Source organism: Streptomyces sp. NPDC001770 (assembly GCF_053596135.1).
Map to the genome: position 1 here is coordinate 54,226 of NZ_JBSFFN010000033.1, position 56,876 is coordinate 111,101.

Consider the following 56,876-nt stretch of genomic DNA (forward strand, 5'->3'; position numbering starts at 1 on the left):
TGCTGGGGCTGTGCGGCCTGCTGGGGCTGCTGCCCGTACGCCTGCTGGGGCTGCGCGGCCTGCTGGGGCTGCTGCCCGTACGCCTGCTGGGGCTGCGCGGCCTGCTGGGGCTGCTGCCCGTACGCCTGCTGGGGCTGCTGCTGTCCGGGCTGTCCCGGCTGCACGTACGCCTGCTGGGCCTGCTGGAACTGCTGCTGCTCGTACGGGCCCGGCGGGTACTGCGCGTGCGGCCGGGGGGCCTGCTGAGGCTGCCCGTAGCCCTGCGGCTGCTCCGGCTGCCCGTAGCCCTGCTGCTGGAACTGCTGCTGCGGAGGCTGCTGGAACTGCTGCGGCCGGGCGGCCTGCGGCTGCTGGAACTGCTGCTGCGGCTGGACCGTGGGCTGGTACTGGGTGTCCCAGGTCTGCCCCTGCCAGGTCTGCGCTGCGCCGGTGTCCTCGGCGGCACCGTAGGCGGGTGCCTGCCCCGGCGTCGGCTGCCCGTAGCCGCCGTGGTTCCGGCCGCCGTGAGCCTGCTCCCCGTGCGCCGGTGCGGCGGCGCCGGGGTACGGCTGGGCACCGGGATACGGCTCGTTCGGGTAGGCGTGCTCGGCGGGGTACGCCTCAGCGCCCCCGTAGGCGTACGGCTCCTGGCCCTGCGGCCGGGGGCCGCTCTGGTCCCTGTTCTGTGCGCTGCTCATCGTCTCCGGTTCACCCTCCTGCGAACGGCGGGAGCACCTCGACCGTGCCGCCCTCGGCAAGGCGTACCGTCTCATGCCGCCGCGTCCCGACCGGATCGCCGTCGACCAGGAACGAGCACCTCATCAGCACACGCACCAGCTCTCCGGGGTGACTTCTCCGCGCGGCGTCCAGCGCCTCGGCCAGTGTCGTCGCCGCGTACGGCTCCTCGGCCGTACCCGCGGCGGCCTTGGCCGCAGCCCAGTAGCGGATCGTGCCCGCCGCCATGGCGGCACCCCTTTCGTCGTCCGTCCGTCGTCCTGTCACACGCGCCACACACATCGCACGAGCCACATGCGTCACGCGGAACCACGCGCCCGGTCGTTCCGCGCGCGCTGTCCATGATGGGTCACGCGCCGACGGCCCAGTCGGCCATCCGGCCCAGCAGCGCCTCGTCCGCCGCGTTCTCGGCGTGTCCCATGCCCCGCTCCAGCCACAGCTCCGCGGCGCCCTCGGCCGCCGCACCGGCCAGCATCCGGGGGTGGTCCAGCGGGAAGTACGGGTCGCGGTCGCCGTGCACCACCAGCAACGGGGCGGGCGCGATCAGCGGGACCGCATCCACCGGGGAGAGCGGCACGGGGTCCCAGTCCCGGTCGTGGATGCGGGTGCCGAGGCCGTACCGGCCGACCAGCCGTCCGGTGGGGCGGGTGACCACCCAGTGCAGCCGGCGCATCGACGCGGTGCCCCGGTAGTACCAGCGGGCCGGGGAGCTGACGGAGATCACCGCGTCGACGTGTGCGGGGCCGGCGGATTTCGCCACCCCCCGAACGGCCCCCTCATTGCCTACGGATTCCTTCGTATACAGAGCGGCCTGCCGGAGCACCACGGAACCGCCCATGGAGAACCCGACCGTAACGATTCTGCGGTGTCCCAGGGACCTCGCCCAGGCCACCGCGGCGGCCAGATCGAGGACCTCGCGATCCCCCACGGTGGACTTTCCGCCGGACTTTCCATGGCCCCTGAAAGAGAAGGTCACCACCGCCGCACGCTGCAGGAACACCCTCGCGGCACGCCTGACCGCAGGCCGGTCGAGTGAGCCGGTGAAGCCGTGCGCGACCACGATCGCCGGCTGCTCCGCGACCCCTCCCGCGCCCCCTCCGAAACCTGCCGTACACGGCTCGTACACCGCCTCCACCGGGACCCCGTCATCGGTGAGCAATGTGGCGTACTGCGGGGTTCGCGTGATCAAGGGAACAGAAGAACTCACGAATCGACCCTCGGAGAGTGAACTCATGTGGGCTATTCTGCTGCGAAGAGGATCCGGGCAGAGAAGCCCCCGGATCCTTTTGTGCTTTCCGCGCGTTGTTACGGAGACGTTTCAACAAGCTCAGCGGTCCCAGGGCGCGGGACCGCACCCGTAAAACCTGTATGACGAATGGCGCAGGGCCTGGTCATACAGCAGTACGAAGAAGTGCCGCATACTCCCCCGGGTCCGACCCGGGAGTGCCCCTCTCGCAGGGAACGAGGAGGACCGACGTAATGGGCGAGCGAAACGTGCACCACGATCGACCGACGACCGAGGCAGGTGAGCGGCGATGAGTTCACTGCTGCTCCTGACGAATGCCCTTCAACCGTCGACGGAGGTGCTTCCCGCCCTCGGTCTGCTGCTCCACAGCGTGCGGGTGGCCCCCGCCGAGGGACCCGCTCTCGTCGACACCCCCGGTGCCGACGTCATCCTGGTCGACGGGCGGCGCGACCTCCCGCAGGTCCGCTCCCTCTGCCAGCTGCTCCGCTCCACCGGACCGGGCTGTCCGCTGATCCTCGTCGTCACCGAGGGCGGCCTCGCGGCCGTCACCGCCGACTGGGGCATCGACGACGTCCTGCTGGACACGGCGGGACCGGCCGAGGTCGAGGCCCGGCTCCGGCTCGCGACCGGACGCCAGCAGATCACCGCCGACGACTCCCCCATGGAGATCCGCAACGGTGACCTCTCCGTGGACGAGGCGACGTACAGCGCGAAGCTCAAGGGCCGGGTCCTCGACCTGACCTTCAAGGAGTTCGAGCTGCTCAAGTACCTCGCGCAGCACCCGGGCCGGGTCTTCACCCGCGCCCAGCTGCTCCAGGAGGTCTGGGGCTACGACTACTTCGGCGGTACGCGCACGGTCGACGTCCACGTACGGCGGCTGCGCGCCAAGCTCGGCCCCGAGCACGAGTCGCTCATCGGCACGGTCCGCAACGTCGGCTACCGCTTCGTCGCACCGGAGAAGGCCGACCGGTCCGGCGAGGGCCGGAAGCAGGCGTCCGCGAACGCGGCGCCGGGCAACACCGCGTCCGGGAACACGGCTCCGGGGAACGGCACACCGCCGGAGCGGACCGAGGCCGTCGAGGCGGCCGAAGAGCCCGTGGTGGAGCACGTCAAAGGGTGAGTGAGGTGTCCCGCGATCCCCGGTGGATGCGCGGGACACCCCTTGGTTCCATCCGCGTAGACTGCCGCGCGTGGCCAAGGTGACGCGGGACGATGTGGCAAGACTGGCGGGTACGTCGACCGCGGTCGTCAGCTACGTCATCAACAACGGACCCAGGCCGGTCGCCCCGGCCACGCGCGAGCGGGTACTCGCCGCCATCAAGGAGCTGGGCTACCGGCCCGACCGGGTTGCCCAGGCGATGGCGTCGAGGCGGACCGACCTCATAGGGATGATCGTGCCGGACGCCCGGCAGGCGTTCTTCGCGGAGATGGCGCACGCCGTCGAACAGGCCGCCGCCGAGCGCGGAAAGATGGTCCTCGTCGGCAACTCCGACTACCGCGACGAGCGCGAGGTCCACTACCTCCGGGCGTTCCTCGGCATGCGGGTCTCCGGGCTGATCCTGGTCAGCCAGGGCCCCAGCGAGCGGGCCGCCGCCGAGATAGAGGCGTGGGACGCCCGGGTGGTGCTGCTGCACGAGCGCCCCGAAGCCATAGACGACGTCGCGGTGGTCACCGACGACGTCGGCGGCGCCCAGCTCGCGACGCGCCACCTGCTGGAGCACGGTTACGCCTACGTCGCCTGCCTCGGCGGCATGGAGTCCACCCCGTCCGTCGGCGACCCGGTCGCCGATCACGTCGAGGGCTGGCGCCGGGCGATGCACGAGTCCGGCCGCTCCACCGAAGGCCGCCTCTTCCAGGCCCCGTACAACCGCTACGACGCCTACCAGGTGGCCCTCGGCCTGCTCGCCGGCCCCGACCGGCCGCCAGCCATCTTCTGCTCCACGGACGACCAGGCCATCGGCGTGCTGCGGGCCGCCCGCGAACTGCGCATCGACGTGCCCGGTGAGCTGGCGGTCGCCGGCTTCGACGACGTCAAGGAAGCCGGGCTCACCGACCCGCCGCTGACCACGGTCTTCTCGGACCGCCCGGCGATGGCGCGGGCCGCCGTCGACCTGGTCCTCGACGACTCGCTGCGCGTCTCCGGCTCGCGGCGGGAGCGGCTGAAGCAGTTCCCGTCCGCGCTGGTGGTCCGCAGGTCCTGCGGCTGCGGGGAACCCTCGGTACTGCGGCCGTAACCGCCGGGCGGGCAAGGGGCCGCACGCCCGCTTATCCGGCCCCTACGAGGTTCTGCCCGGCTTCTCAGCGGCTGCTCAGGCTCTTCTCATGTTGCCCGGACACGCTTTCCTCATGACTGAGAGCCACCGCCCGAGCGGCGAGTACCCGACGTATCCCACGTACGGCACCAACTCGTACGGCACCGAGTCGCACCCCGCCGGAGCCCCCGCCGAAGCCCCCGCCGGGGCCCCCGCGGGGTCCCCCACCGCCCCCGTCGGCAGCGGCGCGTACCCGCCTCCCCCGGCGTACGGGCCCGCGCAGCCGATCGCCATGGACCCGGGGACCACCGTGTGGCCGGGCGGTGCGGCGGGCGGTGCGGGCGGCGGCAGCGGTGCCGGGTTCTCGGACTTCCCCGAGTACGCGGGCTACCCCGCTCCCGCGCCGCTCCCGGAGAAGCCCGCGCGGAAGGTGAAGCGGCCCTACGCCCTGCTCGCGGCGGTCGCCATCGCGGCGGCGGCGATCGGCGGCGGCACCGCCACCCTGGTCGGCGAGCTCTCCGACGGCGGCTCCGGCACCACCAGCGCGAGCAGCGCCGTCAGCGGCACCACCGTCTCGGCCGGCAGCGCGGGCACCGTCGCCGGGGTCGCGGCGGCGGTCTCCCCCGCGATCGTCGAGATCGGCGCCACCTCCACGGCGGGCGACTCCACCGGCTCCGGCGTGGTCGTCACCTCGGACGGCGAGATCGTCACCAACAACCACGTGATCACCGGCGCCTCCGAGATCAAGGTGACCCTCTCCACCGGCAAGACCTACACCGCGGACGTGGTCGGTACCGACCCGGACAAGGACCTCGCCCTCATCAAGCTGGAGAACGCGAGCGGCCTGAAGACGGCCACCCTCGGCAACTCCTCCGACGTCGCGGTCGGCGACCAGGTCGTGGCGATCGGCTCCCCCGAGGGCCTGACCGGCACCGTCACCAGCGGCATCATCTCCGCGCTGGACCGGGACGTCACGGTAGCGAAGGAGGAGAGCGACTCCGGTTCCTCCGACTCCAGCGGCTCCAGCGGCTCGGACGGTTTCGGCGGCTTCGGCAGCCAGGGCCAGGGCGGCAGCGGCGAGCAGCAGTGGCCGTTCGAGTTCGGCGGCCAGCAGTTCAACGGCGACACCGGCTCCTCCACCACCACCTACAAGGCGCTCCAGACCGACGCCTCGCTCAACCCGGGCAACTCCGGCGGCGCGCTGATCAACATGAACGGCGAGATCATCGGAATCAACTCCGCGATGTACTCCCCCACCTCGTCCAGCAGCTCCAGCAGCTCCAGCGCGGGCAGCGTCGGCCTCGGCTTCGCGATCCCGGTCAACACGGTCAAGGCCGACCTGGAGTCCCTGCGCTCCGGCGACGGTTCCTGACGGAACACGGACCCGGCGAGCACCCCGGCGTATCCCCGCCGGCGTGTCCCGGTCCGGCCCGCCCGGCGTGCGAGGCTGAGACCATCCACACCTGCGAAGAGCAGCCGCGACCCGCGTGACTGCGCCTGCCGAGAAGAGGACGCCGAGCGATGAGCCCCGCCGAAGACGATCCGCAGCGCATCCTGATCGTCGACGACGAACCCGCCGTGCGCGAGGCGCTCCAGCGCAGCCTCGCGTTCGAGGGGTACGCCACCGAGGTCGCGGTCGACGGCTACGACGCCCTCACCAAGGCCGAGGCGTACCACCCCGACCTCATCGTGCTGGACATCCAGATGCCCCGGATGGACGGCCTCACCGCCGCACGCCGCATCCGGTCCACCGGGACCACCACACCCATCCTCATGCTCACCGCCCGCGACACCGTGGGCGACAGGGTCACCGGCCTCGACGCGGGCGCCGACGACTACCTGGTCAAGCCCTTCGAGCTGGACGAACTCTTCGCCCGCATCCGCGCCCTGCTGCGCCGCAGCTCCTACGCGGCGGCGGCGAGCACGGACATCGCCGACGACGACGTGCTCTCCTTCGCCGACCTGCGCATGGACCTCGCCACCCGCGAGGTCACCCGGGGCAACCGCCCCGTCGAGCTGACCCGTACCGAGTTCACCCTGCTGGAGATGTTCCTCGCGCACCCGCGCCAGGTCCTCACCCGCGAACAGATCCTCAAGGCCGTCTGGGGCTTCGACTTCGAACCCAGCTCCAACTCCCTGGACGTGTACGTGATGTACCTGCGCCGCAAGACCGAGGCCGGCGGCGAACCCCGCCTCGTGCACACCGTGCGCGGGGTGGGGTACGCCCTGCGTGCCGGGGGTGAGGGGTGAGGCGCATGCTGAACCGGCTCCGCACCCTGCCGCTCCGGTCCCGCCTCGCCCTGCTGGTGGCCCTCGCGGTGGCCGTCGCGGTGGCGGCGGTCGCGGTGGCCTGCTGGTTCGTGACCAAGCAGCAGCTGGAACAGCGCATGGACGACTCGCTGCGCAGCTCCCGGCTGGGGACCGGCTCCGCCAACGTCCTGCTCACCTACTGCAACTCCGGCAGGCAGGGGCAGATGCCCCCCTTCGTGCCCGGGGTCACCGTCCAGCTCATCAACTCCGACGGCACCGCGTGCTCCGCCGGTGACTCCGCCAAGATCCCGGTGACCGACGCCGACACCGCGGTCGCCGAGGGCCGGGAGCGGTACGCCCTCCACACCGAGACCGCCGAGAGCGGCGAACGCATGCGGGTCTACACCTACCGGCTGCTCACCGACCCTCCCACCGACACCGCGGTCACCATCGGCCGCCCGATGAGCGAGGTCGACGACCCGCTCTCCGCACTCGTCTGGCTGCTGCTCATCGTCTCCGGGATCGGCGTCGTCGCCGCCGGGGCGGCCGGCATGTGGGTCGCGCGCTCGGGGCTGCGCCCGGTGGACGAACTGACCCTGGCCGTCGAGCACGTCGCCCGGACCGAGGACCTGACCGTCCGCATCCCGGTGGAGGGCGAGGACGAGATCGCCCGGCTGTCGCGCTCCTTCAACTCGATGACCAGCTCGCTCGCGACCTCCCGCGACCGCCAGTCGCAGCTGATCGCCGACGCCGGTCACGAGCTGCGCACCCCGCTGACCTCGCTCCGTACCAACATCGAGCTGCTGGCCCGCAGCGAGGAGACCGGCCGGGCCATCCCGCCCGACGACCGCAAGGCCCTGCTGGCCTCGGTCACCGCCCAGATGACGGAGCTGGCCGCGCTCATCGGCGACCTCCAGGAACTCGCCCGCCCGGACGCCGCCCAGCCCGGCCCGCTGGAGGTGGTGGGCCTGCACGACATCACCCGTACCGCCCTGCAACGCGCCCGGCTGCGCGGCCCGGAGCTGACCATCACCGCCGAGCTCGCCCCCTGGTACGTCCGCGGCGAACCGGCCGCCCTCCAGCGGGCGATCGTCAACGTCCTCGACAACGCGGTGAAGTTCAGCCCAGCCCGGGGATCCATCGAAGTCACCTTGAACCGGGGCGAGTTGAAAGTACGCGATCACGGCCCCGGCATTCCCGCAGACGACCTTCCGCACGTCTTCGAACGCTTCTGGCGCTCCCCCTCCGCCCGTCAGCTCCCCGGCTCCGGGCTCGGGCTGTCGATCGTCGCCCGCTCGGTCCAGCAGTCCGGCGGCGAGGTCGCACTGCGCCCGGCCGGGGACGGCAACGGCACGGAGGCGGTCATCCGGCTGCCGGGGGCGCCCACGCCGCCGCCGGAGATCGTCTGAGGGGGCGGGGGGCGGCCCTGGGTGTCCGAGCTCGCCGCTCGGACACCCACGCGTACGCGGTCTCCCGGCGGATCGGCGCACCGCCATCGACCAGCCTGCACATCAGCCGAGACGCCAGTCGGGAAGCTCCAGGGGCGGGAGTTGCGGAGGACCGGCGAGGCGGGCGGGTGCGGGGCGCGTGGTGACCTGGCCGGAAGCGGAGTCGCCGCCCTGCCCTCTCCTGCGCGGCGTGCCCTGCTGCGGGTGCGCGGAGAATCCCGTGCTGGTTCCGGCGGACTGGTGTTCCTCGGACTTCGCGTCGTCCTTCTTCGCGATGTATCTGCTGGTGACGATGATGCCGACGTAGGACAGGCCCTGCATGATGGCGCCCAGCGCGGACTGGACCGTCTTCCGGTAGCCCTCGAGGGTTTGGCTATGGCCATAGGTGACCGAGCCGGCCAGGTTCAGGGCGCCGAAGACGATTTTGACGTAACTGGGGACGTGGCCGGGTTCGTTGTGGATCCGGTAGCACGCCTTGACGATTTCGCTCAGTCCCACCGCCCCGTTCAAGGCGACGCCGGCCGCGTAGATCTTGCCGCCCTCCGCGGTGACGAGCGCGTTGCCGATTCCCTGGACGATGAGCGGAGCGGCCTCGGGCAGTACTTCCGCCAGGAGTTTGAGGGCGGACACCAGGGCCCCGGACTCCCGCCCGTCGCTCCGCGCCACACCGCCTTCCTCCACATCGCCCGTGGGTACCCGCTGGACCGACGGCCCGGCGTGTACGGACGCGGGTGCGGGCCGTTCGCCGAACGTGCCGTCACCGCCGACGCGTTCCCCCGTGCCCGTCGTAGGCGCGGGCACCTGCGCCAGGAGGTGGGCGTACGATTCCGCCTCGTTCTCGTGCCGGTCGCCCTGGGCGGAAACGCGGAGACCGGCGCCGTTGTCGGTGCCGGCGACCTGGCCGCGCTGCTGCTGCCAGGTGTGGGTGAGCTCGTGCAGCAGGGTGTGTTCGTCCATGCCCTGCTCGCCGGCGACGATGTGCCGGCCCGAGGTGTAGGCGCGAGCCCCGAGTTCCGCCGCCGAGCGGTGTGCCTCGGGGCCGTCGTGGACCCGTACGTCGCTGAGGTCCGTACCCAGACCCTGTTCGGCCTTGGCGCGGACGCGCGGATCGACGGGGGTGCCGGGGGTCCGGAGCACGTCGAGCACCGACGACCGTTGCACCGGTGTGCCGTGGTGGCATCCGGCGCCGTGCTCGTGGTCCTGTCCCAGTGCCTTGGTCACGGCGGCGTTTCCGGCCAGGCGCTGGAGGTTCAGCACCGCTGCGGCTGTCGCGGTGGCGGGTACCGAGCCCGGGCCGGTGCGGTGGTTCTGCGGGCGTAGCAGTGGGTTCCGATCGGACTTCTCCGACGGTGTCTCGTACGAGCGCACCAGGGTCCCTGCCCCTCATCTGGTCACGGGCGACGGCGCGTTCGGCCGTCGCTGTCCCGGGAGGGGAGGCGACAGGCCCGCGCCGGCACCGGCCGGTCCGTGTGGACGAGCAGGGGTGAGCGTGGCGAGCAGGACGACCGCGCGGCACGACGCGTCGTGGGGTTCACGCACCACACCGTCCCGTGTGGGGTGCCACGCCGCGGCCACCGCCGGTTGCACACCGCCGGCCCGCTCCCGGATCTTCTCCGGATCGACGCTAGGAAGATCCAACTCCGGTGTCGTGCGGCCTTGATGCACCTCTGACGGGTTGCACCGCAACGTTGACGCGTCTCTGACTCTCCGGGGTACGGTGCGTCTGTCCCCCGGCCCACGACGCCGCCCTACCGGACGGCGAGGCGGGCCAGCAGGTGGGCGTCGAGGAAGCCCCGTTCGGAGGCCGGGTCGTGGAGCAGCCGGGCGACCGTGACGAACCCGGCTCCGGTCACCAGCTCCGCGAGCCGGTCCACCGGCCAGCTGTAGGCGGGCGTGACCTTGTGATCGAAGCGGACCGGTTCCGTCCCCTCGGTCCCGAAGAACGAGACCAGGAGCAGGCCCCCCGGCTCCAGTACGCGCGCCTGCTCGGCGAGGAGCGCGGGCAGCTCCCCAGGCGGGGTGTGGATCATCGAGTAGTGGGCCAGCACGCCGCCGAGCGCCCCGTCCTCGACCGGCAGCGCCTCCATGCGCGCCTCCTCGAACCGCAGCCCCGGACGGTCCCGCCGGGCGCGTTCGACCATCCCCGGGGAGAGGTCGAACCCGAGCGCCTCCAGGCCGAGTTCGGCCAGCATGGCCGTCAGGTGCCCGGGCCCGCAGCCGACGTCGGCGACCCGTACGTTCCCCGTACCGCGCACCAGTTCGGCGAAGGTGCGGATCATGTTCCGGGCGAACGGCCGCGTCTCCAGCCGGTCGGCGAACTGTGAGGCGTACCGCTCGGCGAATCCGTCGTAGGCCGCCCTGGTCTCGTCCTGGTGCTCCGGGTGTTCTGCGTGCTCCGGGTGCTCCGCGTGCTCCGGGTGTTCCTGGTGATCCGCCACGGCAGAGGAAGCTACACCCGTACGCCTCCGAACACTTCCGTGCGGCCGGGTGCGTCTGCGCCGCCGTCGGAGACCGCCCCACACGCCCGGTGGACCCGTCCGGCGATCACCGTACGCAGGTGGTATTCACTACTCCTCATGAGCGACATCGAGCGTACGGCGAGCCGCACCGCGGTCCTGGTGTGCCAGGGCCGGGCGGCGGCGGACGGCAGGCTCGCGGTGGGCCGGTTCGCCGACCCGGTGGCGGTACGGATGCTGCGCCCCGCCGAGCGGGCCCCCGTGGACGAGGTGCGGGCGGGCGCTCCCGCCGCGGCCCAGGACTGGAAATCCCGTGGCGCGTACGAGAGCGTGCGGGCCTGCGCGGAGATCATGGTGCCGCGTACGGTCACCATCGACGATGCCTTGCGCGCCCACCCGAACCCCCAGCTGGTGGTGCTCGGTGCCGGGCTGGACACGCGCGCGTGGCGGCTCACGGAGCTCGCGGACACGGACGTGTGGGAGGTCGATCACCCCGCATCCCAGCGGGACAAGCAGGATCGCCTGGCCGCCCCGGGCCCTGCGGCTGGTACGGGCCCCCCGGCCGACGCGGCCCCTGCCGCCGACCCGGGCCACCGGGCCGACGTGGGCCCCCTGCCCACCACGGCGCGATCCGTACGCTTCGCCCCCGTCGACTTCGCCACCGACGATCTCGACGGCGCGCTCCGGGCCGCCGGTCACGACGCGTCCGTGCCGACGACCTGGCTGTGGGAGGGGGTCGTCCCGTACCTGACACGCACCGAGGTACGCACCACCGTGCGCGCGGTCGCCGACCGCTCGGCACCGGGGAGCGCCCTGGTCCTCAACTACCAAGGACCGTCGCTGAAGGCGTCCGTGGGCCGGCTGGTCGCGCGCGCACTGAGCAGCTCCGTCACGGCGAAGGAGCCGTGGCGCTCGCTGTGGAAGCCGCAGCAGATGGCCGCCCTCCTCGCCGGGAACGGGCTGCGGGTCGTCTCCGACGAAGACCTGCTGGCCATCTCGGAGCGCCTGGAACCCGGTGCGCGGGGCCGCGCGTCGCTGCGTTCCGGCCGCGTCGCCGTGGCCGTCACCGGACACCGGTGATCCCCCTCCGGCCCGGCGCGGCGGTCCGCCCGGCCCCAGGGGCGGAAGTCTCTCCCGCCGACCGGGTTCGGTAGCGTGATCACCATGCCGCACGGAGTGACCGTACGGCGCTTGATCGCCCCACCGGAGAGTTCCGGCGGGCAGGAATGAGTGGCAATGAGCCTGGAGAAGCCCGAGATCGACTTCCCGATCGGCGACGCTCCCACCGAGCTGCAGATCGAGGACATCACCGTGGGGGACGGCCCCGAGGCGAAGGCCGGCGCCGTGGTGGAGGTCCACTACGTGGGGGTCACCTTCGAGACCGGGGAAGAGTTCGACGCCTCCTGGAACCGTGGGCAGACGTTCCGGTTCCCCCTGGGCGGTGGCCGGGTCATCAAGGGCTGGGACCAGGGCGTCGAGGGGATGAAGGTCGGCGGCCGGCGCAAGCTCACCATCCCCGCGCACCTCGCCTACGGCAACCAGTCGCCCTCCCCGCTGATCCCCGCGGGGTCGACGCTCATCTTCGTCGTGGACCTGATCGGCGTCTGAGACGGACGTGCTGCCCGGCCTCGCCGACCGGATCAGGTCTGTTCCAATCGGATCGGTTCCGATCCGATTGAATTGGGTCGGAACCGATCGGACCGATCTGCACGGAACCGAGGCCGGGCAGCACCTCGACGCACGGGCCCTGCCCCAGCCCCACGTGACCCACGTGACCGGCTACGGCCCGTCCGGCCCAGGAGCCCCCGGCAGGGGTGCGCCGATGACCCGTGGTGCGCTGGTGACCAGTGGTGCGCAGATGGTCCAGGCCCTCGTCGAGTCTGGCCACCAACTCCCCGGCGAGAGCCGGAACATGGCGCGCGGCCCACTGCCCGGTGAGCGCGAGGAAGCCGCGCAGCCCCTCCCGCACGGCACGGAGGAGAGCCGGAAGCTCGCCCACCGCGATCTCGACGGGCTGCCCGGGAGACACCTCCTGGGCGTCCGCGCCGACCTGCCACAGCCGTACGACCCCGTCGGCGTGCTCAAGTCGTGGTGAAGGGTCGTGGCCGAGCCATACGGTCTCCCCGTCCGCGACGTCGGCCCACTCGCGCCAGTCCTCCAGGCCGCAGCAGCATCCGGGCCGGACGGTGACACCGGTCCGGGTGTCGTGGATGCGCAGCCCTCCCGGTGCGATGACCTTGTCCGTCTCCAGCAGGCCCCGAATCGCCTCGCCGGCACCGGTCGAGGGGACGTCGTCGTCATCCGCCCGCGCGTTGTGCTCGGCCGGCGCGGCCAGCGCGCTGCCGACTTCGAGCGAGGACATTCGACCCGTCAGGGCCATGAACCCGCAGGAAGGCAGGTCGGCCACCGGCCAGAGGGAGAAATCGGTGGTGTTCGAGGTTTCCAGGACTGCTTGCGCGATCAACACCGCGCCATTCTCTTCGCGTACGCTCCGGCCTGCCGGGATTTTCTCCCGGGCCCAGCGCCGAGGCACCGCAGGCCCCCCTGGTGCTCCGACCTCACGCGCGCACGCTCCGAGCGGGGCGGCCGGACACCGAGCGGGCAGCGGGCTTCCCCACACTCCGCGGTCACGGTGTCCTAGGAGAACCGCTCTCAGGAGTCGAACACGGCCGCGACGCCCTCGATCTCGACGAGCTGGTCCTTGTATCCGAGCACGGTGACACCCATCAAGGTGCTGGGAACGTCGTGGTCGGCGAACGTGTCCCGGACGACCTGCCAGGCAGCCACCAGGTCCTCCTGCCTGGTCGACGCCACGAGGACCCGGGTGCTGATGACGTCCTGGAGCGCCGCACCCGAGGCGGTGAGAGCGGCCCGCATGTTCTCCATGGCCTTCGCCGCCTGGCCCGCGTAGTCCCCGACCGCTGCGGTGGAGCCGTCGTCGTTCAGCGGACACGCCCCGGCGAGGAAGATCAGGCGCGCCTCGGCGGGCGCCGTGGCCGCGTAGGCGTACTCGACGTCGGACAAGGAGGCGGAGCGGATCAGAGTGACGGCACGAGCCATGGGGTTCGGGTCCTTTCCCGGCGGATGGTGAGCGCGGACATCCTGCCAACGACCGGCCGGCTCCGCCTTCCCTTTTCTCGCCGCACCACGGCGAGGCGACGGTCCGTGGCGGAACCCTCCGAGATTCGGCGGCGGCGGTGACGGAGACCGACGTTGTCGGTCAACCCGAGCACTGCGTCCAGCCCCCCGCAGCGGACACCGGGGGGCCCACCTCCTCGCGGACCAGCCGGTCCGCCTCGCCCCAGGGGCTTCACGTCGTGTTGTACGAAAATCGAAAGCGGCCCCCACCTGCGCCGGTGAGGGCCGCCCGAAGCGCGTACCGCGCAGAGACCTGAGGCGCTCACGTCAGGTCGTCGAACTCGCCTTGCTTCACGCCGCCCCGAAGCTCGGAGCCCCGCGGCGCGTCCTCGCCGGACACGAACCCGCAGCCGTCGCGCGGCTCTTGGCCGAGCACCCGGCGGCGGCCGCCGACCCGGAGGCCACCACCGCGTTCCTCGCCGCGCTCTGCGGACACTGGCACCTGAACGCCCGCAGGCCCGCACCCCCGGGCGCACCCGGGCTCCGTCCGTACCAGCACCGCGCGGCGGCGGCCGGCCTCGCGGTGCTCCTGCGCCGCCTGCGGCAGTGACCCGAACCCGGCCGACCCGGCCGAAGGCCTTCCGTACGGATCAGGCCGGAGCTGGATCGTCGGTCAGCGCGGCCGCGGTCAGGGTGAGGTGCTGGGTCAGGACTGCGGCTGCGGTATCGGCGTCGCGGGCCAGCGCCGCCTCCTCCAGCGCGCGGTGTTCCTTGACGCCGTCCCGGCCGGGGTTGCGGTGCGCCGACCACCGGCGTGCCAGCTCACTCGCGGTCCACAACCGGTCGAAGGTCTCCAGCAGCGCGCGGTTGCCACACCCTTCCAGCAGCGTGCGGTGGAAGATCCTGTGCGCCTCGGCCCAAGCGGCGGTGTAGTGCTCGCCCTCCTCCGGCGCGTACGCCGGAGTGCGGACCAGACGATGGTGGGCCGCCCGCACACGGGCCTCCCATTCGACGTCGCCCCGCTCGACGGACATGCGCAGCACGACCGGCTCGATGGTCCGGCGGGCTTCCGCGATCTCCTGCCAGCGGCGGTCCGAGAAGGACGGCACCGCGAAACCACGGTTGGGCAGCCGGTCGGCGAGCCCGTCGCCGACCACCCGTACGAGCGCCTCCCGCACCACGGCCAGGCTCACGCCCTGCTCCTTGGCAAGGTCCTGCGGCTTCAGGGGAGAGCCGGGGGCGTGGTCCCCGCGCATGATCGCGTCCCGCAGGTGTGCGTAGACCTGCTCGGAGAGCATCTGCTTCCCCGGCGAGGTCGAGGCGTGTGCCGTCTGACTCATGGGCCCATCCTAGATGACCGACCAGACGATCCACGGAATAATCGATTATGCGTGTTACTGTCGATTCGGAAGGGGGTGAGGGCACCTCGTCCGGAGATGAACGACCCGCCGCCTCTGCCCACGCCCCTCCTCGTCCTGCCGTCCTCGGCTTTCCCTGGGCGGTCACGCCCTCGGACGCGCGGCGCCGACCGCCGCCGCCTGATCACCCGCCCGACCGCCCTGCCCCTGGAGGCATCACCGCCATGCACCTCGACACCTTTCCCGGCTCCGCCCGTACCGGCGACGGCCCGATGGACCTGAACGCCGTGCGACTCGTCAGCCAAGCCGTCAGCGCCGCCCACCTGTTCATCTATCTCGCTCCCGAGAGCGCCGAGGAGGCGGCCGCGCTCGGGGTGACCGACCGGGGGCCGAGCTATCTGGCCTTCCGGTCGGCCGCGATGGGCGCGGTGCCGTGGCAGGTCACGCTCGCCGCCTTCTACAACTTCAGCCCGCGGGCCGTGCGGGCCATGGCTGGCGTGTGGGACGCCGCACCGCCCGAGCGGTGGCAGGCCGCCCGCTTCGTCGCCGCCGGGCGCGCGATGCGGCGCGCCGGCGTACGGATCACGGGCGAACACCTCGCCGAGGCACGCTCGCTCATCGACCCGGTCGTCGCCGGAGCCGACTACGCCGGCAAGGTGCTGGCCGCCGCGAACGCCTCGGTCCCGCTTCCTTCCGATCCCCTGGTCGCCCTGTGGCAGCAGATCGCCGTGGTGCGCGAGTGGCGCGGCGACGCCCATCTCGTCGTACTCGCCGACAACGGCCTCGGGCCGTGCGACTGCCTCGTCCTGCACACCGCGACCGGCCGCCTCCCGACCCCGATCGTGCGAGAGACCCGTCGGTGGACCGACGAGGAGTGGAGCGCGGCCACGGCGCGCCTCGCCGCGCGCGGCTGGCTCGACTCCCACGCCACGCTCACCGACGCCGGCCGCGCGGCGCGCGAGCGCATCGAAGAGGAAACGGACGAGTACTGCGCCGCGCTGTGGGCGCCGATCGGCAACGCGGGCACCCGCCGCCTCACCTCGCTCATCGCGCCGATCAGCGACGCGTTCGCCGGCGCGGGGGCGATCCAGGCGTCGCGGACGACGTGATGATGACGTGATGGGCACGTAACGGCCTCTGCCCGAGCGGCCCTCAGCAGTACCCCGGGCCGAAGCCACCCGCCCTCGCCCCTCGGCCTCTTCCTGTCGCCCGTCCGCGCCCAGCCTCCAGGTGCTCGTCCGCGCCCAGCCACTCCGCGAGGGTGCTGTACAGGAGTTCGACCTGGGCGCGGTCGAGGATCACGGTCACCCGGCCCACCGCGCTCTCGTCGGAACGCCCGCCCCGACCCCGGGGACTGCGGCCGCTTCCGGCTGACCGGCCCCGGCTCATGCCGAGCGGCGGCCCACCGCACCCACCTGCCTGCGGCGAAGGGCCTCGGCCCCTCGAAGTATCCGCGCGGGGCCGCGGGCTCAGGAGTTCAGCACCTTCGCCTTCTCGGTGGCGAACTCCTGGTCCGTCAGCAGCCCCTGCGACTTGAGGTCCGCCAGCGCGGTGAGCTGTGACACCCGGTCGGGTGCCGCCGGTGCCGCGGGGGCGGCCGGAGCGGCGTACGCCTGCGGCGGGGCCTGCTGTGCGTACCGTTCGTCGGCGCGCGGCTGCATGTGGTTGGAGACCGACCTCGCGGTACCGGTGATCACAGCCGTGCGGGCCATCGTGCCGAGGAGGCCCGGTCGTCCCATGCGTCGAGGCATGATCGTTCCTTCTTCCGTGTCGTCACTCGTCGAGGGCGGCGATGGCGCGTTCGACGTTCTCGCGGGGAATGCGTTCCAGGAAGACCATCTCGCCGTGCGAGCCGCGCAGAGCGGCCGCCAGGCGGGAGGCCCAGGCGTTCTCCCACGCCACGACGAGAGCCGAGGAACCGGGCCCGAGATCCCCGGCCACGCCCTGCAGGTCCTCGTCGCTCAGGAGGTCGAATCGACCGTCGACGGTCCGTCCGAAGGCCCTGGCGACCTCGGCGTCCTCGATCTCGACGATGTCGACCGTCCCTTCCGGACTCCTTCGGACGAAGGCCAGGTCCAGCAGTCGGACGGTGCCGGAGTCGTGGAGATCGCGGAGTGCGGGGGCGATGTCACCGTTGAACCGGTCGCCTTCGAAGACGACGACAGCCACGTCCACAGGACCGACGCTGTCGGCTTTCAGGCTGGTGGGCATGTGCATCAACCTCTCGGAGGGTGCGATGAGCCGCGCTTGCGAGTCTAGGGAGTGCCGGCGGAACCGCATCCCGGCGCGGGAGCCCGCCGCCTTCCGCGCCGGGATGCGCGGAACCCTGCGCCTCGGCGACCGGAACGTGCCCGTCTGACCACTGCGCGGGCAGGCACGTCGACCGGCGCGAGGCCGAGCACGCGAGGGACGGCAGGCCGGTTCCGGACGGCAGCAGCGCAAGCGAAAGGGGCGGTGAGCCGTTTCGGCCCACCGCCCCCGGAACTGCGGAACCACTACTGCACGATCGTGATCCGGTCCGTCACCGGCGGGGCCAGCGGCGCGGAGGCCGTGGAGTGGGCCGCCAGGTAGGCGTTGAAGACGTCCAGGTCGGAGGGGCCGACCAGCTTGTTCGTACCGAGGGCGAGGGCCGGGAAGCCGTCGCCGCCGCCCGCGAGGAACTCGTTCATCGCGACGCGGTAGGTCTTCGCCGGGTCGATCGCCTCACCGTTCAGCTTGATGCTGCTCGCCGAGACGCGGGCGGCGCCGGTCTTCGTCAGGTCCAGGGTGTAGGTGAGGCCCCTGGAGACCTGGAGGATCTTCGGGCTGGCCTCGTTGAGGCCGCTGACCTGCTGCTGGAGCGTGGCGATCAGGTTGGCGCCGGACAGGTCGACGACGTTCATCATGTTGGTGAACGGCTGCACGGTGAAGGACTCGCCGTACGTCACCACCCCGTCGCCCTCGCCGGAGGAGCCCGCGTAGACGAGGTCGGCGCGGATGCCACCGGGGTTCATGAACGCGACCTGCGCGCCGCCCTGGCCGGCCGGGGACAGGCCCTCCAGCTGCGCGTCGGCGATCAGGTCGCCGAGCGGCTTCTCCAGGGCGGTGGAGCCGCGTCCGTTGATGTCGGCGCTGATGAAGCCCTGCGGGCGACTCGCGATCGGGGCGGCCAGCGCGTTCCAGCGGGCGATGAGCGCGGTCATGTCCGAGGCCTTGGCCTGGTCACGGCTGACGACGTGGTTCGCCGACTTCACCGACGTGCGCACGATGTCGTTGGTACGGCGGTCGTAGGTGAGGGTGGTGTCCGTGTAGAGCTTGCCGAAGGACGCGGCCGAGGTGACCATGCGCGGCTTGCCCGCCGGGTCCGGGATGGTGCAGACGTACGCGGTGTGGGTGTGGCCGGTCACCAGCGCGTCGACCTTGGGGGAGATGCCCTTGGCGATGTCCACGATCGGTCCGGAGACACCGGCGCCGGCGCCCGGGCTGTCGCAGTCGTAGTTGTACGCCCCGGAGGCCGGGGCCCCGCCCTCGTGGATCAGCGCGACGATCGACTTGACGCCCTGGCGGTCCAGCTCCTTGGCGTACTTGTTGACCGTCTCGATCTCGTCGTGGAACTTCAGGCCCTTGACGCCGTTGGCCGTGACGATGTTGGGCGTGCCCTCCAGGGTCACCCCGATGAAGCCGATCTTGACGCCGTTCTTCTTCCACACCCAGTACGGCTTGAGGACCGGCTTGCCGGTCTTCTCGCTGGTGACGTTGGCCGAGAGGTACGGGAAGTCCGCGCCCTGGAACTTCTTGCCCTTCTCGTAGCAGCCGTCGACCGGGTGGCAGCCGCCGTTCTGGAGGCGGGTCAGCTCGCCGACGCCCTCGTCGAACTCGTGGTTGCCGACGGTCGTGACGTCCAGGTCCAGGCCGTTGAGCGCCTCGATGGTGGGCTCGTCGTGGAAGAGGCCGGAGAGCAGCGGGCTCGCGCCCACCATGTCGCCGCCGGCCGCCGTGACGGAGTACGGGTGCCCCTTGCGCGCGGTGCGCAGCGAGGAGGCGAGGTACTCGACGCCACCGGCCGCCACCGACTTCACGGTGCCGTCGGCCTGCGTCTCGGAGACGGTGCCGGACGAACCGCTCGGCGGCTCCAGGTTGCCGTGCAGGTCGTTGAAGGAGAGCAGCTGCACGTCGACCGTCTTGTCGGCAGGCCGGCCGTGGCCGGAGCTCTTGCCGTGGCCGTGGTCGTCGCCACGGCCGTGGGCGCCGGCCGGCATCACGGCGAGCGCGCTCACCGTGGCCACGCCGGCCGCCAGGGCGAGCAGCCGCCGGGCTGCGCGGTTCTTCTTCACAGTCGCTGACATCGGTCCCCTTGTGAGTGTTCAGCGTGAGGTACGTGGTGTTGACATGTCTGTGTCTTTCGTGCCGCAGCCTAAGGTCAACGCGCGTAGCGCGACAGGCTTTCGGAGTTACGAGCTGGTTGCTTTCCCCTCAGAACCTGCACCTGTCGGCCAAATCGCCCAACCAAGGGCTGTCCCGCGATTTCTGGTGGATCAGCGCACGGCATCGGATGCGGTGCGCCGCAAGGCGGAGGGACGCCCGAATACTGGATGTATCCGGGTGTTTCGACGACGCGGCGAGGTGCCGTAGCCGTCGTCGTGCGCCCGCGAGGAACTGCGGGACAGCCCTTGGGCCTCCGGCGGATCAACGCCGGAACCCGCCCGGACACCGCCCGGGTCCCGCCTGCCGCGCGCCCCCGCCCGCCACTTCCCGTGGAGGGCCCACCGCGCCCGTACCGCCACCACCCGCCCGTACCGACGACGCGCGGGCCCTCCGCCGTACGCTCGACAGCATGACGACTGACGTACCCCTCCCCGCTCCCGGCCGCGAGATCCAGACGCTGGACGTGCTCGCACCCGTCCAGGCCGACGCCGTACTCGACCTGCTCGCCGAGGCCGCCCGGACCGACGGCCGGCAGGCGGTCTCCGAACAGGGACGGCTCTACCTCCGGGGCGGCCACCGCACCGGCGTACGCCACCTGCTGCTGACCAGCGGCGGCGTCCTGGCCGGGTACGCGCAACTCGAGGACACCGATCCCGTGGAGGCCCCCGCCGCCGAGCTCGTCGTCCTCCCCGAACAGCGCGGCCACGGCCACGGGCGGGCGCTGGGCGCCGCCCTCCTCGCCGCCAGCGGCAAGCGGCTGCGGGTGTGGGCGCACGGCGGCGGCCCGGCCGCCCGCCACCTCTCCCAGGTCCTCGGGCTCAGCCTCTTCCGCGAGCTGCGCCAGCTCCGCCGCCCGCTGGTCCCGCTCGACATCGCGGAACCGGTGCTGCCCGAGGGCGTCACCGTCCGCACCTTCGTCCCCGGCCAGGACGACGCCGCCTGGCTCGCCGTGAACAGCGCCGCATTCGCCCACCACCCGGAACAGGGCGGCCTCACCCAACGGGACCTGGACGACCGCAAGGCCGAGCCCTGGTTCGACCCGAAGGGCTTCTTCCTCGCCGAGCGCGACGGCGAGCTCATCGGCTTCCACTGGACGAAGGTGCACGCCGAGGAGCACCTCGGCGAGGTGTACGTGGTCGGCATCCGGCCGGACGCCCAGGGCGGCGGCCTCGGCAAGGCGCTCACCGCGATCGGCCTGCGCCACCTCGCCGCCGAGGGGCTGCCCGACGCGATGCTCTACGTGGACGCGGACAACGTGGCGGCCGTGACGGTGTACGAGCGAATGGGCTTCACCACGCACGAGGTCGACCTGATGTACCGCACGGAGTCGTAGCGCACCCGCTCGCGGTCGACGCTTCGTCACGCTTCTTACGTGAAAGTCGAATTGGTCCCACGTCACCTGAACTGACCAAGGGGCGGCGTCACTTGACGCCGCCCCTTCTTTGATCCACCCTTTCACTACTCAACTAGTGAAAGGGTGTTGACCGCATGGCAGAGTCCGCAGCGGTCGAGTTCCGCATCGACCGGCGCAGCGGCGTCTCCACCTATCTGCAGATCGTCCAGCAGACCAAGCAGGCGCTCCGCCTGGGAGTCCTGCGGCCGGGCGACCGGCTGCCCACCGCCCGCGAGGTCGTCGAAGCCACCGCGATCAACCCGAACACGGTGCTCAAGGCCTACCGCGAGCTGGAACGCGAAGGACTGGTCGAGGGCCGGCGCGGCCTCGGCACCTTCGTACGCCGCACCCTGGGCGGCGCCGCCCACGAGGACGCCCACACACCGCTGCGCGCCGAACTCGCCGACTGGATCGGCCGGGCGCGCACCGCCGGACTGGAACGGGACGACATGACCGCGCTCTTCGGCACTCTTCTGGACAGCGCGTTGGGGCTGACCGGCGCATCCGAGCCGGCCGGCGCATTCGAGGGGGAAACGAACGCATGACCACCGCCGCGATCGAGGCCGACGGCCTCGGCACGACGTACCGGCGCGGGAAGGACGCGTGGGCCCTGCGCCACTGCTCCTTCCGGCTGCCCGCCGGGCGGATATCCGCCCTCGTCGGCCCCAACGGAGCCGGCAAGTCCACCCTGCTCGCCCTCGCCGCCGGGGTGCTCCGGTCCGCCGAGGGGACTCTGCGGGTGCTCGGCACCTCGCCCGCCGAGGCCCGCACCCGCATCGGGTACGTGGCCCAGGAGAAGCCGCTCTACGGGCAGCTGACCGTGGCCGAGACGCTGCTGACGGGCGCCGGACTCAACCCCGGCAGCTGGGACGCGGAGACCGCCGAGCGGTTCGCCGGGGATCTGCCGCGCACCGCCCGGGTCCGTACCCTCTCCGGCGGTTCGCGCACCCGGCTCGCCCTGGCGCTCGCCCTCGGCAAGCGGCCCGAACTGCTGCTGCTGGACGAGCCGATGGCCGACCTCGACCCGCTCGTACGCCACCGGCTGATGGGCCTGCTGATGGCGGAGGCCGCCGACCGCGGCACCACCATCGTCATGTCCTCGCACATCCTCAGCGAGCTGGAGGGCGCCTGCGACCACCTCCTCCTCGTCGACGGGGGCCGGGTCCGGCTCGCCGGGGACACCGAGGAGATCCTCGCCGCGCACGCCGTACTCACCGGACAGGCCGCCGACCTCGCCCCGCACACGGTCGTCGAGTCCCGCACCACGGGCCGTCAGCTCACGGCGCTGGTACGCCCCGAGGGCCCGGTGGACCGGGACGCCTGGCTGGTGACCGCCCCCTCCCTGGAGGACCTGCTGCTCGCCCACCTCCGGTCCCCCGACGCCCCGGCGCTGGCCCTCACCGGTTCCGGCCACGACGGCACCCACCACGAAGACCCCCGGACGGTGAACGCGTCATGAGCACCCTCGCCCCGCCCCGCCCGGCGGCCACCCGCACCACCACCACCGCCACCGCCGGTCTGCGCGGACCCGCCCGGCTCGTCGTCCGCCAGCACCGGCGCACGTTCCAGCTGCTGATCCTCGTCGTCGTGGCGGCCGTCATGGGGCTGGTCGCCGTCGCCCTGTGGGTGGGCCACGACGCCGGGATCTTCGCCGCCACGGGCTGCCAGGTGCGCGACACCACCCCGACCCTCACCTGTGCGCAGTCCGTCCGCGACTACATGGACAGCCAGTTCCTCCTCAGCCACCTCCAGGGCTACGCCGCCACCCTGCTGATCGCGCTGCCCGCCGTGTACGGGGCGTTCATGGCGGGCCCGGCGATCGGGCGCGAACTGGAGAGCGGGACCTACCGGCTCGCCTGGACGCAGTCCGTCACGCCCGCCCGCTGGCTCACCGCGAAGCTGGCCGTCCCCACCGCCCTGGCCGTGGCATGCACGCTCGTGCTGACGGCCACCTGCACCTGGCTCTCCACCCGGCCCGAGGAGAGCGCCTACCTCTGGTACCAGCGCCAGGTGTACGTCGCCACCGGCACGGTCCCCGTCGCCTACGCGCTCTTCGGGCTGGCCGTCGGCACCCTCGCCGGCCTGCTGCTGCGCCGCACCCTCACGTCCATGGCCCTGGCCGTGGCGGTCCAGGGCAGCGCGGTCTGGGGGCTGAACACCGCACGCGACCACCTGTGGCCCGTCATGACGGAGAACCTGGCGCTGAACGGTACGTCCCGCTTCCTGTCCGAAGGACAGCCCTCCCTCGTCGACTGGGGGTACCGCACGGCCTCCGGTGCGCGGTACCCCGCCGACACCTGCGTCAACGCCGGTCTCACCGGCACTCGGGACGACCGCCTCTCCTGCCTGGACCGGCTCGGCATCACCGGTACCTACGCGGACTACCACCCGGAGTCCCACTACTGGCCGCTCCAGCTCGTCGAGACCGGCATCCTGCTCGCCGTCACGGCCCTGGCCGTGTTCGCCGCCTACCGGCTGCTGCGCCGCCTGCACGCCTGACCCGGGTCCCGCACCCACACCACCGCGCCGTCCGGACTCCACGAGGGGTGAGCCCGGGCGGCGCGGTGGTACACGATCGCCCGCCGTCCGGCACCGCCCCCGGCAACCGGACAACACAGGCGATACCCGCCCCCGGTACCCGCAAAGGGGGCGCGTACGGCCAGGTGAGCGCCCCCACGATGCCCCACCCCGCGTCCACACCGCTTCCTGCATGTCATGTCACCGTTACCGTCCATTCAGACTCGCTTGCGACTCTCTCGGAATGCAGCCAGCTGTACCCGCCCCCCGCAACGGAAAGCCCCAGCGCCCTCCCGGAGCTTCCGCGATCTTTCCCCGCTCCGACGCGCCCATTGGGCCATTCAGCGGGAAGAATGGGTCCATGAGCCAGCAGCCCAGCGCCGACGTCCCGGTCCAGCCCGCCTCGTCGACTCCTCCGGCCCAGCCGTCGGTGGGGTCCCTCGCCGCTCATCGCCCGCCCGTGGTCTCCAAGGGCACCCGCAGCTTCTCCACCGCCGCAGACCTGGACCCCGACCTCGACGCCGACGCCGACTCCTACGAGCCGCGCCGCGACGGCGGCAGCCTCCCCGGAGACCGCTTCCTCGACCGGGAACGCAGCTGGCTCGCATTCAACGAACGCGTTCTCGAACTGGCCGAGGACCCCGCGACCCCCCTCCTCGAACGGGCTAACTTCCTCGCCATCTTCGCGTCGAACCTGGACGAGTTCTTCATGGTCCGGGTCGCCGGGCTCAAGCGCCGCATCGCGACCGGCGTCGCCACCCGCTCCGCGTCCGGGCTCCAGCCCCGCGAGGTCCTGGAACAGATCTGGACCCGCTCCCGCGAACTCATGGCCCGGCACGCCGCCTGCTACCAGCAGGACATCGCCCCCGCCCTCTCCGACGAGGGCATCCAGCTGATCCGCTGGCCCGACCTGACGGAGAAGGAGCAGGCCCGCCTCTTCACCTTCTTCCGCCAGCGCGTCTTCCCGGTCCTCACCCCCCTCGCGGTGGACCCGGCGCACCCCTTCCCGTACATCTCCGGCCTCTCGCTCAACCTCGCCGTCGTCGTACGCAACCCGGTCAGCGGCCACCGCCACTTCGCCCGGGTCAAGGTGCCGCCGCTGCTCACCCGGTTCCTGGAGGCGTCCCCGCAGCGCCACGTCCCCATCGAGGACGTCATCGCCGCCCACCTCGAAGAGCTCTTCCCCGGCATGGAGGTGCTCGCCCACCACATGTTCCGGGTCACCCGCAACGAGGACCTCGAGGTCGAGGAGGACGACGCCGAGAACCTCCTCCAGGCCCTGGAGAAGGAGCTCATGCGGCGCCGCTTCGGCCCGCCGGTCCGCCTGGAGGTCGAGGAGTCCATCGACCCGTACGTCCTCGACCTGCTCGTCCGCGAGCTGAAGGTCACCGACGCCGAGGTCTACCCGCTGCCCGGCCCGCTCGACCTCACCGGGCTCTTCGGCATAGCGTCCCTGGACCGGCAGGAGCTGAAGTACCCCAAGTTCATCGCCGGCACCCACCGCGACCTCGCCGAAGTCGAGTCCGCGTCCGCGCCGGACGTCTTCGCCGCGCTCCGCGAACGCGACGTGCTGCTCCACCACCCGTACGACTCCTTCTCCACCTCCGTCCAGGCGTTCCTGGAACAGGCGGCGGGCGACCCGGACGTGCTGGCGATCAAGCAGACGCTCTACCGCACCTCCGGCGACTCCCCGATAGTGGACGCCCTGATCGACGCCGCCGAGTCCGGCAAGCAGGTCCTCGTCCTCGTCGAGATCAAGGCCCGCTTCGACGAACAGGCCAACATCAAGTGGGCCCGCAAGCTGGAAGAGGCCGGCTGCCACGTCGTCTACGGCCTCGTCGGGCTGAAGACCCACTGCAAGCTGTCGCTCGTCGTCCGCCAGGAGGGCGACACCCTGCGCCGCTACTCCCACGTCGGCACCGGCAACTACCACCCCAAGACGGCCCGGCTCTACGAGGACATCGGCCTGCTCACCGCCGACCCCCAGGTCGGCGCGGACCTCTCCGACCTCTTCAACCGGCTCTCCGGCTACTCCCGCCGCGAGACCTACCGCCGGCTGCTGGTCGCCCCCAAGTCGCTCCGCGACGGGCTCGTCGCCCGCGTCAACAAGGAAATCGCCCACCACCGCGCCGGGCGCCCCGCCTACGTCCGCTTCAAGGTCAACTCCATGGTCGACGAAGCGATCATCGACGCCTGCTACCGGGCCTCGCAGGCCGGCGTCCCCGTAGACATCTGGGTACGCGGCATCTGCGCGATCCGCCCCGGCGTCCCCGGCCTCTCCGAGAACATCCGGGTCCGCTCGATACTCGGCCGCTTCCTCGAACACTCCCGGCTCTTCTCCTTCGGCAACGGAGGCGAACCCGAGGTCTGGTTCGGCAGCGCCGACATGATGCACCGCAACCTCGACCGCCGGATCGAAGCCCTGGTGCGGGTCACCGACCCCGCCCACCGCGCCGCACTCAGCCGGCTCCTGGAGACCGGCATGGCCGACACCACCTCCTCGTGGCACCTGGGTCCCGACGGCGAATGGACCCGCCACTCCACGGACGCGGACGGCCAGCCCCTGCGGCACGTACAGGAAATGCTCATCGACGCACGGAGGCGCAGGCGTGCGACGCCCTGACCAGCAGACGCCCGGTACCGCCACGGCACTCTCCGCCGAGGCGGTCCTCGCGCCCTACCTCCGCGCCCAGGCGGCCGACTTCCTCCGGAGCCTGCGCCTGCACCGCGAACAGAGCGCCCCCACCGACTCCGGCGGCCGGGGCGCGGAGGAGGCCGCCCGCGCGCTGCGCCGCTCGGCCCGCCGCATCAGCGGAACCCTGCACACCTTCAAGGGGCTCCTCGACCCCGGCTGGGCCGACCAGCTCCGCACCGAACTGGCCTGGCTCTCCGGCACCCTCGCCCGCGAGCACGACTGCTCCACCCGGCTCCTGCGCCTCCTCGAAGCGCTCCACCGGCTCTCCGGCGCCCACCTCCCGGCCGCCCGTACCGGCACCGGCAAGGCGGCCACCGGCACAGGCCCCGGCAGCGGTACGGCCACGGACCGGGCGGCCCTGGACGTCGGCGCCGCCCGCGCCGGCGCCCTGCTGGAACGCCAGCTCACCCTGGCCCGCACCCGCGCCCACTCCGCCGCGCTCCAGGCGCTCGGCTCCTCCCGGTTCCACGCGGTCGCCGACTCCGTCGCCCTGCTCGCCTCCGAGGTCCCGCTGACCGGTGCGGCCGGCGCCCCCGCCGCCGAGACCCTCCTCGGCCCCTCCGAACACGCCCGCGGCCGGCTGCTCGGCGCCGTCGCCGCCCTGCCGCCCGGGGAAGCCGCCGACGTCTACAACGAGGCGCACGACGCGCACTGGCACCAGATCCGGCTGCTGCTCCGCCTCCACAGGTACGCCCACGAAGTCGTGGCCGGCGCCCCCGACCCTGTCCTCACCGGCCCGGAACACGCCCTCGACCTGCACCGGGAGGCCTCCGAGGCCGCCTCCGCCGCGTCCGCGGCGGCCCGCACCCCGCGCATCGCCCCCGCCACCGCGTACGCCCTCGGCGTCCTCCACGCCGACCAGCGCCACGAGGTCGACGCCGCCCGCTGCGTGTTCCGCGAGACCTGGCCGTACGCGGCGGCCGTGGCGGCGCCATGAGCTCGCCCGGCCCGGTGCTCGCCGCCGGCTGCGTGCTCTGGCGCCGCTCCCCGTACGACGGCGCCCTCGAGGTCTGCCTCGTCCACCGGCCGCGCTACGACGACTGGTCGCACCCCAAGGGGAAGCTGAAGCGCGGCGAGAGCGCACGGGACGCGGCGGTGCGCGAGGTGCTGGAGGAGACCGGCCACCACTGCGCGCCCGGCACCGCGCTGCCGACGCTGCGGTACGAGGCGAACGGGCACCCCAAGGAGGTCTTCTACTGGGAGGCCACGGCCACGGGCGGAGCCTTCGTACCCAATGACGAGGTGGACCGCGTCGCCTGGCTCTCCCCCGCCGCCGCCCGCGACCGGCTGACCCGCCCCGCCGACCGGGTACCGCTCGATGCTGCCGTGGCCGCCCTGCCGGACGCCTGACAGGCCGGAAACCCCGGGCCGGAGGACCCGCGGGCCGCTCCCGCGCGTCCGGAGAGCCCCCGGGCCGTGCCCGCGCGCGTCAACACGGCGACGCGCTCCGCGCCCCGGGCCGTGCCCGCGGGCGTCAGTCCCGCACGCTCTCCCTCACTCCGGGGTGGCACCACTCCCCGGGGTGACAGGCGCGCCCGCAACCCCGCACCGTCCGACACGGTTCACCTTCCGTTCACTCCCCCCCGTAGGGCGCTTCACCTGTTCTGCCTAATTTCGGACTTACACGGTGCGAGGCGCTCGGCCAACCCACCATTCCTCATCGCACGCCGTCGTAGAACGTATCGACCACGGCGGCTCCTGGAAGGAACACCCGAAAGTGAAGCTTCAGCGCAAGAACCGGCTTCGTGCCACCGCGCTCGGTGCCCTCGCCGTCTCCGGCGCCCTGGTCCTCACGGCGTGCGGTTCGGACGACAACACCAGCAGCGACACGACCGGCGGCACCAGCCAGTCCACGACCGCCGCTGCCTCGGACATCTCCTGCGACGGTGCCACCGGCCAGCTCCTGGCCTCCGGTTCCAGCGCGCAGAAGAACGCCGTGGACCTCTGGGTGAAGAACTACATGGCCGCCTGCTCGGGCGTCGAGGTCAACTACAAGTCCTCGTCCTCCGGCGAAGGCATCATCGCCTTCAACCAGGGCACCGTCGGCTTCGCCGGCTCCGACTCCGCGCTGAAGCCGGAAGAGGTCGCCGACTCGAAGAAGATCTGCAAGACCGGCCAGGGCATCAACCTCCCGATGGTCGGCGGCCCGATCGCGATCGGCTTCCACCTCGAAGGTGTCGACAGCCTGACGCTGGACGCCCCCACCCTCGCGAAGATCTTCGACACGAAGATCAAGAAGTGGAACGACGAGGCCATCGCCAAGCTCAACCCGGGCGTCAAGCTGCCGGACAAGGCGATCCAGCCCTTCCACCGCTCCGAGGACTCCGGCACCACGCAGAACCTCGGCAAGTACCTCGCCGCCACCGCCGCCGACAACTGGAAGTACGAGCCCGAGAAGAAGTGGCCGGCCCCCGGTGGCCAGGCCGCGACCGGCTCCGCCGGCGTCGCCGCCCAGGTGAAGCAGGTCGACGGCTCGATCGGCTACTTCGAGCTCTCCTACGCCACCTCGCAGTCGATCTCCACCGTCGACATCAACACCGGCGCCTCCGCCCCGGTCAAGGCCTCCCCGGAGACCGCCTCCGCCGCCATCGCCGCCGCCAAGATCAAGGGCACCGGCAAGGACCTGGCGCTCGACCTCGACTACACCACCAAGGCCGAGGGCGCCTACCCGATCGTCCTGGTCACGTACGAGGTCGTCTGCGACACCGGCAACAAGGCCGAGACCCTCCCGACGGTCAAGTCCTTCCTGACCTACACCGCCTCCGACGCGGGCCAGAAGGTCCTCACCGAGGCCGGCTACGCGCCGATCCCGGCCGAGATCAACACGAAGGTCCGCGAGACCATCGCCGCCCTCTCGTAGTCACCCGCTCCACCCGCCCCACCAGCTCCACCAGCCCCTCCTGCTCCACCCTCCGCCTCCGGCGGAACCCCGTGCGGCCCGGCCCCGACCCGGACCGGGCCGCACGGACACGAACCACCGGCGGCCGGTACGGCAGCAGACCCGCGAGGGCCTCGGCCACCGACCGGCCGCCGCGCGATCCCATCCGGTGCACCGCCGCCAGGGGAGCCCCGCTCCCCCACACAGACCGGAAAGACCATGGCCTCCACCACACCGATAGACATCCCACCGGCCCCGCCGGCCCGTCAGACCCGCCCGGCCAAGTCCACCGGGCGCGCCGGCGACAAGATCTTCCTGGGCCTCTCCCGGGGCTCGGGCATCCTGCTCCTGGTGATCATGGCGTCCATCGCCGTGTTCCTCACCTACCGCGCCGTACTCGCCGTCTCGAAGGACGAGGGCAACTTCCTCACCACCTTCGACTGGAACCCGGCGGGCGACCCGCCGGTCTTCGGCATCGCGGTCCTGCTCTTCGGCACCGTCGTCAGCTCGATCGTCGCGATGGTCATCGCGGTCCCGGTCGCCGTCGGCATCGCCCTCTTCATCTCGCACTACGCGCCGCGCAAGCTGGCGGCCCCCCTCTCGTACGTGGTCGACCTGCTCGCCGCGGTCCCCTCGATCGTCTACGGCATCTGGGGCGCCCTCGTCCTGGTCCCGCACCTGGAGGGCCTCAACCTCTGGCTCGACCAGTACTTCGGCTGGACGTACCTCTTCGAGAAGACCGAGGTCGGCGTCGCCCGCTCGCTCTTCACCGTCGGCATCCTGCTCGCGATCATGATCCTGCCGATCGTGACCAGCGTCAGCCGCGAGGTCTTCCTCCAGGTCCCGCGGATGAACGAGGAAGCCGCCCTGGCCCTCGGCGCCACCCGCTGGGAGGTCATCCGCCTGTCGGTGCTGCCCTTCGGCCGCTCCGGCGTCATCTCCGCCTCGATGCTCGGCCTCGGGCGCGCGCTCGGCGAGACGATGGCCGTGGCCACGGTCCTCTCGCCCAGCTTCCTCATCTCGTTCCACCTGCTCAACCCGGGCGGCGGCACCTTCGCCCAGAACATCGCCGCGAAGTTCGACGAGGCCACCCAGCTCGGGCGTGACGCCCTGATCGCCTCCGGTCTCGTGCTCTTCGTGCTCACCCTGCTGGTCAACGGCGCGGCCCGGCTCATCATCGCCCGCCGCAAGGAGTACTCGGGGGCCAACGCATGAGCCACGCACCGACCGGGGTCCAGGACCACCGGACCCCGTCCGAAGGCGCCCTCAGCAGCCGCGCCCTCCCCCGCTGGGCCCCCCTCGGGTTCGCCGTCGCCGCGATCGCCCTCGGAGTCGGCATCGGCGCCGCGGCCGGCCTGGACAGCAAGATCCAGTGGGGCCTGATCGCCGCACTGCTCTTCCTGGCGATCTCCTACGTGACCACCACCGCGGTCGAGAACCAGCGCCAGGCGAAGGACCGCCTCGCGACCAGCGTCGTCTGGGTCTGCTTCATCCTCGCGATCATCCCGCTCGCCTCCCTCGTCTGGACGACGGTGAGCCGCGGTGCGAAGGTCCTCGACGGCTACTTCCTCACCCACTCGATGGCCGGCGTGCTCTCCACCGAGCCCGGCGGCGGCGTCTACCACGCACTGATCGGCACCCTGGAGCAGGTCGGCATCGCCACCGTCATCTCCGCGCCGATCGGCCTGCTGACCGCCGTCTACCTGGTCGAGTACGGCAAGGGCGCCCTCGCCAAGGCCGTCACCTTCTTCGTCGACGTGATGACCGGCATCCCCTCCATCGTCGCCGGCCTCTTCATCCTCTCGATCATGCTCATGGCCGACCTGGGGCCCTCCGGCCTCATGGGCTCGCTCGCCCTGTCGATCCTGATGATCCCGGTCGTGGTCCGCTCCACCGAGGAGATGCTCAAGCTCGTCCCGAACGAGCTGCGCGAGGCGTCGTTCGCCCTCGGCATCCCGAAGTGGCGCACCATCCTGAAGGTGGTCCTGCCGACCGCGATCGGCGGCATCGCCACGGGCGTCATGCTCGCCATCGCCCGCGTCGCCGGTGAGACCGCGCCGATCATCCTGCTCGTCTTCGGCAGCCAGCTGATCAACACCAACCCGTTCAGCGACCCGCAGTCCTCGCTCCCGTACTACATCTGGGAGCAGTACAAGGTCGGCTCCGAGGCGTCGTACGACCGCGCCTGGGGTGCTGCGCTGGTGCTGATCGCCTTCGTCATGATCCTCAATCTGGTGGCCCGCGGCATCGCCCGCTGGAAGGCCCCGAAGACCAGCCGCTGACCGCGGCCACGAAAGAAGCAGTGATTCAGATGGCGAAGCGCATCGACGTCAGCGGCCTCACCGCCTACTACGGCACCCACAAGGCCATCGAGGACATCTCGATGACCGTGGAACCCCGCTCCGTGACGGCCTTCATCGGCCCCTCCGGCTGCGGCAAGTCCACCTTCCTGCGCACCCTGAACCGGATGCACGAGGTCACCCCCGGCGGCCGCGTCGAGGGCAAGGTACTGCTCGACGACGAGAACCTGTACGGATCGAACGTCGACCCGGTCTCCGTACGCCGCACGGTCGGCATGGTCTTCCAGCGTCCCAACCCCTTCCCGACCATGTCGATCTTCGACAACGTCGCGGCGGGCCTGAAGCTGAACGGCAAGTACCGCAAGAGCGAGCTGAACGACGTCGTCGAGAAGTCGCTCCAGGGCGCCAACCTCTGGAACGAGGTCAAGGACCGCCTGAACAAGCCGGGCTCCGGCCTCTCCGGCGGCCAGCAGCAGCGGCTCTGCATCGCCCGCGCCATCGCGGTCGAGCCCGAGGTCCTGCTGATGGACGAGCCCTGCTCCGCGCTCGACCCGATCTCGACCCTCGCGGTCGAGGACCTGATCAGCGAGCTGAAGGAACGCTTCACGATCGTCATCGTGACGCACAACATGCAGCAGGCGGCGCGCGTCTCCGACCGCACGGCCTTCTTCAACCTCGCCGCGGTCGGCAAGCCGGGCCGTCTCATCGAGATAGACGAGACGGAACGGATCTTCGCCAACCCGTCGGTCCAGGCCACCGAGGACTACATCTCGGGCCGCTTCGGATAAACCGCGGTCCGGTCCTCCCCCGCCGCCCCGGACCTCCCGGGCGGCGGACCCCGAACAGCCTCGCGGTGCTGCATGGCGGTGCCACCGTAAGGCCGGAAAGGGGCCGCCCCCGTTCTCTGCGAAGAGAACGGGGGCGGCCCCACATTCACACTCGGTCCGGCGGTACGTGCCCGGCGGTTTGTGCCCGGCGGTACGTGCCCGGCGGTACGTGCGCCAGCCGAAGATTCGTGCGTCAGCCGAAGAGCAGATACACGATGCCGTAGCTCGCCGCGGCCACGATCGCCGCCGCCGGCATGGTGATGAACCAGCCCAGGATGATGTTCTTGGCGACGCCCCAGCGGACCGCGTTGACCCGCTTGGTCGCGCCGACACCCATGATCGCGGAGGTGATGACGTGCGTGGTCGAGATCGGGGCGTGGAAGAGGAACGACGAACCGAACATGATCGACGCGCCGGTCATCTCGGCCGCGAAGCCCTGCGGCGGGTCCAGCTCGATGATCTTCCGGCCGAGCGTCCGCATGATGCGCCAGCCGCCCGCGTACGTACCGAGCGAGAGCATCAGCGCACAGACGATCTTGACCCAGACCGGGATCTCGTCGTTCGGACCCTCGACATCGGCGATGACCAGGGCCATCACGACGATACCCATCGTCTTCTGGGCGTCCTGGAGACCGTGGCCCAGCGCCATGGCTGCCGCCGAGACCGTCTGCGCGATGCGGAAACCGCGCTTGGCCTTGTGCGGGTTGGAGTTCCGGAACATCCACATGATCGCGACCATGAAGAGATAGCCGACGACCAGGCCGATGACCGGGGAGAGGAACATCGGGATGACGATCTTCTCCAGCACCCCGTCCCAGTGCACCATCGTCCCGCCGGCCAGCGCCGCCCCGACCATGCCGCCGAACAGAGCGTGCGAGGAGGAGGACGGCAGGCCGAAGTACCAGGTGACGAGGTTCCAGATGATCGCGCCGACCAGCGCCGCGAAGAGGATGCCCATCCCCTTCGAGCCCTCGGGCGTGGCGATGAGCCCCTCACTGACCGTCTTGGCGACGCCCTGTCCGAGGAACGCACCGGCCAGGTTCATCACTGCGGCCATCGCCAGAGCCGCCCGCGGGGTCAGCGCCCGGGTGGAGACCGAGGTGGCGATGGCGTTCGCGGAGTCGTGGAAGCCGTTCGTATACGTGAAGCCGAGCGCGACGCCAACGGTCACGATCAGCGCAAAGGTGTCCACTGAAGTCAGGACTCCTTGACCGCGATGGTCTCCACGGTGTTGGCGACGTGCTCGAACGCGTCGGCCGCCTCTTCCAGCACGTCCACGATCTGCTTCAGCTTGAGCACCTCGATGGCGTCGTACTTGCCGTTGAAGAGGTGGGCGAGCAGCTTGCGGTGGATCTGGTCCGCCTGGTTCTCCAGCCGGTTGACCTCGATCCAGTACTCGGTGAGGTTGTCCATGGTCCGCAGCCCCGGCATGGCCTCGGCGGTCAGCTCCGCCGCCCTGGCCAGCACCTCGATCTGCTGCTCGACACCCTTCGGGAGCTCCTCCACCTGGTACAGCACGACCAGGTCGACGGCCTCCTCCATGAAGTCCATGATGTCGTCGAGCGACGACGCGAGGTTGTAGATGTCCTCGCGGTCGAACGGCGTGATGAAGGAGGAGTTCAGCTGGTGGAAGATCGCGTGGGTGGCATCGTCCCCCGCGTGTTCGGCCGCCCGCATGCGCTCCGCGATCTCGGCCCGGGAGGAAGAATCCGCTCCGAGCAGTTCCATCAGGAGTTTCGAGCCCGTGACGATGTTGTCCGCTGATGCGGAAAACATGTCGTAGAAGCTCGTCTCCCTGGGGGTCAGACGAAAGCGCACGTGGGGTCCTCGGGATGCTTTGGGTTCGGTCAGGCTGATGCTAGGCGCATCATCCGGCCACGGCTAACCGGCGTTCTTCAGTGTCGCCCATCCACCAGCGTGATCAGCACGGCCCCCGGGTCACGTTTCGGCTCGATTCGTTACCCTATACCCGCCCGGGGTATACAGCCCGGGGGGAGTGACCGGGCGGCATCCGGCGACCTGGCCGGTCAGAGTGGGTACGACCGCCGAACCGTCCGCCGGCACGACCGCCGAACCGGTATCCGGCACGGCCGCCGACACGTCCGGGTACGACACAACGGGAGGACCCCATGACCACCACCGAGGCCGCCGGCCCGACCGGACCCACGCCCCCGGAACCCGCCGGGACCCCGCCCGCGAGCCCCGCCGGTGTCGTCACCGACCACGACCGGGGCATCCACGGCTACCACCACCAGAAGGACGAGCACCTCAAGCGCCTGCGCCGGATCGAGGGCCAGATCCGCGGTCTCCAGCGGATGGTGGACGAGGACACCTACTGCATCGACATACTCACCCAGGTCTCGGCGTCCACCAAGGCGCTGCAGTCCTTCGCGCTCCAGCTGCTGGAGGAACACCTCCGCCACTGCGTCGCCGACGCCGCCGTCAAGGGCGGGGACGAGATCGACGCGAAGGTCGACGAGGCCACCAGGGCCATCGCCCGCCTGCTCCGTACCTGACGGCCGTGCGCCCGGGCCCCGCCACGCCTCTTCGCGCACGTGACACGTGCCACGTGGTCCGGACCGGGTCAGGACCTTCGTTCGCACTGGTGGGGGATGCCGCCGGACGGACCGGCGGCCTCGCCCGCGTTGAGCACCTCGTCGATGCGGTCCGGACTGAGCCGGTCCTCGGGGCTGGAGGATGCGGCGATCATCAGCTCGCCGCAGAGCTCGATCTCGGCGAGGGCCACGTACTCCTGTGCGCTCGGAGCGCTGAGCGTCACCACCTGCGTCACCTCTTCTCTCTACCGTCGCCGGCCCTTGGGGCTGTCCCGTGATCCCTGGCGGACGCGCGGCCGCGGCCACGGCGCCCGGGGCGCTTCGTCCGGACCGGTCCCGGCCGCGCTGCCGGAACGTCCGCGTACATCCCGGACGCGAACGTCCCTCCGCCTTGCGCCGCACCGCGTCCGGCGCCGCACACTGATCCACCACGGATCACCGGAGAGTCCTTCGGCGCACAGACTCCAAGCGTAGGGACCGTCAAGCGCCGCGCGCATGACACGGACGGGCCATTTCGGCCCCTCCCAAGAGGACTGCTCTCCCCCGCCGAACACCCGTACGCCCGGCCCACCACTGCGCCGACCGCCCCGCCCGCGCCCGTACGGACGTCGAGATCCAGCCACCCGTAGCGACCGGGTCGCCGGCCCGAGCGCCGGTCCGGATGCCGGTCCGGATGCCGGCCCGGCGGCACGGCCGCAGGTGCCGCCACCCCCGCCGCGACCACTTCCGCCGGCCTTGCCGCGACCACTCCCGCCCGCCTTGTCACCACCGCCACCGCCACCGCCTCAGCTCTGCCGGATCTCGCCCGTGTAGAGGTCCGCCCCGTCCGGCAACTCCACGGTGACCGGCGTTCCGAACCCGTACAGCAGCATCGTCGAGACCACCGTCACCGCCGGCCCCTCGGCCGCGAAGGTGAAGCGGTGGCGGACCTTCCGGAGCCGGCCCTCGTCGTCCAGGTAGGCGTCGAAGGGCACCGCGTGTGTGCGGAATCCGTCCGCCGCGGCGCTCAGCGCCGCCCGGGACAGGGACGAGGCGGCCCCCGCCGCGCTGCCGATGTCCGCCGTCCCCCGGTAGTGGCGGACCCCGATGCCCGCCAGCTCGGTCCGCCCCACGTACGTCACGCCGCGTGCCTGGCGCAGCAGCTCGGCGGCGGCCATCGGGTCGGTGACCCCGCCGGTGACGAGGTTGCCGTCCGCCAGCACCGTGGTGTCGATCCGCACCCACTTGCCTTCCGGGACCCCGGCACCCCGGTTCTTCATGTAGAGCGCGCCGGGCGTCAGCAGCTCGGTGATCGGCCGGTGCTCCTCCGACCCCGCGGCGTCCTTCGGCAGCACCACCTTGATGCGGCCGAGCTGTCTGCGGAAGTCGTACGCCCCCTGGCCCCTGATGGTCACCCGGGTACCACCGGCCGAGGTCTCCATCGAGGTGTTGGTCTCCGCCCCTCCGGATTCGGCGAGCACGTCCGCCGCCCGGTCGAGCACCTGCCCGGGCGGCTCGTCCGCCGGAGCGCCCGCGACCGCCCCGCTCCCCCCGCCGGAACAGCCGGCCAGCACCGCGAGCACACCCGCCACGGCCAGCGCGCGGACAGCCAGTGCCGCGCCTTCGCACCTGTGCTGCCGCACCACCATCGCCTGCCAACCCCCAACGACGTCACGCCGGATCCGGGCCCTCGCCCGTCCCGCATAACGACGGCCGCCGTCCCCCGTCACGCCGGGCCACCCCGATCGGCGGCGGGCCCGGGGCAGCCCCTCCCGTCCGGGCCGCCCCGCCAGTACCGTGGACGCGTGCATCAGGAAGCTTTTCCCCCTGCCCGGCGCACCCCGGCGTGCGCGGCCCCGCCGTCCGGCGCCGTCACCCCGGCCGAGCCCGTTCCCGCAGCTCAGGACCATGAGACGACCACCATCGAACGCGGCTCGTTCTGTCTCGCCCGCTGCGTCTGCGGCTGGTCCGGACCGGCCCGCCGCTCGCGCGACCTGGCCCGCACCGACGCCGAACGCCACCGGACAGGGACCTGACCGAACGGGCGCGGTGCCAACCGGCCCCGCAGCCCGGCTCTCCTCACCGCACCAGCCCCGGAGGTCCCATGAACCAGCCGCACCTTCCGGGCCGGGCGGTCCCCGCGCCCCGGCGCCCGAGCCCGGTACCCGCTCCGGCCGCGCCTCCGCCGCCCGCCCGCCGCAGCGTGCTGGCCGCCGGGGCGCTCGCCGCGCTCACCTCGGCGGCCGCGTCCTGCTCCGCCCCGGGCTCCGGCGCACCGAGCGCGGACGCGACGAAGACCGGCCGCTCCGGTGTCCCGCGCCCCACCACCGGCTCCCCCGCTCCGACGCGGACCCCAGCCGCCCCGGCCGGCGGGGCCCCGGCGGACTGGCCCGCGCTCGGCCGCGGGCTCGACGGCACGCTCGTACGGCCCGAGGACTCCGCGTACGACACCGCCCGCCGGCTCTACAACACCCGCTTCGACACCCAGCGGCCCGCGGCAGTCGCCTACGTCCGGCACGAGGACGACATACGCGCGTGCCTCGCCTTCGCGCGTACGACGGGCACCCCCGTGGCGATTCGCAGCGGCGGCCACTCCTACGCGGGCCTCTCCGGCGGCACCGGGCGGCTGGTCGTCGACGTCTCGGCCCTCTCCGGCGTCGACCGGGACGGCACCATCGGCGCGGGCGCCCGGCTCGGCGACGTCTACCGGGGGCTCGGCGGCCACGGCCTCACCATCCCGGGCGGCTCCTGCGCCACGGTCGGCATATCCGGCCTCACTCTCGGCGGCGGCCACGGCGTGGCCTCCCGCGCGTACGGCCTGACCTGCGACAGCCTCACCTCCGCCACCCTGGTCACCGCCGACGGCCGGACCCTGACCGCCGACGCCGGCCGGAACCAGGACCTCTTCTGGGCGCTGCGCGGCGGGGGCAACGGCTCCTTCGGCGTCGTCACCCGCCTCCGGTTCCGTACCTCGCCCGCCCCGCAGACCGTCGTCTGCAACCTCGCCTGGCCCTGGTCCCGGGCGGACGCGGTGCTCGCCGCCTGGCAGGAGTGGGGGCCCGACCAGCCGGACGAGATCTGGTCATCCCTCCACTTCGAGGCGGGCGCGGACGGCGCCGACCCGACCGTGTCGCTCGCCGCGTTCAGCCTCGGCACCTACGGCGACCTCCAGAACGCGGTGGACCGGCTCGCCGACCGCGCCGGGTCCTCCGCCACCTCCGTATCGCTGCGCCGGCGCGGCTACGAGGAGGCGATGCTGGCCTACGCCGGCTGCTCGGGCCTCACCGCCGACCAGTGCCACCTGCCCGGTACGACCCCGGGGCGCACCGCCCGGGGAGTCCTGGGGCGCGAGACGTACGCGGCGTCCTCCGACTTCTTCACCCGCTCACTGCCGCCCGCGGGGCTGCGCGCCCTCACCGGGGGCGTCGAGGCGTTCGGCCGCCGGTCCGTCGGCGAGGGCGGCAAGGGATCGGTCATCCTCACGGCCCTCGGCGGGGCGGTCAACCGGGTCGCCCGGGACGCGACCGCCTTCGTGCACCGCGACTCCCGGATGCTCGCCCAGTACATCGCCGCCTGGAGCCCGGACGCCCCCGGGGCCTCGGCGACCGCTGCCCAGGGGTGGCTGAAAGACATCCATGCGGCGATGGGCCCGCACGCCTCCGGGGAGGCGTACCAGAACTACACCGACCCCACGCTCACCGACTGGCGCCGCGCCTGCTTCGGCTCCTCCGCCGACCGGCTCGGGCGGCTCCGCGACCGGTACGACCCCGAGGGGCTCTTCGCCGGACCGCAGACGCCGTGAACCCGCCGCTCCGTCAGTCCGGGCATCCGGCACGGAACAGGGCGCCGGCCCCCACCGGGGAACCGACGCCCTGCCGCTGATCCGCGTTCCTGCTTCTCCGACGCCGCGCTCTCCCGCTGTCCGGCTTGCTTCCGCCGGCCGGCTGCCCGGCTTCTTCCGCTGCCCCGCTTCGCGCCTGAGGTGTGCTCAGGCGGCGAGGTCCTTGTCACCCGTACCGCCGCCGCGGCCCGATCTCGGCTCGGGCACTCCCAGCGCCCCGCCGAGGTCGCCGGCCGGGCGGGCCGCCCGCCGCGACCGTACGAGGAAGCCCGCCCGAGGCGACCGGGAGACGGCCGCCACCAGCGGGGTCAGCAACGCCATGGCCAGCGGGGCGAGGAGGAGGGTGACGGCCGTGCCCAGGGCGAGGCCGCCGACGACGTCGGTCGGGTAGTGCACGCCCATCCAGACGCGGCAGAACCCCTCCGCGAACGCGAGCCCCAGCGCGACGAACCCGAACTTCCGGCCGGCCACGAAGATCCCGACCGCCATGGCCATCGCCATCGTGGCGTGGTCGCTGACGAAGGAGAAGTCGTTCTTGCCGTCGACGAGGACGTCGAGCCCCGCATGGTCCTTGAACGGACGTGGCCGCTCGACGAAGCCCCGGATGGGGATGTTGACGAGGAGGGCGATGCCCGCGGCGAGCGGGGCCCAGACGAGTGCGGCGACCGCCGTCACCGAATCCTCGGCCGTGCCGCGCCGGCGGACGTTCCACCAGCACCACAGGACCACCAGGACCATGCCGAGCATGATCCCGTACTCACCGACGAACTCCATGACGCTGTCGAGCCACGCCGGAGAGGACTTCGCCAGCCCGTTGATGTCGTAGAGCAGGCTGACGTCGGGGTTCGACCCATCGAGTGCGAGTCCAGCCATCTGCTGCGGCCCCTTGCCTTGTCTGCTGCCGCGACGCGCGTCCATGCGCGCCGCCCGTGGTCGTACCCCCGCAATCGGTGCGATCCGGTACCGCGTACCTCTCGACGCGTCCTGCGACGCGACAGTGGTCGGGCGATCGCGCATGGTCAGTGCGCGGGCCTTCCCCTCCCAGGGAACGGCCTTCCGGTAGCGACGGTTCCGCCCTCCACCGAATGATCACCATGACGTTATCGAAGAGTGACTCATCGTCGCATCCCGGGGCCCCGGCTTCACGGAGCGTTCCTGGCGCCGCTCCCGCCCCGGCGATCCCCTGGACCCTCGTGGGCCCCGTAGGCCTCCCACGCCTCCCACACCCCTCACGCCTGCGGAAGAGCGGTGGGGAGCGCCGCGGCGCCTTCCTTGGTGACCCGCGTCGCACCGAAGTAGTCGAGACTGTCGATCTTGTCGAAGCGGATCACCGCTCCGGTGTACGGCGCGTTGATCATGTAGCCGCCACCGACGTAGATCCCCACGTGGTGGATGGCCCGCGAGTTGGTCAGATCGTCGGAGAAGAACACCAGATCGCCGGGGAGCAGTTCGTCCCGGCCCGGATGTGCGCCCGCGTTGTACTGGTCGTTGGCGACCCGGGGGAGCTCGATGCCCACGCTCCGGTACGCGGCCTGCGTCAGCCCTGAACAGTCGAACCGGCCACCCTGCTCCGCCGTGCCGTTGCCGCCCCAGAGGTAGGGGGTGCCCAGCTTCTGCTGCGCGTAGTAGATCGCCCCGGCCGCCTGCTGGGAGGGCGCCACCCGGCCGACGGGCCTGGCGAAGCTCTTCTCCAGCGAACGGATGATCTTGACGTAGTTCTGCGTCTCGGCGATCGCCGGAACCCCGCCCGCCCGGATGACCCGGTAGGCACCCGCGTTGTAGGACGCGAGCATGTTGTCGGTCGGATCGCCCGGCACGTCCTTCACGTACCCGGCGAGCTCACAGTCGTACGAGGCGGCCGACGGAATGGCGTCGGCCGGATCCCACACGTCCCGGTCCCCGTCGCCGTCCCCGTCGACACCGTGCGTGGCCCAGGTGCCCGGGATGAACTGAGCGATCCCCTGGGCCGCCGCCGCGCTCTGCGCCCGCGGGTTCCAGCCGCTCTCCTGGTAGAGCTGGGCGGCGAGCAGCGCAGGGTTGATCGCGGCGCAGAGCGTGCCCCACTTCTCGACGAGCGGCTGGTACCGCGCGGGCACCGCCCCCGCGGCCAGCCCGACCGACCCGTTCGCCCCCGCGATGCCCGCGGCGGCGGAGTACGTACCGACGACGAGCAACCCCACGAAGCTGAGGCACAGCCCGATCCCGCCGCCGACGAACACCCAGTATTTCCGCACCCCTCAACCATCCCCTACCGAGCCACGGTTCAAGGGTCGTTTCGAGGGTGTGTACGAATCGTTCGAAGCACGCGCGCTCCTGACGCCCCCTCAGGATGCCCCCTGAGACCAGTAAGGGGACTTTACGTCGGGTCTCGGGAGCGGGTAGACCCCCTCGTACGCGGGGCCGTTCGGCTTCGACGTGGAGTCGGCCACCTTCGACGCCCGCACGCACGGGCTGTCCGCCTCGAAGAACACCTGCCCCCCGCCCCGGACGCTCACGCTGATGCCGAACCCCTCGGCCTGCGCGTACACGGCGGGGAACTCCCCGTCCTTGTTCACGGCCTTGATCCGGTAGTCGCTGTCGCGCCAGAACTCCGTCACCCGGTCCAGGAACTCCTGACGCCGCTCGGGCGCGACGATCGTCATCACCGTGCGCCTGCGCGTCACGTCGCAACTCCCCGTCGTGGTCGGGCCGTGCGCCCACTGGACCGAGGGCTCGATCGCCTTCAGCGTCAGGTCGAGCATCGAGTCGGCCCGCTCGGCGGCCCCCTGCATGTCCATCGTGCTCATGGGGCTCTCCGTACTCCCGCCGGTGGTGGTGCTCGCGGTCGCTCCCGCACCCGTGGCCGGGCCGTCCGGTCCCGCCTGCTGCCGGCCGCAGCCCGCCAGTGCGAGACCGAGCGTCAGAGTGACGACCGCCGTCCGGAGCCTTCGCCTCATCGCTGTTCCTCAATCTTCAGATTGCTGGAGTGTCCCGACACGATCAGGGCGATGGCGTCTGCCGACATGGCGTCCCGCACCGGGTCGAAGTACTGCGAGTGCGCCTCGGCGCTGATGCCGTGTCCGCTGATCACCGGCGGACCGGGATCCACCGGGAAACGTACGGCGCCGAACGCCTTGCTCGCCGGGTCCTTCCCGAACCAGAGGTCGTCGTCACCCGGATCCGCGAGATCACCCGCGACGTAGGCCCCCGCCGGGCCCAGCGCCAGCATCCCCAGCGAGCCCACGACCGCCTGCGTCTTGGACGGCAGCTTGGTCACCGGGTCGTTCGCGGCGGCCCCGACGAAGACGTGCCGGGCACCGACCCCGAGGTCCACCGCGTGGTCCACGCCCACTCCCGGGCTGCCCACCAGGATGATGTCGTCCACTCCCGGAATCCCGCCCTCCCGCTGCGTGGCCGCCCCCACCGTCCGGGAGCCGTACGAGTGCCCGATCGCGGTGAAGTGCGGGTCCTTGTTGGTGTTCGTCGCCGTCAGCCCGCTCCAGAAGTCGTCGTAGGCCGTCCCGCCCTGCTCCGCCCGCCCGGTGCCCATGATGGCGAAGTACCCGGCGATCCCGTCGCTGTCCGGCAACTGCGGAGCGTCGTAACCGAGCCAGACGATCGAGGCGCTGGACGACTCGTACCCCTGCGCACCGATCGCGGTGTCCCGCGCCCGCTTCAGGTCGTTCTGCGCGAAATCCTTGTCCAGCGAGGTGTTCAGCCCCGGAACGTACGCCGACACGTGCTGCGAGAGATCCGGGTTCCCGTACGAGACGATCGCCCGGCCGTTGCCCTCGGCCCCGATCCCCAGCAGGAACATCGGCGGCTGCGAACCCTCCTTCAGCTGCCGGTCGATCTCCTTCATCCCCTCCAGGATCTTCTTCGACTTCTTGTCGTCCTTGCCTTCGAGCCCGGCGATCAGGGTCTGCAGGTTCTTCCGGTTGGCCTGGTCGCGGACGGCGGCCGGTATCCCGTCCAGGTTGCCGATCCGCTCCGGGAACAGCTCCAGGTACCGCCCGCGCTCGGCCTGGCTCAGCCCGTCCCACCACGCCTTGCGGCCGGCGGCCGAGGCGCTCACCGGTATCCGGTCGTTCAGGTACTGCCGCTCGTCCTCACGGACCGCCGCGACCACCCGCGGCCCGGCCCCGGGCAACCCCATGCCCCCGACCCCGACGCCCCCGGACGCCTCGACCCACGCCCCGACCGCACCCGCACGGTCCCCGGATGCCCACTTCTCCCTGGCAGCCCCGGTCAGCTCGGACCACTGGTCCACGACCCCGGTGACGCTCTTCACCGGGCTGCCGATGACCCTGGCCGCGCCCCGGAGATCGCCGCCCAGACCGTCACCGACCAGGGACTCGAAGAAGCCTGGGGTGGGGGTGGGGGTGGGGGCGGTGTTGGCCGCGCTGGTGGTGGGGGTGCTGGTACCGCCGGTGCCGGTGGTGCCGGTGCTGGTGGTGCCCCCTGTGCCGGCGGTGCTTCCTCCGTCGGCGGAGGCCCCTGTGCTGGTGTTGCTCCCTGTGCCGGCGGTGCTCCCGGATGTCTCCGAGCCGCTGCCGGACACCGCGCCCGCGCCGCCCTCGGTCCCGCTCTGCGTCCCCCCGGCGGTGGACGTACCGCCCTGCCCGGTTGAACCGCCCGACCCGGTTGACCCTCCTGACTCGGTTGAACCGACCGATTCTCCCGAGCCGGCCGCCCCAGCGCTGGAGCGGCCCTCGCCCTTCCCGCTCTCTCCTCCCGCGACCACGTCGCTGCCAGTCGAAGAGCAGGCACCGCCGGTCAACTGGCAGATGGCGTTGCGTATTTCCCCGGTGAGCTGGGTACCGACGGTCGTCGCCATGATCGCCCCGACCAGCGCGGCGACGATCAGCACAAGGCCCAGGTACTCCATCGCGGTCTGCCCACCGTCCCGGCGAGCAGCGAGTAACCGGACGCCTCTGACAAGGAACCGGGGCTCCACGTCCCGTTCCGCCCGGGGCAGTCGGAACCATCCCCGCGCCGCGGGCCGGAGCAGCAACACGACGACGGCCACGGGCATCACCAGCTGGGGCAGCCCGGACACTCCGACGTCCCCCGCCCCCAAGGTCGCCAACGACCCGAGCACAAGCCAGACATGCACGGCCAACAGCCCGAGCCACACTCCGCGCCCACGGATACGCGCGTAGAACGACAGCACAAAGCCGACGATGCCGGGCAGAGCCGCATAGAGCAGCACGCCGAGCAACTGCCCATCCACCGCGTCGACCGAGGAAGCCAGCGTGAGCACGTTGATCACGCCCACAACCGTGCTCACGAACACCAAGCGCACGAGAACCAGGGCAGCCTGTAACGCCCTTGGCGTCCCCCGACCGCCACCTGCCGTCCGGGCAGCGCCTGTTGCACCACCTCCCGGAACCAGAAGCTCTCGTATGCCAGACACGTGGGGACCCCCGGCTCGTAAGTTGGGTGGCAGGCGAGCCACCGCACGTAGAGGACCACACCCGTCCCACCCCCGGCATGGGCCCCAGGACCCAAACGAGGACTCAAACAAGGCAGACCGAACGGGGGCTGGAGGCTCCGAACCGAGCGATCAGCCCGTCACGGGGCTGGGGAGGCGGGGGTGGCGGCGGACCAGAAGTCGGAGTGGATGTTGGGACGCGGAATGTTCTCCATGCCCTCGTAGCTGGGGGTGTTGGGCTTACTTTTAGAGTCGGCAACATTCGAACTCCGAACACATGGACTATCCACACGAAAGAACGCTTGGCCGGATCCACCAAAGGTAAGGCTCACATCAAACCCGTCGCCGGTCTTTGCGTAAATCGCCGGATAGATCACATCGTCATTGATCGCCGAAATACGATACCCACTCTTCCGCCAAAAACGGTCCACCACACCGAGAAAACTGCCACGTCGACCATCAGAGATGATCGTCATGACCGTCCTTCTGCGCGACACAACACAGCTCCCAGTCGTGGTGGGACCATGCGTCCACCGAACCTCAGGCTGAATCTCTTCAAAAACTGCGTCGAGTGCATCGTCTGCCATCTGCGCGGCATCTTGCATATCCATATTCACTCCCTCTTCGCCTCCACAGCCTCCGCACGCCAGAACGACGAAAAGCAGGGCACTAATACCTCTGAGCCTCACCGAAACTCCTCGATCTTGACCCGCTCGGAGTGGCCTGCAGCAATCAACGCAATACTGCCCGCGCTCGCCGAGTCAAGCTCCGGATTGAAATATCGAGAATGTGCATCAACTGACCAATCCCGCACAAGCGAAGGACCATCCGCTACCGGGAACCGCCTCGCTCCAAAGTTTTCACTTGCTGGATCCCTGCCAAACCAGAGGTCATCGTCACCGGGGTCTGCAATATCCCCCATGACACGCGAGACCTCAGGACCTCCCATAAGGAATCCGATAACATTAGCGGCGGCTTGCATTTTCGACGGAACCTTAGTTACTACGTCATTTTTAGCCGCCCCTACGAAAACGTGACCTGCACCCACACCGAGATCCTGAGCCCGATCTACCCCAACTCCAGGACTACCCACCAAGACAATATCGTCCAATCCCGGAATTCCTTCACCCTGTTTGGCGGCGGATCCAACAGTCACAGAACCATAGGAATGCCCAATAGCTGTCACATGAGGGTCCCTATACTCACTAGTTACAGAAATACCATCCATGAACCCATCAAAGGAACGACCACCTCGACTCGCCCGCCCTGCACCCGCAACTTCAAACGAGGCCAACGCATCTGGCATTTGTGGCGCGTCATAACCTAACCAGGCGATCGCCGAGCTCGATTTTTCGATATTTCGAACGGCAATCGCCGTATCGCGCACTCGCTTCAAGTCATTACTAACAAATCTATCGTCCAAGGACGTATTGAGGCCCGGCACATAAGCCGCAACATTCTTCGACGCATCCGGGTTCCCATAGGCAACAATCGCGCGCCCGTTTCCCTCGTCGCCGATCCCAAGGAGATACATGGGCGGGTCGCCAGGCTTGAGCGGCGCCCCAAGTTGCCCAGCGATCAGCCGCAGCGCTTCGAGCTTTCCCTCCGCCTCTTCGGCCTCGCTGCCGTCGAGGCCCTCCAACTTGCCGATCAGCAATTGGAGGTTGTCCCGGTTGGCAGCGTCGCGTACGAGGGCGGGGATGCCGTCGAGGTTCCCGATGACGTCCGGATAGGTCGCTAGGTACTCGTCGCGCAGCTCCTGCGGGAGGCCGGCCCACCATTCCTTGCGCTCGCTCGCGGACGCCCGGTACGGGATGTGGTCGTTCAGGTAGGCCCGTGCGGCCTCGCGCACGGATGCCATGTCGGCCGCCGCGTCCGTCCAGGCGGCGTTCGGGACGTCGAGGCCGTCCTCGGCCTTCAGGCTGCGGAGGATGCCCGCGTACCTCGTATCCGTCTCGGTGGCCAGCGTCACCGCTCGGGCGATCCGGTCGGCGATGTCCTGGGCGCTGGCCGCATGAGGGTTGGGCGCAGTCAGCGTGCCCGGTGACGCCCTCAGGTCGGGGAACCCGCGTCCGGCAGCTGTCCTCCCGCCCGGCAGGGGCTCGTCGGCGACCAGCCCCTCCTTCTCCGGGTACGACACCGACCCGTCCGCGTGCACGGTGAACTTCAGCCTCTCGGCGTCCTCCAGTGCCTCACGGACCGACCTCTGATGCGCGCGCACCTCGTGGGCGAGGCTGTTGAGTGCTGTACGCACCAGTCCGGTCTCCGTATGGACGTACTGGAAGTTCCGGGCCAGCCCACGCAGACGGGCGAGGGCGGCGTCCGCCGCCTCGCCCTCCTGTGTCTCGCGTAGGCCGGTGAGAATCTGCCGGTCGATCCGGTCGCGTGCCGCATCGGCCCGGTTACTGAGGCGGCCCCAGCCGTCCGCCGCGCCGTCCAGTTCCCCGCACCCCACCGCGAGCAGAGCGGACCAGGTCAGCGCGCGCTTCACCTGCCGCTCCCACCGGTGCCGCTCCCACCGGTACCGCTTCCACCGGTGTCGTCCCCACCAAGCAAGTACAGGGAGGACCGCTGTGTCGGAGGCACCTGAGCAAGGAGCGGCGACAGCGGAGGCGTCTGCGGCGGGATGCCCACCAGCGGGCCGAAGCGCGCCCGCACCGCATGGTCCGTCGCGCCCTGTTCCCTGGCGACCGCCCGCAGCTTGGCGGCGAGGCTTTCGCACTCGCCCTGCGCGGTCGACACCCGACGCAGCCAGGACTCGCGGACTGCCGCGAGCTCGACCAGCACAGCGAAGTCACCGGCCCCCTCGCCCGCCAGCAGGCCTTCGTGCGACTTCTCCAGTTCGGACCGGACCGGACCGAGATGCGTGTGCAGCGCCTCCGCGCCGCCCGCCGCCCGGATCCATGGCCCGTCTGCGTGGACCAGCCGGGCGTACCCGTGATCCGAATCCCCCGACTTTCCCGGCCTCTCCCCAGGACCTCCCCCAGCCCCTCCCCCCGGTCCGTCGACACCGGTTCCCGGCGTCTGCCACCCCTGCGGCTGTCCGGTCACGGACACACCACTCACCCCGTTCCTTGTCCCTCGATCCTCGATCGTGGAGCGGCAGCACTGTGCCTGATCCGGGAAGGGCGACGCGCCGCCCTTCCACGGCTCTTCATGGCACGGGCCCGGTATCTCCGGGGCGTTCACGGGTGCGTCCGGCTACGGTTTCACCCGAATGATGGGCGGCGCGTCAGCCCGTACCACCCGGGCGGGGAGAGCAGGCCCCGCTCACTCCGGCTTCTCCCCGCACACCACCCACAGCAGCTTGCCTCCCCCGCCGGTCGGGCCGCCGGGAAGCACGCGGCCACCCCAGCTCTCGGCGCACATCTGTACGAGGGTCAGCCCTCGGCCGCGTTCCGTGAGCGTCGCCTGCTGCGCCGGGACGTACGCCCCGCTGCTCCCGGCCTCCCCGGAGCCTCGGAAGGGTGGCGGGATCTCCGGATTGCTGTCCCAGACGCTGAGTCGGATGCGTCGATGCCCGGCACCGCGCATCCGGAGCGAGTACGGGCCCCAGGAGTGCTGATAGGCGTTGGTGGTCAGCTCGCTCACCAGCAGTTCGGCGGTGTCGCCCAGTTCGGTCATCCCGTGGGCGCGGAGCACGACCCGCAGGACCGAGCGGGCAACGCCCGGGGAGCGTGGATCGTGCGGAAGTTGAAGGGTGTACGCCCAGGGCGGCGATACGGTGGGTGCATGCATGGAAGTCCCCGTTCGAGCAGTGTGGTTGGCGGGCCCCTACGGCGCCCGACGTCCGAACCGGCCGACCGGTGGGCTCGTCGTGGGCGCCTGTCCCACGATCACGGTAGAGGCGTCATGTAATACATTCCCTGCACTTGGGGTAATGCATGCCCCAATACACCCGTACGAGTGACTGGGCGAAGGGAGGCCGATGGCAACCAACTCGACCCCGACCGCCCGTCGGCGACGACTCGGAGCGGAACTGCGCAAGCTCCGCGAACGCGCCGGGATCACCGCCACGCAGGCCGCAGTCCTGCTCGGCGGCAACCAGGCGCGCATCAGCAACATCGAGGCCGGGCGGTACGGCGTGAGCGCCGACCGGGTCCGCGCCCTCTCCCGCCACTACGCGTGCACCGACCGCGGCCTCGTGGAAGCACTGGCCGCGATGACGGGCGAGCGCCGCAGCGGGTGGTGGGAGGAGTACCGGGACGAACTCCCGGGCCCTCTGCTGGACCTGGCCGAACTCGAGCACCACGGCACCGCCCTCCGCGCCGCCACCACCTGCACTCTCCCGGACCTCCTCCAGACGGCGGACCACGCCCGGGAGGCCCTCAACCAGAGCGCGCCCGAACTGTCGCCGCCCGAGGCCGAACGCCGGCTCTCCTTCCGCATCAGGCGCCAGGACGTCGTCTTCCGCTCGGATGCGGTCCCGTACCGGGCGGTCGTCCACGAAGCGGCCCTGCACATGGGGATCGGCGGATCCCGGGTCGCCGGCCCTCAACTGCGCCACCTTCTGACGATGAGCGAACACGACACCGTCACCCTCCGCGTCATTCCCTTCGCATCCGGCGGGCACCCGGGTGCCGGGCAGCCCATCACGTACGTACAGGGTCCGGTCTCTCAACTGGACACCGTGCACCTGGAGCAGACGCACGGCTTGACCCAGCTGGACGCCGAAACGCTCCTCCGGACCTACCGCCAGGTCCTCGACCGACTCGAATCGATCGCGCTCGACGCGCGGGCATCCCGCGAACTGCTCCACTCCCTCGCGGCTGCAAACGCATGAAACGACCAGCCTTGATGACCCGTCACTCCCGAACGCACGGCGCACACCCAGCTCTCGAACAGCGCGTACGAACACGGGCGCCCCGGCGAACGCCGCTTTCGCGCTGGCAACCCACGGCTTCCCTCATTGCCCATCGTCACAGAGCGTGATACACAGAGTGACCGGGTGATTTCCGAACCACCCCCGGCAGCACCACAGGTCAGGGCGCCCATCCCGGTCATGTGTGCGAGATCCGGGTAAAGAGACCCGGGAAGGCGTCGTACGAGCGCGGTTTCATCAGCGAAGATAGAAGACACGACCCGCACCGGCCGGCGCGGGCGGCGAACTACACAGCAGGGGCGGTGACTTACATGATCCTGGCAGCTGAGAAGGGCGACATCACCACCATCATCGGCGGAATCGCCCCGAACTGGGGCCCGTTCGGGACGCTGGGCAACGAGGCACGCATCATGGTCGAGGTAGTGATGGCGGTTGCCATCCTGCTCTGCCTCGGCATCGCGATCTGGGGCGCGGCCAAGCAGCGCATCGGCGCGACCGCCTTGCGCGACACCTTCAGCGCGGAACAGGGCAAGGGTCTGATCGTCGCGGGACTGACCGGCGTCTTCATCATCGGCTCCCTCGGCACCCTCTTCACCATCGTGTACGGCATGGCGGTCTGACGGGCGGTCAGCAGCAGGCCGCACTGCCGTCGCCCGCCTCCCCACCACCATCCGTCCGTCGCGCCCCCGGCTGAGGTCGAGTCATCCATGTCGAGTCACCACACCGCACCCGCTCGGCGCCCAGCAGAGCTACCGTCATACGACGGATGTCCGCACACGGCTGAGGGGACGTACGCGGCATGAGTTACGACGACGAGCAGGGTTACGGAAGCAGGGATTCCGGCGCCCGGGGCGACGATGCGTACAGCACGCTGGGCGGAACCCGCCAAACGCGTACCCGCCTCCCCGAGGGCAACCCGGGATCTCCCCACGGCCGCCGCCCTGCCCGCAACAGCCGCTCCCTGGTCATGGCCGTCGGCGTGGTGGTGCTGCTCGTCGCGGCCATCGCGTTCGCGAACCTGGGCGGCGGTGACAGCGACAGCCCGAAGGCGGACCGGGCCGCCCCCGGCAACAGCCACTCGGACACCGGCGGCACCGCCCCGACCGCCCCCACCGGCACCGACCCCGTCACGGGTAGGAACGGCACCATCGCCTCGGGGTTCGCCCACGACGAGCAGGGGGCGCAGAGCGCGGCGGCGAACTATGCGGTGGCTCTTGTATCCGCAGACATTCTCAAGCCGGACCGGCGAGCCCAGATCATCAGTCAAGTATTCACTGCTGAACGTACTGGAGAGCTAGCAGAAAAGTTTGATCAGTCGTACAACCAGAGCTTTCTGGAGAAGCTTGGCCTGGATAAGAACGGCAACGCGGCGGAGGGACTCACCTACGTCTCACGAACCGCTCCACTAGGTACCAAGATCACCGATTACGCTGCTTCTTCGTCCAGAGTCGAAGTGTGGTGCACAGGTGTCTTCGGTACCGCAGGCGTCAGTTCGACCAACCCGGTCAGCAACGACTGGTTCACGATGACGCTTGAGCTCCACTGGGTGAACGGGGACTGGAAGGTCGACAGCTTCGCTCAGAAGGATGGCCCGGCACCAGTGAATACGGATCGCACAGCGTCAAGCGCCGACGACATTGCCAAGGCAGTCGAGGAGTACGGAGGGTTCACCTATGCCCGTTAGCCCTCGTTTGTCACTCAGGGCAGGTGCTGCATTCGTTGTCGTTCAGGCATCAGTACTAGCTCTAGCAGCACGCGCTATCGCAGCTCCGTCGCCTTCTCCCACGCCGTCCCCCTCGCCGAGCGGCAACAGCAAGTGCGAGCTTATTGTCGGCCCCGCCAAGGACTACTGCGAAGGCGACGCCGGCACACGCACCACCACCCCCACCACCGCCGACGACCCCCTGGACCCCCTGACCTCCCTAGCCCACGGCTGCGCCGACGCCGCGTCCTACCTCATCGGCCAGCTCAGCAAGGCAGTCGAGGGCACCGCCACCGTCGACTTCACCAACGAGTCCTTCCGCAAGCAGTACGCGATCGTCTTCGCCGCCTCCACGATCCTCACCCTCGTCCTCTGGCTGTTCGCCGTGGCCAAGAGGGCGATCCGGGGCGTCCCGTTCACCACGGCGATCTCCGAGGCCGTCGGGTACCTCTGGCTCACCGTGCTGGCCTCCGCTTTCACGCCGCTCATCCTGTACGTCGTGGTCTCCGCCACCGACGGGGTCACCGAGGTCGTCTCGTCGGCCACCGGTGGCCAGTCCGATGTCTTCTTCGGCTCGTTCGCCGAAGCGCTCACGAAGGGCGACGACATCGGCGGCGGGCCGATCATGCTGATCGTCGTCTCGCTGGTGTCCCTCCTCGCCGCGGGGATCCTCTGGCTGGAGCTGGTCATCCGGGCGGCCCTGCTGTACGTCGGCGCCCTGCTCGGTGTGGTGGTGTACGCCGGGCTCGTGGACAAGAACATGTGGGGCCACGTACGCCGCTGGGCGGGGATCATGATCGCTGTGATCATGGTCAAGCCGGTGATCGTGATCGTCCTCGGCCTCGCGGGGGCCCTCTCTTCGGACGACGGCCCGGACGCGCTCTCCGCCGTCGTCTCCGGGCTCTCCATCATCCTGCTCGCCATCTTCGCGTCGGCCATGATCTATCGCTTCGTCCCCGGATTCGGTGACGAGATCCAGGGCGCCCGTACCAACCGCAAGCAGGCAACCGACGGCTCCCAGGCGGCCGCGATGGTCAGTTCGCCGGCCGCCCTCGTCTCCCAGGGCATCAAGACGCACAGCGGCCGCAACGACCAGAACAGCGGCGGCGGGGGCGGGGGCGGCGGGCGCCCCGCCAACCCGCTCAGCGGCGGTGTCGCGGCGCACGGTTCCCGGGGCGGCGGCGGGGGAGCCACCCCTGCGCCCCGCAGCGGTTCCGGTCCCACCTCGGGGACCCCCCACAGCAGCCGCTCCCCGCGGGGCGGTTCCGGCAGCACAGGTAATCCGAGCACAGGAGGTGGAGGGCGGTGACGATCCAGTCCCACCCGATCACGCCCCGCCGCACGTATCTCATCGGCCGCGCCCGGCCGAACGCGATCGTCGGCAAGAACCGCGAGACCGGCGAGATCGCCCTCATCATCGTCGGCGCGTTCCTCGGAATGATGAGCGGGCTCCTGGTCCCGGTCCTCTCGCTGCGCATCGTGCTGCTCACCGGGTTCCCGATGCTGGCCCTGGCCGTCGTGTACGTCCCGTACAAGCACCGGACGTTCTACAAGTGGTTCGAGATCAACCGCAGCTTCAAGCGGACCCTGCGCCGCGGCACCGCCTACCGCTCCGCCGCGATGGAGGCCGGCGTGCGGGGCGACGGCCGTGAGGTCGAGATCGGGCCCCCGCCGGGGATCGGCCGGATCAGCTGGCTCTCCGCCCCGTTCGGTCCCGACGAGATGGCGGTGCTCCTGCACGCGGACCGCCGCACGGTGACCGCCGCCATCGAGATCGAGGGCCCCGGTGTCGGGCTGCGGGACAGCGAGGACCAGGAGGCGCTGGTCGACCGGTTCGGCACCCTGCTCAAGCACGTGGCCAACGGCGACGGCTTCGTCACCCGTATCCAGATGCTGGCCCGTACCCTCCCCGCCGATCCCGACGCGCACGCGAAGGACGTCGCTCAGCGGGGCGACCACCACGCGCCGCGCTGGCTCCAGGATTCGTACGACCAGCTGCAGTCCATGGTGTCGACCTCCAGCGAGCAGCACCGGGCCTACCTCGTCGCCTGCATGCACCACAGCCGCGAACTCGGCGCCGAGGCCGCCGCGATGGCCCGGGCGGCACGCTCGCCGGGTGGCCGCAAGCTGGACCGCGACGCCGGGCTTGCCGTGGTGATGGCCCGTGAGCTCACCGACATCTGCGCCCGGCTCGCCGAAGCCGACATCCGGGTCCGGCAGCCGCTGGGGCAGAGCAGGCTCGCCTCGCTCGTGCACTCGATGTACGACCCCGACCACCCGATCGACCACATCCAGGCGATGACCAAGCGGAATGCCTGGCCGGCCGAGCTGGACGCGATGGAGCCGACGTACCTGCAGGCCAAGACCCGGGAGTCGACGACCCGCGCCCCCTGGTGCCACGCCACGGCCTGGGTGAAGGAGTGGCCGATGACGCCGGTGGGGGTCAACTTCCTGGCGCCGCTGCTCGTCCACACCCCCGACGTCATCCGTACGGTCGCCGTCACGATGGACCTGGAGCCCACCGAGGTGGCCATCGAACGGATGCTGACGGAGAAGACCAACGACGATGCCGAGGCCAGCCGCCAGGCCAAGATGAACCGGACCGTCGACCCCCGCGACATCGCCGCCCACGGCCGTATGGACCAGCGCGGCGAGGACCTCGCGAGCGGTGCGGCGGGGGTGAACCTGGTGGGGTACATCACCGTCTCCTCGCGTTCCCCCGAGGCACTCGCCCGCGACAAGCGGACGATCCGGGCCTCCGCCGGAAAGTCGTACCTGAAGCTGGAGTGGTGCGACCGCGAGCACCACCGCGCCTTCGTCAACACCCTGCCGTTCGCGACCGGAATCCGCCGCTGACCCGGCTCGTCCACTCCCGGGAAACACAGCGGGCCACCCCGGGAAGCACCACCGCACCACCCCCACCTCCGGGCGACCGGAAGCAGTCGAGAGAGAGGGCAGCCACCTCATGCGCGACCCACTGTCCGCATTGTCGGAAGCCTTCACCGCGTTCCTCTTCGGCAAGGTGGAGACGACCCGCCTGCCCGTGCGTACGTCCACGGGCCAGGCCCAGGCCGTCTATCTGCCCACCGCGGCACCCGGTCTCGGTGACTCCGGTGTGATCATCGGGCGCGAGGTGTACTCCGGCAAGGGGTACATCTACGACCCCTTCCAGCTGTACGGGCAGCAGCTGCCCGCGCCGCACTGGCTGGTGCTCGGCGAGTCCGGCAACGGCAAGTCCGCGCTGGAGAAGACGTACGTGCTCCGCCAGCTCCGTTTCCGCGACCGCCAGGTCGTGGTGCTCGACGCCCAGGGCGAGGACGGGCACGGCGAGTGGAACCTCATCGCCGAGCAGCTGGGCATCACCCCGATCCGGCTCGACCCCACCGCCGCCCTGAACGGCGGTATCCGGCTCAACCCGCTCGACCCCGCGATCACGACGACCGGTCAGCTCGCCCTGCTCCGTACGATCATCGAGGTGGCGATGGGCCACGGTCTCGACGAGCGTTCCGGCTTCGCGCTGAAGGTCGCCCACGCGTACGTCAATCTCACCATCACCGACCGCCAGCCGGTTCTGATGGACATCGTCGAGCAGTTGCGCCACCCGGAGCCCGAGTCCGCCGAGGCCATGAACGTCGACATAGACGATGTACGGGCCTGGGGCCTCGATGTCGCCCTCGTCCTGGACCGCCTGGTCGACGGTGACCTGCGCGGCATGTTCGACGGCCCGACGACCGACGGGATCGATCTCGACTCCCCGCTGATCGTCTTCGACCTCTCGCACATCGACCGCAACTCGATCGCCATGCCGATCCTGATGGCGATCGTCGGCGTCTGGCTGGAGCACACCTGGATCAGGCCCGACCGGAAGAAACGCATCTTCCTCGTCGAGGAGGCCTGGCACATCATCAACTCGCCTTTCGTGGCCCAGCTCTTCCAGCGGCTGCTGAAGTTCGGGCGCCGCCTGGGGCTCTCCTTCGTCGCCGTCGTGCACCACCTCAGCGACGTCGTGGACGGCGCGGCGGCGCGCGAGGCGGCGGCGATCCTCAAGATGGCCTCCACCCGGACGATCTACGCCCAGAAGGCCGACGAGGCCCGGGCGACGGGCCGGGTGATCGGGCTGCCGCGCTGGGCGGTCGAGATCATCCCGACGCTGACGCCGGGCATCGCGGTGTGGGACGTCAACGGCAACGTCCAGGTCGTGAAGCACCTGATCACCGAGGCGGAACGCCCGCTCGTCTTCACCGACCGGGCGATGACGGAGTCCTCCTCCAACGCCGCGGACGACCTCGACGACCTGCTCCCCGAGTACGCGCGCGAGGCCGAGCGCGAGACGGAGCAACGGGCCGCCCGGATCGAGCGCCAACAGCGGCTCGACGAGTCGTCCGAGTCCACGGTGGCCTGAGGTGGCGCGCACCTCGACGGACCACGGGCCCGGCCCCGGGCATCCCCCGGGCCGGCGCGAGCAGCGGGGCGGTGGCGTTCCGGACGGCCTGCTGATCGGGGGCCTGGCCTTCCTCCTCGGGGTGACGCTCCTGGCGTGGACGGCCACCGGACTCGCCGGGCTGTTCGCCCACGGCTCCTGGCCCCGCGGCGTGTCCCTGCCGCACACGCCCTCGGCCCTGCGCGAGCTCGCGGGCGCCCCGCAGGACCTGGCGGGGGCCTGGCCGGACACCCCGCCGGACCAACTCTCCGGCTACGGCCTCTTCTGGGGGCTGCTCATCAGCGAACTGCTGGTGCTCGTGGTGCTCGGCGTGTTCGTCCTCGGTGTCGTGACCCGGGGCCGCGAGGTACGCCGCCGTGCCCGCGAGGAGCGCGCGCGGCACCTGGCGGCCCACTCCACGGCCACGGACCCCCGCACGGTCACGGCAGCACCGCCGCCCGCTCCGCTTCCGGTACCGGCACCGGGTCCCGTACCGGCTTCGAGTCCCCTTCCCGCCCCGGCTCCCGTACCGGCGAAGGATTCCGCACTCCCCGTCCCCGCCCCCAGGACCCCGCGTACGCCCCTGCTCCTCTACGCGCCCGCGGCAGAGCGGCGCCCCACCGCCGTCCAGGCCGTGCTGGACGCCACCGGGGCGGTGCTCGTCGTCACGTCGGACCCTACGGTCTGGGCGGAAACGAAGGGCACCCGCTCCAAGCTGGGGCCCGTCCTCGTCTACGACCCGGGCCATCTCTGCGACACCCCGGCCCGCCTCCACTGGTCGCCGACCTCGGGCTGCGAGCTGCCCGAGGTGGCCGCGGCCCGTGCCGCCGCGTTCCTCGCGCCGGTACGGCCGCAGGCCCGCGTCGAGGAGGCGACCGCCGACACCGCGCAGACCCTGCTGCAGTGCTGGCTGCACGCCGCCGCGGTCGACGGCCGTCCGTTCCGCCAGGTACACCGCTGGGCGCTGGGAGGCGGCGCCCAGGACGCCGTACGGATCCTCCGCACCCACCCGAAGGCGGCCTCCGGGCTCGCCGGCCTGCTGGAGTCGGCCCTCACGGCCCACCCCGAACGCCGCCGGGCCGCCCAGGAACTGACGGTACGGGCGCTGGGCGCGCTGGCCACGGTCCACATCCGCGAGGCCTGCACACCGAATCGAACCGATACCGCCGCGCTGGGTTCCTTCGCCTCGGAAGGGGGAACTCTGTATGTGGTCGGCGAGTCCGTCGAGGATCCTCGCCACCACCCGGGCGCGATGCCACTGCTCACCGCGCTCGCCTCGCACGTGGTCGAGCACGGCCGCCGCATGGCCGCACGGTCAACCGACGGTCGGCTCGACCCACCACTCACACTGGTCCTCGACGACGTCGCCGCCGTCGCTCCGCTGCCCTGTCTCCCCGAGCTGCTGACGACCGGCGAGAGCCAGGGCCTCGCCACGCTCGCACTGCTCCGTTCCCCCGAACAGGCCCGTGCCCGCTGGCGTACCCCGCTCGCACCACCGGCCGTCTGACCTTCCGGTGTTCCGGCCTTCTGCCCCTGCGCCCTTCTGACGGCGCGGGGTTCCGACCCCTGCGGCCCGCCGGCTCAGCGACGTTCCCGCACCATCTCCACCTCGCGCTCCTTCGGGCGGTCCGGGACCGGCACGGTGTTGCCCGAGGCCACGAAGCCATACCGCCGGTAGAACGCGGCTGCCCTCGGGTTGTTCTCGTGGACGAAGAGCCGCAGCCGCGTGAGGTACGGATCGTCGAGGCCGAGAGCCCACTCCTCGGCAGCCTCGAACAGGGCGTCGGTCAGGCCGGTCCCCCGCGCCTCCAGACGTACGAAGACGCCGACCAGATGCCCCTGCAGGGCCTTCACCGTCTCCCCGAAGACACTCTCCCGGTCGGGCCTTTCGACTAGGACGGTCACCGATCCCAGCCACCTGCCGTCGACGGCCTCCGCGACGAACTGGGCCACGTCGGTGCCCTCGGCCCCGCCGGCCGTCCGCCGCTGCCAGAACGCGTCCGGCTGCCCGACTGCGCTCTCGTACGTCTCCAGGAACGCCACCGGGGCCGCCGGGTCCTGGAGCGCGACGAGGCGGAGCTCCTTGGCCGACAGCCACTCCTCGGCCCGTACTCGCCGGATCACATGATCAGGTTTCATTCGGTCATGCTGCCGCCGGTCCCCGGACCGGTCAATCGCTTTACCGCACGACCTTCGCGGCGGAAAGGACCACGTATTCACGAAATGGGCCCCGAACGCAGAAAACCCCCGTGCCCAAAGGCACGGGGGTCTCCCGGAAAAATTGTTCGGCGGCGTCCTACTCTCCCACAGGGTCCCCCCTGCAGTACC

The 56,876-nt window shown here is 71.1% G+C and carries 54 protein-coding genes and 1 pseudogene; 30 read left to right on the forward strand and 25 right to left on the reverse strand.

Annotation, left to right across the window (positions count from 1 at the left end; translation table 11 throughout):
• The 3 genes and pseudogenes from ACWCSV_RS26245 to ACWCSV_RS26255 all read right to left on the reverse strand — a co-directional run.
• Nucleotides 1-677: pseudogene (locus ACWCSV_RS26245) on the reverse strand (hypothetical protein); the annotation flags it as partial.
• 10 nt (nt 678-687) lie between these two features.
• Nucleotides 688-942, reverse strand: a complete 255-nt coding sequence (locus tag ACWCSV_RS26250) for a MoaD/ThiS family protein (RefSeq protein ID WP_451014571.1) — start codon at nt 940-942, stop codon at nt 688-690.
• Between the two features lie 121 nt (nt 943-1,063).
• A complete protein-coding gene (locus tag ACWCSV_RS26255; protein WP_451146190.1) occupies nt 1,064-1,948 on the reverse strand; it encodes an alpha/beta hydrolase in 885 nt (294 codons plus the stop codon).
• Between the two features lie 301 nt (nt 1,949-2,249).
• Between ACWCSV_RS26255 and ACWCSV_RS26260 the strand changes: the two genes are divergently transcribed.
• The 5 genes from ACWCSV_RS26260 (at nt 2,250) to ACWCSV_RS26280 (ending at nt 7,871) form a co-directional block, all read left to right on the forward strand.
• Nucleotides 2,250-3,080 carry a response regulator transcription factor gene (locus ACWCSV_RS26260; protein WP_451146192.1) on the forward strand — a complete coding sequence of 277 codons (831 nt, stop codon included), beginning with the start codon at nt 2,250-2,252 and terminating at the stop codon, nt 3,078-3,080.
• 70 nt (nt 3,081-3,150) lie between these two features.
• Nucleotides 3,151-4,194, forward strand: a complete 1,044-nt coding sequence (locus ACWCSV_RS26265; protein ID WP_390959363.1) for a LacI family DNA-binding transcriptional regulator — start codon at nt 3,151-3,153, stop codon at nt 4,192-4,194.
• Nucleotides 4,195-4,306: 112 nt separating this feature from the next.
• Entirely contained in the window at nt 4,307-5,584 is a 1,278-nt protein-coding gene (locus ACWCSV_RS26270; RefSeq protein WP_451146194.1) for a S1C family serine protease, read from the forward strand.
• Nucleotides 5,585-5,733: 149 nt separating this feature from the next.
• On the forward strand, nt 5,734-6,462 hold the full coding sequence (locus ACWCSV_RS26275; RefSeq protein ID WP_451146196.1) for a response regulator transcription factor: 729 nt from the start codon (nt 5,734-5,736) through the stop codon (nt 6,460-6,462).
• 5 nt (nt 6,463-6,467) lie between these two features.
• Nucleotides 6,468-7,871, forward strand: a complete 1,404-nt coding sequence (locus ACWCSV_RS26280) for a sensor histidine kinase (RefSeq protein ID WP_451146198.1) — start codon at nt 6,468-6,470, stop codon at nt 7,869-7,871.
• Between the two features lie 102 nt (nt 7,872-7,973).
• On the opposite strand, the gene ACWCSV_RS26285 is transcribed toward ACWCSV_RS26280, so the two are convergent.
• Together ACWCSV_RS26285 and ACWCSV_RS26290 are read right to left on the reverse strand one after the other, a co-directional pair.
• Nucleotides 7,974-9,167 (reverse strand): eCIS core domain-containing protein, encoded by a 1,194-nt coding sequence (locus ACWCSV_RS26285; protein WP_451146200.1) that lies wholly within the window; start codon nt 9,165-9,167, stop codon nt 7,974-7,976.
• Between the two features lie 491 nt (nt 9,168-9,658).
• On the reverse strand, nt 9,659-10,348 hold the full coding sequence (locus tag ACWCSV_RS26290) for a class I SAM-dependent DNA methyltransferase (protein ID WP_451146202.1): 690 nt from the start codon (nt 10,346-10,348) through the stop codon (nt 9,659-9,661).
• A gap of 138 nt (nt 10,349-10,486) precedes the next feature.
• Between ACWCSV_RS26290 and ACWCSV_RS26295 the strand changes: the two genes are divergently transcribed.
• Nucleotides 10,487-11,446 carry a class I SAM-dependent methyltransferase gene (locus tag ACWCSV_RS26295; protein WP_451146204.1) on the forward strand — a complete coding sequence of 320 codons (960 nt, stop codon included), beginning with the start codon at nt 10,487-10,489 and terminating at the stop codon, nt 11,444-11,446.
• Between the two features lie 156 nt (nt 11,447-11,602).
• Nucleotides 11,603-11,974, forward strand: a complete 372-nt coding sequence (locus ACWCSV_RS26300; RefSeq protein WP_390959350.1) for an FKBP-type peptidyl-prolyl cis-trans isomerase — start codon at nt 11,603-11,605, stop codon at nt 11,972-11,974.
• Here ACWCSV_RS26300 and ACWCSV_RS26305 read toward each other — a convergent pair.
• On the reverse strand, nt 11,943-12,833 hold the full coding sequence (locus tag ACWCSV_RS26305; protein ID WP_451146206.1) for a hypothetical protein: 891 nt from the start codon (nt 12,831-12,833) through the stop codon (nt 11,943-11,945). The genes ACWCSV_RS26300 and ACWCSV_RS26305 overlap by 32 nt on opposite strands.
• 185 nt (nt 12,834-13,018) lie before the next feature.
• Nucleotides 13,019-13,426, reverse strand: a complete 408-nt coding sequence (locus tag ACWCSV_RS26310) for a RidA family protein (protein WP_451146208.1) — start codon at nt 13,424-13,426, stop codon at nt 13,019-13,021.
• A 364-nt stretch (nt 13,427-13,790) separates the two neighbouring features.
• Here ACWCSV_RS26310 and ACWCSV_RS26315 point away from each other — a divergent pair, with 364 nt between their 5' ends.
• Nucleotides 13,791-14,054 (forward strand): hypothetical protein, encoded by a 264-nt coding sequence (locus ACWCSV_RS26315; RefSeq protein WP_451146210.1) that lies wholly within the window; start codon nt 13,791-13,793, stop codon nt 14,052-14,054.
• Nucleotides 14,055-14,094: 40 nt separating this feature from the next.
• On the opposite strand, the gene ACWCSV_RS26320 is transcribed toward ACWCSV_RS26315, so the two are convergent.
• A complete protein-coding gene (locus ACWCSV_RS26320) occupies nt 14,095-14,784 on the reverse strand; it encodes a GntR family transcriptional regulator (protein ID WP_451146212.1) in 690 nt (229 codons plus the stop codon).
• A 242-nt stretch (nt 14,785-15,026) separates the two neighbouring features.
• Between ACWCSV_RS26320 and ACWCSV_RS26325 the strand changes: the two genes are divergently transcribed.
• A complete protein-coding gene (locus tag ACWCSV_RS26325) occupies nt 15,027-15,911 on the forward strand; it encodes an SCO6745 family protein (protein WP_451146214.1) in 885 nt (294 codons plus the stop codon).
• Between the two features lie 43 nt (nt 15,912-15,954).
• On the opposite strand, the gene ACWCSV_RS26330 is transcribed toward ACWCSV_RS26325, so the two are convergent.
• The 4 genes from ACWCSV_RS26330 to ACWCSV_RS26345 all read right to left on the reverse strand — a co-directional run bounded on the left by ACWCSV_RS26330 (nt 15,955) and on the right by ACWCSV_RS26345 (nt 19,127).
• Complete coding sequence (locus ACWCSV_RS26330) at nt 15,955-16,110, reverse strand: hypothetical protein (protein WP_451146216.1); 156 nt, start codon at nt 16,108-16,110, stop codon at nt 15,955-15,957.
• Between the two features lie 161 nt (nt 16,111-16,271).
• The gene (locus ACWCSV_RS26335; protein ID WP_451146218.1) at nt 16,272-16,553 is read right to left on the reverse strand and encodes an SHOCT domain-containing protein; all 282 of its coding nucleotides are present in this window, start codon (nt 16,551-16,553) and stop codon (nt 16,272-16,274) included.
• Nucleotides 16,554-16,575: 22 nt separating this feature from the next.
• Complete coding sequence (locus ACWCSV_RS26340; RefSeq protein ID WP_451146220.1) at nt 16,576-17,013, reverse strand: DUF6325 family protein; 438 nt, start codon at nt 17,011-17,013, stop codon at nt 16,576-16,578.
• 284 nt (nt 17,014-17,297) lie between these two features.
• Nucleotides 17,298-19,127 carry a bifunctional metallophosphatase/5'-nucleotidase gene (locus ACWCSV_RS26345; RefSeq protein WP_451146222.1) on the reverse strand — a complete coding sequence of 610 codons (1,830 nt, stop codon included), beginning with the start codon at nt 19,125-19,127 and terminating at the stop codon, nt 17,298-17,300.
• A 488-nt stretch (nt 19,128-19,615) separates the two neighbouring features.
• Here ACWCSV_RS26345 and mshD point away from each other — a divergent pair, with 488 nt between their 5' ends.
• From mshD to pstB, 11 genes are all read left to right on the forward strand, one after another.
• Complete coding sequence (gene mshD, locus ACWCSV_RS26350) at nt 19,616-20,539, forward strand: mycothiol synthase (protein ID WP_451146224.1); 924 nt, start codon at nt 19,616-19,618, stop codon at nt 20,537-20,539.
• Nucleotides 20,540-20,694: 155 nt separating this feature from the next.
• A complete protein-coding gene (locus tag ACWCSV_RS26355; RefSeq protein WP_451146226.1) occupies nt 20,695-21,144 on the forward strand; it encodes a GntR family transcriptional regulator in 450 nt (149 codons plus the stop codon).
• A complete protein-coding gene (locus ACWCSV_RS26360) occupies nt 21,141-22,058 on the forward strand; it encodes an ABC transporter ATP-binding protein (protein WP_451146228.1) in 918 nt (305 codons plus the stop codon). The genes ACWCSV_RS26355 and ACWCSV_RS26360 overlap by 4 nt, the downstream gene beginning before the upstream one ends.
• Complete coding sequence (locus tag ACWCSV_RS26365; protein ID WP_451146230.1) at nt 22,055-23,098, forward strand: hypothetical protein; 1,044 nt, start codon at nt 22,055-22,057, stop codon at nt 23,096-23,098. Before ACWCSV_RS26360 ends, ACWCSV_RS26365 begins: the two co-directional genes overlap by 4 nt.
• 379 nt (nt 23,099-23,477) lie before the next feature.
• The gene (locus tag ACWCSV_RS26370; RefSeq protein ID WP_451146232.1) at nt 23,478-25,739 is read left to right on the forward strand and encodes an RNA degradosome polyphosphate kinase; all 2,262 of its coding nucleotides are present in this window, start codon (nt 23,478-23,480) and stop codon (nt 25,737-25,739) included.
• Nucleotides 25,726-26,748 (forward strand): CHAD domain-containing protein, encoded by a 1,023-nt coding sequence (locus tag ACWCSV_RS26375; protein ID WP_451146234.1) that lies wholly within the window; start codon nt 25,726-25,728, stop codon nt 26,746-26,748. The genes ACWCSV_RS26370 and ACWCSV_RS26375 overlap by 14 nt, the downstream gene beginning before the upstream one ends.
• A complete protein-coding gene (locus tag ACWCSV_RS26380; protein ID WP_451146236.1) occupies nt 26,745-27,161 on the forward strand; it encodes an NUDIX hydrolase in 417 nt (138 codons plus the stop codon). The genes ACWCSV_RS26375 and ACWCSV_RS26380 overlap by 4 nt, the downstream gene beginning before the upstream one ends.
• A gap of 367 nt (nt 27,162-27,528) precedes the next feature.
• Complete coding sequence (gene pstS / locus ACWCSV_RS26385) at nt 27,529-28,671, forward strand: phosphate ABC transporter substrate-binding protein PstS (protein ID WP_451146238.1); 1,143 nt, start codon at nt 27,529-27,531, stop codon at nt 28,669-28,671.
• A 237-nt stretch (nt 28,672-28,908) separates the two neighbouring features.
• Nucleotides 28,909-29,904 (forward strand): phosphate ABC transporter permease subunit PstC, encoded by a 996-nt coding sequence (gene pstC / locus ACWCSV_RS26390; protein WP_451146240.1) that lies wholly within the window; start codon nt 28,909-28,911, stop codon nt 29,902-29,904.
• Complete coding sequence (gene pstA / locus ACWCSV_RS26395; RefSeq protein WP_451146242.1) at nt 29,901-30,971, forward strand: phosphate ABC transporter permease PstA; 1,071 nt, start codon at nt 29,901-29,903, stop codon at nt 30,969-30,971. Before pstC ends, pstA begins: the two co-directional genes overlap by 4 nt.
• 29 nt (nt 30,972-31,000) lie before the next feature.
• The gene (gene pstB / locus ACWCSV_RS26400) at nt 31,001-31,777 is read left to right on the forward strand and encodes a phosphate ABC transporter ATP-binding protein PstB (protein WP_450778710.1); all 777 of its coding nucleotides are present in this window, start codon (nt 31,001-31,003) and stop codon (nt 31,775-31,777) included.
• A gap of 232 nt (nt 31,778-32,009) precedes the next feature.
• On the opposite strand, the gene ACWCSV_RS26405 is transcribed toward pstB, so the two are convergent.
• Together ACWCSV_RS26405 and ACWCSV_RS26410 are read right to left on the reverse strand one after the other, a co-directional pair.
• On the reverse strand, nt 32,010-33,008 hold the full coding sequence (locus ACWCSV_RS26405) for an anion permease (protein WP_451146245.1): 999 nt from the start codon (nt 33,006-33,008) through the stop codon (nt 32,010-32,012).
• A gap of 5 nt (nt 33,009-33,013) precedes the next feature.
• The gene (locus ACWCSV_RS26410; protein ID WP_266706158.1) at nt 33,014-33,634 is read right to left on the reverse strand and encodes a DUF47 domain-containing protein; all 621 of its coding nucleotides are present in this window, start codon (nt 33,632-33,634) and stop codon (nt 33,014-33,016) included.
• 311 nt (nt 33,635-33,945) lie between these two features.
• Here ACWCSV_RS26410 and ACWCSV_RS26415 point away from each other — a divergent pair, with 311 nt between their 5' ends.
• Nucleotides 33,946-34,332, forward strand: a complete 387-nt coding sequence (locus ACWCSV_RS26415) for a metal-sensitive transcriptional regulator (RefSeq protein ID WP_451146247.1) — start codon at nt 33,946-33,948, stop codon at nt 34,330-34,332.
• A gap of 68 nt (nt 34,333-34,400) precedes the next feature.
• Here the strand turns inward: ACWCSV_RS26415 and ACWCSV_RS26420 are convergent, their stop codons facing one another.
• Both ACWCSV_RS26420 and ACWCSV_RS26425 read right to left on the reverse strand, forming a co-directional pair.
• Nucleotides 34,401-34,607: a hypothetical protein gene (locus ACWCSV_RS26420; RefSeq protein WP_451146249.1), complete on the reverse strand. Its 207-nt coding sequence runs from the start codon at nt 34,605-34,607 to the stop codon at nt 34,401-34,403.
• A gap of 549 nt (nt 34,608-35,156) precedes the next feature.
• Nucleotides 35,157-35,999 carry a hypothetical protein gene (locus tag ACWCSV_RS26425; protein WP_451146252.1) on the reverse strand — a complete coding sequence of 281 codons (843 nt, stop codon included), beginning with the start codon at nt 35,997-35,999 and terminating at the stop codon, nt 35,157-35,159.
• A 156-nt stretch (nt 36,000-36,155) separates the two neighbouring features.
• Between ACWCSV_RS26425 and ACWCSV_RS26430 the strand changes: the two genes are divergently transcribed.
• A complete protein-coding gene (locus ACWCSV_RS26430; protein WP_451146254.1) occupies nt 36,156-36,386 on the forward strand; it encodes a hypothetical protein in 231 nt (76 codons plus the stop codon).
• 68 nt (nt 36,387-36,454) lie between these two features.
• Nucleotides 36,455-38,152: an FAD-binding oxidoreductase gene (locus ACWCSV_RS26435; RefSeq protein WP_451146256.1), complete on the forward strand. Its 1,698-nt coding sequence runs from the start codon at nt 36,455-36,457 to the stop codon at nt 38,150-38,152.
• A gap of 186 nt (nt 38,153-38,338) precedes the next feature.
• On the opposite strand, the gene ACWCSV_RS26440 is transcribed toward ACWCSV_RS26435, so the two are convergent.
• From ACWCSV_RS26440 to ACWCSV_RS26475, 8 genes are all read right to left on the reverse strand, one after another.
• Complete coding sequence (locus ACWCSV_RS26440; protein WP_451146258.1) at nt 38,339-39,064, reverse strand: phosphatase PAP2 family protein; 726 nt, start codon at nt 39,062-39,064, stop codon at nt 38,339-38,341.
• A 356-nt stretch (nt 39,065-39,420) separates the two neighbouring features.
• Nucleotides 39,421-40,425: a C40 family peptidase gene (locus ACWCSV_RS26445; RefSeq protein ID WP_451146260.1), complete on the reverse strand. Its 1,005-nt coding sequence runs from the start codon at nt 40,423-40,425 to the stop codon at nt 39,421-39,423.
• Nucleotides 40,426-40,515: 90 nt separating this feature from the next.
• Nucleotides 40,516-41,127, reverse strand: coding sequence for a hypothetical protein (locus tag ACWCSV_RS26450; protein ID WP_451146262.1), 612 nt, complete (start codon nt 41,125-41,127; stop codon nt 40,516-40,518).
• On the reverse strand, nt 41,124-43,460 hold the full coding sequence (locus ACWCSV_RS26455; RefSeq protein WP_451146264.1) for an alpha/beta hydrolase: 2,337 nt from the start codon (nt 43,458-43,460) through the stop codon (nt 41,124-41,126). The genes ACWCSV_RS26450 and ACWCSV_RS26455 overlap by 4 nt, the downstream gene beginning before the upstream one ends.
• A gap of 284 nt (nt 43,461-43,744) precedes the next feature.
• A complete protein-coding gene (locus ACWCSV_RS26460; RefSeq protein WP_451146266.1) occupies nt 43,745-44,080 on the reverse strand; it encodes a hypothetical protein in 336 nt (111 codons plus the stop codon).
• Nucleotides 44,081-44,289: 209 nt separating this feature from the next.
• Nucleotides 44,290-46,095 (reverse strand): alpha/beta hydrolase, encoded by a 1,806-nt coding sequence (locus ACWCSV_RS26465; RefSeq protein ID WP_451146268.1) that lies wholly within the window; start codon nt 46,093-46,095, stop codon nt 44,290-44,292.
• Entirely contained in the window at nt 46,092-46,391 is a 300-nt protein-coding gene (locus ACWCSV_RS26470; protein ID WP_451146270.1) for a hypothetical protein, read from the reverse strand. Before ACWCSV_RS26470 ends, ACWCSV_RS26465 begins: the two co-directional genes overlap by 4 nt.
• Nucleotides 46,392-46,874: 483 nt before the next feature.
• Entirely contained in the window at nt 46,875-47,342 is a 468-nt protein-coding gene (locus tag ACWCSV_RS26475) for an ATP-binding protein (protein ID WP_451146272.1), read from the reverse strand.
• Nucleotides 47,343-47,532: 190 nt separating this feature from the next.
• Here ACWCSV_RS26475 and ACWCSV_RS26480 point away from each other — a divergent pair, with 190 nt between their 5' ends.
• The 7 genes from ACWCSV_RS26480 (at nt 47,533) to ACWCSV_RS26510 (ending at nt 56,055) form a co-directional block, all read left to right on the forward strand.
• A complete protein-coding gene (locus ACWCSV_RS26480; RefSeq protein ID WP_451146274.1) occupies nt 47,533-48,387 on the forward strand; it encodes a helix-turn-helix domain-containing protein in 855 nt (284 codons plus the stop codon).
• A 350-nt stretch (nt 48,388-48,737) separates the two neighbouring features.
• Nucleotides 48,738-49,046 (forward strand): hypothetical protein, encoded by a 309-nt coding sequence (locus ACWCSV_RS26485; RefSeq protein ID WP_266706183.1) that lies wholly within the window; start codon nt 48,738-48,740, stop codon nt 49,044-49,046.
• Between the two features lie 179 nt (nt 49,047-49,225).
• Nucleotides 49,226-50,110: a hypothetical protein gene (locus ACWCSV_RS26490; protein ID WP_451146276.1), complete on the forward strand. Its 885-nt coding sequence runs from the start codon at nt 49,226-49,228 to the stop codon at nt 50,108-50,110.
• Nucleotides 50,100-51,437, forward strand: coding sequence for a hypothetical protein (locus ACWCSV_RS26495; protein ID WP_451146278.1), 1,338 nt, complete (start codon nt 50,100-50,102; stop codon nt 51,435-51,437). Before ACWCSV_RS26490 ends, ACWCSV_RS26495 begins: the two co-directional genes overlap by 11 nt.
• Nucleotides 51,434-52,984 (forward strand): SCO6880 family protein, encoded by a 1,551-nt coding sequence (locus ACWCSV_RS26500; RefSeq protein ID WP_451146280.1) that lies wholly within the window; start codon nt 51,434-51,436, stop codon nt 52,982-52,984. The genes ACWCSV_RS26495 and ACWCSV_RS26500 overlap by 4 nt, the downstream gene beginning before the upstream one ends.
• A 109-nt stretch (nt 52,985-53,093) precedes the next feature.
• Nucleotides 53,094-54,530: an ATP-binding protein gene (locus ACWCSV_RS26505; protein WP_451146282.1), complete on the forward strand. Its 1,437-nt coding sequence runs from the start codon at nt 53,094-53,096 to the stop codon at nt 54,528-54,530.
• A gap of 1 nt (nt 54,531) precedes the next feature.
• Nucleotides 54,532-56,055, forward strand: coding sequence for a type VI secretion protein (locus ACWCSV_RS26510; protein WP_451146284.1), 1,524 nt, complete (start codon nt 54,532-54,534; stop codon nt 56,053-56,055).
• A gap of 74 nt (nt 56,056-56,129) precedes the next feature.
• Here ACWCSV_RS26510 and ACWCSV_RS26515 read toward each other — a convergent pair whose 3' ends face one another.
• Entirely contained in the window at nt 56,130-56,687 is a 558-nt protein-coding gene (locus ACWCSV_RS26515) for a GNAT family N-acetyltransferase (RefSeq protein ID WP_451146286.1), read from the reverse strand.
• Nucleotides 56,688-56,876 lie beyond the last annotated feature (189 nt).

Bases quoted from the DNA above. Each gene is read 5' to 3' on its own strand.
- ACWCSV_RS26250 (WP_451014571.1), bottom strand. From the start codon at position 942: ATGGCGGCGGGCACGATCCGCTACTGGGCTGCGGCCAAGGCCGCCGCG.
- ACWCSV_RS26255 (WP_451146190.1), bottom strand. From the start codon at position 1,948: ATGAGTTCACTCTCCGAGGGTCGATTCGTGAGTTCTTCTGTTCCCTTG.
- ACWCSV_RS26260 (WP_451146192.1), top strand. From the start codon at position 2,250: ATGAGTTCACTGCTGCTCCTGACGAATGCCCTTCAACCGTCGACGGAG.
- ACWCSV_RS26270 (WP_451146194.1), top strand. From the start codon at position 4,307: ATGACTGAGAGCCACCGCCCGAGCGGCGAGTACCCGACGTATCCCACG.
- ACWCSV_RS26275 (WP_451146196.1), top strand. From the start codon at position 5,734: ATGAGCCCCGCCGAAGACGATCCGCAGCGCATCCTGATCGTCGACGAC.
- ACWCSV_RS26280 (WP_451146198.1), top strand. From the start codon at position 6,468: ATGCTGAACCGGCTCCGCACCCTGCCGCTCCGGTCCCGCCTCGCCCTG.
- ACWCSV_RS26295 (WP_451146204.1), top strand. From the start codon at position 10,487: ATGAGCGACATCGAGCGTACGGCGAGCCGCACCGCGGTCCTGGTGTGC.
- ACWCSV_RS26300 (WP_390959350.1), top strand. From the start codon at position 11,603: ATGAGCCTGGAGAAGCCCGAGATCGACTTCCCGATCGGCGACGCTCCC.
- ACWCSV_RS26310 (WP_451146208.1), bottom strand. From the start codon at position 13,426: ATGGCTCGTGCCGTCACTCTGATCCGCTCCGCCTCCTTGTCCGACGTC.
- ACWCSV_RS26320 (WP_451146212.1), bottom strand. From the start codon at position 14,784: ATGAGTCAGACGGCACACGCCTCGACCTCGCCGGGGAAGCAGATGCTC.
- ACWCSV_RS26325 (WP_451146214.1), top strand. From the start codon at position 15,027: ATGCACCTCGACACCTTTCCCGGCTCCGCCCGTACCGGCGACGGCCCG.
- ACWCSV_RS26335 (WP_451146218.1), bottom strand. From the start codon at position 16,553: ATGCCTCGACGCATGGGACGACCGGGCCTCCTCGGCACGATGGCCCGC.
- ACWCSV_RS26340 (WP_451146220.1), bottom strand. From the start codon at position 17,013: ATGCCCACCAGCCTGAAAGCCGACAGCGTCGGTCCTGTGGACGTGGCT.
- ACWCSV_RS26345 (WP_451146222.1), bottom strand. From the start codon at position 19,127: ATGTCAGCGACTGTGAAGAAGAACCGCGCAGCCCGGCGGCTGCTCGCC.
- mshD (WP_451146224.1), top strand. From the start codon at position 19,616: ATGACGACTGACGTACCCCTCCCCGCTCCCGGCCGCGAGATCCAGACG.
- ACWCSV_RS26355 (WP_451146226.1), top strand. From the start codon at position 20,695: ATGGCAGAGTCCGCAGCGGTCGAGTTCCGCATCGACCGGCGCAGCGGC.
- ACWCSV_RS26360 (WP_451146228.1), top strand. From the start codon at position 21,141: ATGACCACCGCCGCGATCGAGGCCGACGGCCTCGGCACGACGTACCGG.
- ACWCSV_RS26365 (WP_451146230.1), top strand. From the start codon at position 22,055: ATGAGCACCCTCGCCCCGCCCCGCCCGGCGGCCACCCGCACCACCACC.
- ACWCSV_RS26370 (WP_451146232.1), top strand. From the start codon at position 23,478: ATGAGCCAGCAGCCCAGCGCCGACGTCCCGGTCCAGCCCGCCTCGTCG.
- ACWCSV_RS26380 (WP_451146236.1), top strand. From the start codon at position 26,745: ATGAGCTCGCCCGGCCCGGTGCTCGCCGCCGGCTGCGTGCTCTGGCGC.
- pstC (WP_451146240.1), top strand. From the start codon at position 28,909: ATGGCCTCCACCACACCGATAGACATCCCACCGGCCCCGCCGGCCCGT.
- pstA (WP_451146242.1), top strand. From the start codon at position 29,901: ATGAGCCACGCACCGACCGGGGTCCAGGACCACCGGACCCCGTCCGAA.
- pstB (WP_450778710.1), top strand. From the start codon at position 31,001: ATGGCGAAGCGCATCGACGTCAGCGGCCTCACCGCCTACTACGGCACC.
- ACWCSV_RS26415 (WP_451146247.1), top strand. From the start codon at position 33,946: ATGACCACCACCGAGGCCGCCGGCCCGACCGGACCCACGCCCCCGGAA.
- ACWCSV_RS26425 (WP_451146252.1), bottom strand. From the start codon at position 35,999: ATGGTGGTGCGGCAGCACAGGTGCGAAGGCGCGGCACTGGCTGTCCGC.
- ACWCSV_RS26435 (WP_451146256.1), top strand. From the start codon at position 36,455: ATGAACCAGCCGCACCTTCCGGGCCGGGCGGTCCCCGCGCCCCGGCGC.
- ACWCSV_RS26440 (WP_451146258.1), bottom strand. From the start codon at position 39,064: ATGGCTGGACTCGCACTCGATGGGTCGAACCCCGACGTCAGCCTGCTC.
- ACWCSV_RS26450 (WP_451146262.1), bottom strand. From the start codon at position 41,127: ATGAGGCGAAGGCTCCGGACGGCGGTCGTCACTCTGACGCTCGGTCTC.
- ACWCSV_RS26460 (WP_451146266.1), bottom strand. From the start codon at position 44,080: ATGACGATCATCTCTGATGGTCGACGTGGCAGTTTTCTCGGTGTGGTG.
- ACWCSV_RS26475 (WP_451146272.1), bottom strand. From the start codon at position 47,342: ATGCATGCACCCACCGTATCGCCGCCCTGGGCGTACACCCTTCAACTT.
- ACWCSV_RS26480 (WP_451146274.1), top strand. From the start codon at position 47,533: ATGGCAACCAACTCGACCCCGACCGCCCGTCGGCGACGACTCGGAGCG.
- ACWCSV_RS26485 (WP_266706183.1), top strand. From the start codon at position 48,738: ATGATCCTGGCAGCTGAGAAGGGCGACATCACCACCATCATCGGCGGA.
- ACWCSV_RS26490 (WP_451146276.1), top strand. From the start codon at position 49,226: ATGAGTTACGACGACGAGCAGGGTTACGGAAGCAGGGATTCCGGCGCC.
- ACWCSV_RS26495 (WP_451146278.1), top strand. From the start codon at position 50,100: ATGCCCGTTAGCCCTCGTTTGTCACTCAGGGCAGGTGCTGCATTCGTT.
- ACWCSV_RS26505 (WP_451146282.1), top strand. From the start codon at position 53,094: ATGCGCGACCCACTGTCCGCATTGTCGGAAGCCTTCACCGCGTTCCTC.
- ACWCSV_RS26515 (WP_451146286.1), bottom strand. From the start codon at position 56,687: ATGAAACCTGATCATGTGATCCGGCGAGTACGGGCCGAGGAGTGGCTG.